Below are 55,790 nucleotides of genomic sequence, written 5' to 3' on the forward strand. Positions count from 1 at the left end.
ATTACCTTCACCTTCCATAAGCCTTGTTAAACAAAGCATATGATTAGAAGGTGAATGGTAAACCATAAAGTTGTCGAAAACATTTATTCAAAAGTAGTCGTGAGTCGTTTTATTAGGTTTCCTGTCCCTTGGAAGATAGCCTAAAGGTGAAAAAATATAGCCTATGACCTATACGAGGACAGGCTATAGGGAGATGATAAAAAGGGTATAGGCTTTTCGGAAATAGCCTATACCCTTTTGAGAATGCTGCCGACAGTTTGTTTTATGAAAAACAAAATATAACACCCGTAAAGCATAGTGTTATCTTTATGAGTTAGGGTAGTTAATGCATAGCGTTATGATCTGCCAAGTCTCTCTTGGTGTAAAGTTATTCTTCAATTTCCATCTCATCCAACAAATATCCCGCTCCGGCATATTTGTCCATGATGAAGAGAACGTAGCGGATGTCGACAATGATACTGCGTTGGTAATCGGGGAGATATTGGATGTCGCCGCCGACTCCTTCCCAATTGCGGTCGAAATTGATACCGATCAGTTCACCGTCTGCATTCATCACAGGGCTACCGGAGTTCCCACCGGTCGAATGGGTGGTTGTACTGAAGGCAACTGGCATTTTTCCGTCGGAGGTTTTGTAGCGTCCGAAATCTTTGGCAGCATACAGTTCTTTCAAGCGGGTTGGTACTACGAATTCCCAGTTGGTGGAATCTTCTTTTTCCATCACTCCGTCCAGTGTTGTCTGATGGCCATAGTAGTCGCAGTCGCGCGGGCTGTACCCTTTTACCTGTCCGTAGGTGAGGCGCAGGGTAAAGTTGGCGTCGGGAAAATTGGCACGATCGCCGTACATGGCCAGCAAACCTTTTACATAACTACGGTGAGCCATTGCATACCCATCTTCAAATTCTTTTAACGCATTCTTCAGATTGGCTTCTTCTGCACGGACAGACTTGGCAAAAAGAATCATCGGGTCGTTTTCCAGTGCTTTGACAGACGGACGAGAGAGGAATTTATTGAAATTATCCTCACTGCCGAAGATGGATTTCTCGAACAGATAGTCGACGAATCGGTCTGTGTCTCCTTTGAACTTCTTGTCGATTAATTCGAAATAGGTCGGTTGCGCTTTCGGATCGACTTGGCTGCGGTACTCTTTCAGCATCACTTTGGCGATTTTCTTATCTACGTCGGCCGAGTAATTGCTGTTGGCAAATCCATGATAAGCCCGTTCCAACAGCCGGAGTTGTTCCTGTCTGGCTTTTTTGTCTTTCCCTTTCAAGGCTTCTATGACCATATCCATTTGGGTTGGCACACTTGTAAATTCAATTCCTCGCAGGATCGCTTCATCCAACATCCAACTGCGGAAACGTAGGTCTTTACGGTCCGATACGATCTGTTCGATCGCCATCAGGGCATCGGGGTAGCTCGGTTCGCACATTTTGTTGGACCAGGCAATCAGTTTGTCCTGTTCCTCCTTTTTCATTTGTTCGAAATTACGTTTTTTTATGGCCCAGTTGCTACCGATCGCATTTTTGTAAGCATTCGTTGAGCCTGCATATTTGCTGGCATACTGAATCCGGACAGCTGGATCTTTCAACATCTCGTCCAACATAACTTTCTGGCGCAAGTCACGGATGTGGATACGGATCGTGTTGTCAATATCACGGCGTTCCGCCACTTCCCAGGAAGTATAATATTTATTGGTACGGCCGGGAAATCCCATCATCATGGCATAGTCATTTTCCTGGACGCCTTTCAATGAGATCTTGAACCAGCGTTTCGGACGAAGCGGGACATTCTTGTCAGAGTAAGGAGCCGGATTGCCGTTCGCATCGGCATAGACACGGAAAACGGAGAAGTCGCCTGTATGGCGCGGCCACATCCAATTGTCGGTATCTGCGCCGAACTTTCCGATCGATGAGGGAGGAGCTCCTACCAGGCGGATATCGGAATAGATTTTCTTTGTGAACATGAAATACTGGTTACCGCCATAGAACGCCTTTATCTCAACTTCTGTGCCTGGATTGTCCTGCAGGAACTTTTCTCCGACTTTTGCTTTTGCCAGTCCGTTCAGAAATTTCGGAGATAGGAAGTTCATGCTGTTAGGATCGGTATCTTTTTTCAGTTCCTTTTTCACATAGTCGGTCACGTCTTCTATTTTATCGATGAAAGTGACGGTCATGCCGGGGTTCGGAAGTTCCTGATCGCGCGACATGGCCCAGAAGCCGTCTGTCAGGTAGTCATGTTCCAGCGTGCTGTGGCGCTGGATGCAACCGTAGCCGCAATGATGGTTGGTCAGGAGCAATCCTTCCGGCGAAACGATCTCGCCCGTACAACCGCCTCCGAAAATGACGACGGCATCTTTCAAGGAAGCTGAGTCGGGGCTATAGATATCATAATCCTGCAATTTAAGTCCCAAAGCTTGCATTTCTGGGAATCTTTGTCCTTTCAGTAGAGGCAGCAGCCACATACCTTCATCGGCTGCTACCGGTAGCGACAGGATGGCTGCCGCGAGGGAGATGATGAGTTTGTTCATTGATTTATAATTTGTGATTTATAAATTATGATTTCAGGTTTATGACTTTATCGTCTTCATAAATCTGAAATCATAAATCTTACCATTGTTTGTACGGATATTTTGTCAGCATCGAGTTGTAGTAACGACGATCTCCGCTGACCTCGTGTCCGACCCAGTCCGGCCGTTCAAAAGGTTCGTCTTCAGAAGCCAATTCGATTTCCGCTAAGATCAGTCCTTCGTTGTCGCCGTGGAAGACGTCGACTTCCCAGGTGTGTTTCCCGACAGGGACCAGATTGCGTACTTTGTCGATAATACCGGGTTCGCAGAGTTTCAACAGTTCTTCCGCATCCGCGGGTGGTATCTTCTGCTCGAACTCGTAGCGGCTCAACCCATTCTCGTCCGATGCACCTTTGATCGTGAGGAATCCTTCTTCCCCCCGGATGCGTATCCGTACCGTCCGTCCGGGTTGTGAGCAGATATATCCCTGCATGATACGTTCGGATTTGGAAACCTGTTTGCTGAAATCCCCTTTTACCAGAAATTTCCTTTCAATTTCAATCGCCATGATCATTTGATTGTTACCATCGTCGCCCCGAAGCCGTATTCACGGAAAGAGGCATCCTGGTAATAATATTGTTTGTATTTTGTTTTCAGTTCTTTCTCGATTGCTTTGCGCAGTACCCCGTCACCTTTACCGTGGATGAAGACGATTTTCTGTCCTTTGTTGGCGGCATATTTGGCGAGCACTTCATGGAATTTCTCCAACTGGTAATCCAGCATATCCGCATTACTCAGCCCGTTGGTGTTGTCCAGCAGTTCGGTGATATGCAGGTCCACTTCCAGAATTGAGCTGTCGGTTACTTTCTTCTTGACGATCGTTTGGGGGACACGGCGGTCTTCGTGTACCTTCTGCTGCATGGCTTGCTGGAGTTCGGCAGCAGAGATCAGTAATTCTTTTTCGGGGATGTCCTGGCGTACGATTGGGTATACCATTGCATCTTCATCGAAAAAATCATTTTCCATGAAGCAGTGTTGCTTGTAGAATTTGACCGTATCGAGATGGAGTTCTACCGAAATGGCATTCTTCAATGAATAAGGTTTGTCTTTTTTGAAAGCGATCAGTTGTACGCAAATACGTTCCAAGTCGTTCAACTCTTCTTTGCCGAATTCTTCCAGGAAGATCTGTGTATTCGGCTCCACAATGCCGTTATAGCGGCTGATCCAGCTATTGTTCTGGCGATTCATATAGTTGAAAAACAGATAGTAATTGCTGTCATTGATAAAATAGGTTTCATAGCCGCTTCCCTGCATCACTTTGGCAGGCTCTATCGGGAGGTAAGCCAAATAGATGTTCAGCCGTTCGCCTTCTATGGTTTCCGTTACCTTTTCTACTTCGGGTTGAGGTTCCGGTTTCTTAGGTTGCGGGACAGCAGCCTGTGTCACGGAAGGCAGCGGTGAACGTCGGGAGCTGTGTACCTGCATCTCGCTGTCTCCTACGACTACACATTCGCGGATCAATGCCGGTACTTCGAATCCGTCTTCATCTTCCACCAAAACTTGATCTTTCCCTTTGAAACTACGAACGACACCTCCACCGGTGCTGTTCAGGAAACGCACTTTGTCTCCTACTTTTATGTTACTCATCATTCTATTTACTTTTATTATTTGCTACAAAAGTAGTAAATCCTGAAGAGTAATACCTGTTCTTGTTGATATTTTCTGGTGAATGCACTTGCCGACTAAAAGTTTCATCTTATGAAACGGTTTGGAACTTCAAGAGCCGCTTATAAAGCAGAAAGGGTTTTTGACTATTCGTATTTATTTTTTGAGTTCTTTCGGGATATTGATCTCCATGCAATATGAAAACGGATAGTTTTTTCCCTGCTTTCTGTTCTCGGTTATTCCGTAAATGGTTTGGCATACTGGATCATGCCTTGTACGTCTTTAAGGCTTTTCGGACGCAATTCGATTGCCATGCAATATTCGTGGGGAACATCGAAAGGAAATTCGATGCCGAAGTCTATGGCTTGTTTATAGCCGAATCTCGGATAATAGTCCTTATGTCCTAGTAAGACGACAGAACCGTATCCCAGTTCGGTGGCTCGTTTGTGTGCTTCACGGATCAAGGCTGATCCGATCCCCCGATTTTGATATTCAGGGAGAACTGAAACGGGTGCTAACCCTAAAGAGGTGACGGATTTGTTTTCTGAAACGATTTCGACTTTTGTCATCAGGATATGGCCGATAATTTCTTCGTCAACCTCGGCAACCAATGAAAGCTCTGGGATAAAAGCGTCTGTTTGACGTAGTTGATCTACTAAAAAAGGTTCGCTATGGTCGCTGTCTTCCATATCTCTGAAAGCGAGTTCTACTACTTTATGAACTGCTTCATAGTCTTTTATCTGTTCTTGTCTGATATTGAAATCCATCGGTTTATATCTTTAGGTTTATAATTTTCTGCTAAGATAAGAAGAATACGACAAAATGTCAATAAATTTGTACTTTTGCAATCCGGTTCGATTAAAAGAGCCTGTAATAGTAAAAGTCATGACAACAAAGACGCAACAGATACGCATCGAAGATTTTGATTATCCGCTGCCTGACGAGCGGATCGCCAAGTTCCCGTTACCCAAACGGGATGAATCGAAGCTCTTATTATATAAGGAAGGAAAAGTCAGCGAGAGTATATTCAAGCATATTACGGATTATTTGCCGGAGGGTTCTCTGATGGTATTCAATAATACACGGGTGATCCAGGCACGTCTTCTGTTTCAGAAAGAGACAGGGGCGAAGATCGAGATTTTCTGTCTGGAGCCGGTCGAGCCGCATGATTATGCTTTGGTTTTTCAACAGACTGAATGTTGCCGCTGGACTTGTTTGGTCGGCAATCTGAAGAAATGGAAAGAAGGACTTTTGAAGAAGGAGGTGCAGCTCGACGGTGAGACTGTTATACTGAAAGCGGAAAAATTGCAGACCTGCGGGGACAGCTACCTCATCGAGTTTACGTGGGATCATCCGACTTGTACGTTTGCTGATCTGTTAGATGCAGCGGGCGTATTGCCGATTCCTCCTTATTTGAATCGCGAAACTGAGAAAAGCGATTTGCAGACCTACCAGACGGTTTACTCCAAGATAAAAGGTTCGGTGGCCGCCCCGACAGCGGGTTTGCATTTTACACCGGAAGTTCTGGCTGCTATCGATGCTCAGGGAATCGGACGGGAAGAACTGACGCTCCATGTCGGAGCCGGGACGTTCAAACCCGTGAAAAGCGAGACGATCGAAGGGCATGAGATGCATACCGAATTTATTTCGGTGCGCCGGAGTTCGATCGAACGGATCAAGAATAACCTCGGTAAGATTATTGCGGTCGGCACGACTTCGGTCCGTACGCTTGAAAGCCTCTATTATATGGGTGTCACGTTGGCTTCGAATCCGGATGCCACAGCCGATGAACTGATCGTCAAACAATGGATGCCTTACGAAGAGACGAATAACAGGTTAACAGCTGATGAAGCTTTGCAAAATATTTTGGATTATCTGGACCGACACCAGGCGGACAAGTTGGTGACGGCTACCCGGATCATTATCGCTCCAGGCTATGAGTTCAAGATCGTACGTGGTATTGTGACCAATTTCCATCAGCCGAAAAGCACGTTGTTGTTGCTGATATCCGCTTTTGTGAAAGGGGATTGGAAAAATATTTATGATTATGCCTTAAGGCATGATTTCCGTTTTTTGAGTTACGGGGACAGCTCGCTGTTGTTGTAATGATCATACAATAAATAGTACATAATCCTGTTTATATAAAACATAGATTATAGCAAATGAGACAGTTTAACCCATATTTGTTCCTGTTGTTGGCTGCGTCTTTTCTGTATTCCTGTAAATCAGCGAAGTTGAGCGATGCGGAAGAGAAGCAGCGTATCGGCGAATATTTTGAAGCAGCGGCCATTTACCGGAAAGTATATACGAAGACTCCTCCTGCCAAGCGAGACTTGCGTGGATATATCGCTTTCAGGATGGCAGAGTGTAACCGTCTGATCAACAATACACCGCGTGCGACCAGCGCTTATATGAACGCGCTCAGGTATAAGTATCCGGACAGTATTGTGAATCTTCGCTTGGGACAGATGTACCAGAAGAGCGGACGTTATGGGGAAGCAGTCAAATATTACAACGACTACCTGCTGGCGGAACCGGGCAGCGTATTGGCCTTTAACGGCGTGACCGGTTGCGAGGAGGCCGTGAAATGGAAACAGTCGCCGACCCGCTATACGGTGAAGCGGATGGACAAGTTTAACTCCCGCCGTTCCGAATTCAGTCCGATGTTGTACGGTGAAAAGTACGATCAACTGTATTTTGCTTCTACCCGTACCCCGAAAGGAGCCGGGAAAGATAAGGAAGAAACGAATAGTGCCATCACCGGACAGCGTAACAACGATTTATTTCTGGTAAAGCAGGACGAGAATGGAGCTTGGTTGGCTCCGGTCGAACTCGAAGACGAGGTGAACACCGAGTTTGACGAGGGAACGCCTTCTTTTTCCAAAGACGGGAATACGATGTATTACACCTATTGCGCACAGGATCCGGAAGGGCCGCGTACTTCTGAAATCTATATATCTTCCCGCAGCAGTGCCAAATGGGGAAAAGGAACCAGGGCGAATATCGTAAAAGATTCGGTGACGGCTCTCGGCCACCCTTCGATATCGCCGGACGGCAAGTATCTGTATTTTGTGTCGGATGCCGTAGGTGGTTATGGAGGCAAAGACCTGTTTCGGGCGCGTGTCGTGGGCAGTGACTTCGGACCGATGGAAAATCTGGGGCCTGATATTAATACGCCTGGTGATGAGATGTTTCCTTATGTGCGGGATTCCGTAACGCTTTATTTTGCTTCCGATGGACATCCAGGAATGGGTGGGTTGGATATTTTCAAAGCAACCTTGGACAGCACGGGCAAGTGGAATGTCGAGAATATGAAGGCGCCGATCAACTCGTCCGGCGATGATTTCGGTATCACGTTTGCCGGAAATAAAGAAAGTGGCTTTTTTAGTTCCAATCGCAATGATGCGCGTGGATATGACCATTTGTATTCTTTCGAATTGCCGGTTATCACGATCTTTATCGAAGGTATCGTGTCGGATGTGGACGAGAACCCGATAGAAGATGCTACGGTCCGTATTGTCGGAAGGGATGGTTTGAACGAAAAAGTTTTGGCAAAGAAAGACGGTAAGTACAGGGTTGAACTGGAACGTGATATCCGCTATGTGATGATGGCAAGCGCACGTGGATACTTGAATCAGAATTTTGAGTTGAAAACAGGGCCGGAGGAGAAGAACGAAACATATATCGTGGACTTTTTCCTTTCCCCGATCAGTAAACCTGTCGTGATCGAAAATATTTTCTATGATTTCGACAAGGCGACTTTGCGTCCGGAATCGAAGAAAGCGTTGGATGAAATGATTAAGATGCTGAACGACAATCCGAATGTAACGATCGAGTTAGGAGCGCATACTGACCGGAAAGGTTCGGAGCAGTACAACGAACGGTTGGCGCAGCGGCGAGCACAGTCGGTTGTCGACTATCTGATTGCCGGAGGAATTGCCCAAGACCGACTTGAGGCTAAAGGGTATGGCGAAAGTGTTCCTAAAGCAATCAATAAGAGGATGGCCAAAAATTATGATTTCCTGAATGAAGGAGATGTCCTGACCGAAGAATTCATAGAAAGAATGACTCCTGAGCAGCAAGAGATTGCAGATCAGATAAACCGTCGGACGGAATTTAAAGTCTTGCGGACGAACTATAATTTATTTTGATTTATCGATAAGGTAAAAAAATATAAGGTACCTCGAATTTTAACCTGTAGCTCGTAAGAGGTTATCTATAGAACACCGACATTTTTTTCTGAATGAGCCAGTCGGTTTTCGGATAACCTCTTACTTTTTTCTATAAGACCGTTAATTATTTGTTTCTCTGGCTTTTTAATTGCTGATAAATCATATCTTTGCGGGAATAAAAACAAGATACTATGAGGATAAGAATACTTTACCTATTATTTTTTATATTGATCTTTTGCAACTGCAACGGCCAACAGGTGGAGAAAACGGAAGCAGGAAACACGAAAGAACATACTTTTCAAATGGTTTCTGTTCCCAGTGTCATTACAGAACCGGAAGAACGCGCCGCTTACTTGGTAAAACATTATTGGGATAAGTTCGATTTTACGGATACAACTCTGATTCATTTCCCGGAAATTACGGAGCAAGCGACTTCCAATTATATCGATATGATGAAATATGTCCCGGCGAAAGTGGCTGCTTCTTCTATCAAAGAGATGATGAGTAAAGCGTCGACCGATAGTTCGATGTTCGTCTATTTTTCCGGCCTGTATGAAAAATATCTTTATGATCCGAATTCTCCCATGAGGGATGAGTCTTTGTATATTTATGTATTGGATGCTGTATTGGAAGCTCCGTTTCTGGATGAAGTCAGTAAAATACGTCCGGCCCATTTGCTCGAATTAGCTCTTAAGAACAGGGTGGGAGAACCGGCTACAGATTTTACGTACACGCTGGTGGACGGTAAAAAAGGAACTTTGTATCGTACGAAAGCTGATTGTCTACTCTTGTTTTTCTATAATCCGGATTGCCATGCCTGTAAGGAAATTACGGATCAGCTCGCTGCTTCGCCGTTTGTGACGGAGTGGATCAAGAATAACAAGCTTAAAATCCTGGCTGTTTACCCGGATGAGGATTTGGAGGCCTGGAAAAAACATATTTCCTATATGCCTGCAGGCTGGATCAATTCTTATGACAGTACGGTGAGTTTGAAAAATGATGAGATTTATGATCTGAAAGCGATACCGACCCTTTATCTGTTGGACAAGGATAAAAAAGTTGTATTGAAGGATGTGACATTTAATCAGGTAGAGAATTATTTAAAACAATAACAAACGATATGAAAGTAAGGACTATTTTATTATCAATGGTTTTAGTTGCCGGAGTCAGCCTGAATGCTTCGGCTCAGTTTAAAATCGGAGGTAAATCCATCAATACTAAAAAATTAGTGAATGCAGCATCCGATGCAGCAAAAGCGGTGACTTTGTCGGACGAGGACGTGGCTGCCATGGCTCGCGAGTATATCCAGTGGATGGATACGCATAATGAGATTGCCGGACCGGAAACGGCGATGGGACAGCGTTTGGCAAATCTGACGAAAGATATCAAGGTCGAAGGTCTCGATCTGAATTTTAAGGTGTATAATGTGATCGACGTGAACGCGTTTGCTTGCGGCGACGGAAGCGTTCGTGTTTGTGGAGGCTTGATGAAGATTATGGATGATAATGAAGTGCTGGCCGTTATCGGTCATGAGATCGGTCATGTTTTACATACGGATTCGAAAGACGCCATGAAGCAGGCTTATCTGACTTCGGCCTCCAAGAATGCTGTCGGGGCTGCCAACAATACGGTTGCCAAGCTGACCGATTCGCAATTGGGGAGCTTGGCCGAAACGCTTGCCAGTGCACAGTATTCGCAAAAGCAGGAGAATGCGGCAGACGATTATGGCTTTGAGTTCAGTATCGCGAACGGTATCGATCCTTATAGTATGTATAATTCGCTTAATAAACTTTTGGAATTAAGTGTGGAAGCTCCCAAGTCATCTAAGTTCCGCCAACTGTTTTCGAGTCATCCCGAAACACAAAAGCGTGTCAAAAGGATGAAAGAAAAAGCGGATGAATATACAAAGAATCAGCAATAAACTGTTAATTACCTTTAAACAGTCGATTTGCAGGCTAAAATAATGCTAAAAAATTAAATATTCTGCCGTAAAACTATGCTGAATAACATAAAATCTATATATTTGCACTGTGTTTTTCATGGTATTAGATTTAAGGTTAGCAATGAAGATTGGTTGTCGTGATGACAACCTTTTCTTTTTTTAGGCCCTTTGTATTTTTCTTTTCTTTCGAAAGTTTTTAAGATTCCGAAATAATATTACTTTTGTGTATTGACTAAAAAACTAAATAGTGTGGATACAAGAATAAAATTGCGGGTGCAAGGTTTAACGAACAGCCAGATACAGTCAGGTGCTTATGCCTTGATTCTTGCTGAAGAAGATGGGGTTCGCCGCATACCTATCATTGTTGGGACATCGGAAGCCCAGTCTATTGCGATCGCTTTGGAACGCATCACGCCTCCTCGTCCTTTGACGCATGATTTGTTTGCAACTTTTGCACAGGCATTCGGTGTTCGTTTGTGTGAGGTTTTTATCTATAAGTTTGAAGATGGTGTATTTTATTCCGAACTGCTTTTTGAGGATGGAATAAAACAGATTCGCTTGGATTCGCGTACTTCCGATGCTATCGCCATCGCTTTGCGTGTGAAATGCGATATCTATACGACACCTGAGATTGTCCGTGAATGTGGTGTCGTGCTTGAAAATTCCGCAGAGGAGAAAGACAAGGATGATGATTCCATATTGGCTCTGGAGCCGGAGGAAATACATGATGAAACAAAGCTGAAAAAATGGCTTTCTCTTTTGGATGTCGATGAATTGTCGGATCGTTTGGATGAAGCGATAGCCGATGAGAACTACGAGTATGCAAAGATGTACAAAGATGAAATCCGGCGTCGTGAAGAGGAGGGCAGGTCTAGATGATAGAACAACAACTTGGTTTTAGTCTTGAGTCTTTTTTACGTGGTATAGTAGGGATTTCTACGGTGTTGGGGGTTGCTTATCTGATGAGTTACGATCGGAAACGGGTCGATTGGAAATTGGTGGGTGGCGGATTGTTTATGCAGTTTGTCTTTGCTCTTGCCGTATTGTATGTCCCTGTAGTCGGAATTGTTCTGGAATGGGTGGGCAAGGCTTTTATTAAGTTGATGGATTTTACTCAGTCCGGGGTTGCTTTCCTTTTAGGGCCGTTGGTAACTAAAAGTGAAGGGTTTATCTTTTTGTTGAACTCACTTCCGGTGGTGATTTTTTTCTCGGCCTTGGTTTCCTTATTTTATTATTGGGGGATTATCCAGCGCGTAGTGGGAGGATTTTCTTGGCTGCTACGACGTTTCATGAATATTTCCGGAGCCGAAGGATTGGTTGCGTCTGGCAATGTGTTTTTGGGAATGACGGAATCCCCTGTTTTGATCAAGAATTATCTGCCGGCGATGAACCGGTCGGAAATATTTCTGGTTATGGTTTCCGGAATGGGGACGATAGCCGGAACAGTGATGGGAACTTATATCGGTATGTTGGCGGGAGGTGATCCTGTGTCGAGGGTTCTGTTTGCGAAACATTTGCTTTCGGCCTCGCTGATGGCTGCTCCGGGTTCTATTGTTCTGGCTAAAATTCTTTGTCCGCAAACAGAAAAGGTCGACGACCGCTTGGTGAAGATGGAGAAGGTCGGACAGCATTCCACTGTATTGGATGCGTTGGCTGCCGGTACGTCGACGGGTGTACGTCTGATGGTGAATATCGCAGCGATGTTGCTTGTATTCATAGCAATGGTCGCACTTGCCAATTATATTTTGGAGGGTGTGATCGGACGCTATACCGGACTGAATGACTGGATCGTATCCATTACAGGCGGGAAGGCTCAAGGACTGACATTCCAGTTTATATTGGGAGTGATCTTATCTCCTTTTATGTGGCTGATCGGAGTTCCTTATCAGGATGTGATGTTGGTCGGTTCTTTGTTGGGACAGAAAACCATTTTAAACGAGTTTGTCGCTTATTTCCAGTTACAGGAATGGAAAGATGCCGGTTTGTTTCTGTATCAGAAATCTATTTTAATGTCTACCTATATCTTATGTGGTTTTGCTAATATCTCGTCTATTGGTATTTTGCTGGGAGGGATGGGCGTGTTGGCTCCCGAAAAGAGGGAACTGGTCACTCGTTTCGGCTTTCCGGCTATGATTGCCGGTGCGTTGGTATCGGTACTTTCGGCTACGATAATAGGAATGGTGTTAATTGTCAATTGACAATGGGGAAATCTTTTAATTTTTAACTTTTAATTTATTCAAGTGCAGATATTTTATACGCCGGAGATAGCTGTGAACCTAGAGCTTCCAGAAGAAGAAGCCGGGCATTGTATTCGTGTACTCAGGTTGACTGAAGGTGACGAGATTTTGTTGACGGATGGTAAAGGCTTTTTTTTTAAAGCGGCAATCAGCCGTGCCCATCCTAAGCATTGCGAAGTGAATATTCTGGAACAGTGGGAACAGCCTGCTTTATGGAACTTCAATCTTCATATAGCAGTGGCTCCGACCAAGAATATGGACCGTATGGAGTGGTTTGCGGAGAAAGCGACCGAGATCGGTATTAATGCCATTACTTGTTTGAACTGTCGTTTTTCCGAACGGAAGGAAATTAAGCCTGCCCGCTTGGAAAAGATTTTGATCAGTGCAATGAAGCAATCACAGAAAGCGACTTTGCCGGAACTAAACGGAATGACCGATTTCCGCACGTTCGTTAGTCTGCCTTTTGCCGGTCGTAAGTTTATTGCCCATTGCGAGGAAGGGGTAAAACCTCTTTTGAAACAAACGTATCATCCGGGAGAAAACGCACTTGTCCTGATCGGTCCGGAAGGCGATTTCAGTCCCGAAGAAATAGCGCTTGCCTTAAAATGTGGATTCGAACCTATTTCGTTAGGCGAAAGTCGTTTGCGTACGGAAACGGCGGCATTGGTCGCTTGCCATACGATACATGTGTTGAATCAGTAATAACAAACAATGACCGAAAAAGAAAAATGCCGTCTCGGCCTGTTGTATGATGCTAATTATGATCCTGAAATATTGGCGGATCGTGAGCGTGCAAAAGAGTTACTTTATGATTATAACCGTTTACGTCCTTCCGAGCAGATCAGGCGGACGGAACTTCTGAAAAAACTTTTGGGGAAGACCGGGGAGAACTTGATCATAGAACCTCCTTTTGCCTGTGACTACGGGTATAACATAGAAGTGGGAGAGAACTTTTATGCGAATGTCAATCTGGTTATATTGGACGGGGCAAAGGTCTGTATAGGAGATAATGCTTTTATCGCCCCCAATGTCGGCATTTATACGGCAGGACATCCATTGGGTGCATCCGATCGCAACAAGGGCTTGGAGTATGCTTACCCGATCACGATCGGTAATAATGTATGGATCGGTGCCGGAGCCATCATCCTTCCTGGTGTTACAATAGGTAATAACGTGGTGATCGGAGCCGGTAGCGTAGTAACAAAAAATATACCCGCCTATTCACTTGCAGTCGGAAACCCTTGCCGGGTGATCAAGCGGATAGACGAGTAATATTTTTGAATGTTTCCTTTTTATCTTATTCCCATTCGATCGTCGCATTGGGTTTCGGAGACATATCGTAGCAAACGCGGTTGACGTTTTTGACTTCTTTTAGAATGCGGTCCGTAATCTTCATTAGGATAGGCCAATCGACGGGTTCGATAGTAGCCGTCATGGCATCTACCGTATTGACGGCACGGATGATAACAGGCCATTCAAAGGAACGTGCATTGTCGCGTACACCTACGGATTTGAAGTCAGGCACAACGGTGAAATACTGCCAAACTTTCTTGTCTAATCCAGCTTTTTGGAATTCTTCACGCAGGATGGCATCCGCTTCTCGAACCGCTTCCAGTCTGTCGCGTGTGATAGCACCTAAGCAACGCACTCCTAAACCTGGACCGGGGAACGGCTGGCGGAAGACCATTTCGTAAGGCAAGCCCAATTCGAGACCGCAAGCGCGAACTTCGTCCTTGAACAACTGGCGTAATGGTTCGACCAATTCGAATTTCAGGTCTTCGGGCAGACCACCTACGTTGTGGTGGGATTTCACCATCTTGGCTGTCTTTGTACCGCTTTCCACGATGTCGGGATAGATAGTACCTTGCGCTAAGAAGTCGATGCCATCCAGTTTGCGTGCCTCTTCTTCAAAGACACGGATAAATTCGCCACCGATGATTTTGCGTTTTTCTTCCGGATCGGCAACGCCAGCCAGCTTATCTAAGAAACGATCGGTAACGTCTTTATAAATCAGGTTTGCATTCAACTGGTTCTTGAAAACTTCAACGACATTTTCCGATTCACCTTTACGCATTAGACCGTGATTTACGTGTACGCAAACCAACTTGTCCCCGATAGCTTTCAGAAGCAATGCGGCAACAACGGAACTATCGACTCCGCCAGAAAGTGCCAACAATACCTTTCTGTCACCGACCTGACGTCTTACCAGTTCGATTTGGTCATTGACGAAGTTCGTCATATTCCAGTTCGCTTCGGCTTTACAAGTGTCGAATACGAATGTTTTTACCGATTCTTTGATAGCCTCCATGTCACTGGAGAATTCATTTAATTTTACTTCGCAGAGAGCCTTGTCGTGGCCGGCTGCCATAACAGGGATTCCAATCGAATAGATTCCCGGATTTACATCAATGGCGACACCGTCGATTACATTGTTAGGACCACCGTTGATGATGATACCTTTTACATTCGGAAGTGCTTTGAGTTCTTCAACCGTAATGTCGTGCGGATAGATTTCGCTATAGACACCCAACGCGCGGATTGCTCGTGCCAGCACAGTGTTTTCATGACTGCCCAAATCCAGGATAACAATCATATCTTGTTTCATACGATTCTTTATTTTTTATTGGTTTTACATTATGTATACTTGAAATGCGGATATGGAATTTTACTCCCACTCGATTGTTGCGGGCGGTTTTGAGCTGATGTCGTAGACAACGCGGTTTACTCCTTTGACTTTGTTGATGATTTCGTTGGACACTTTCGCAAGGAATTCGTATGGGAGTTGCGCCCAGTCAGCCGTCATGGCATCCGTCGAGGTTACAGCACGCAAAGCAACCGTATTTTCGTAGGTCCGTTCGTCCCCCATAACACCTACGGACTGGATCGGGAGGAGAATCACTCCGGCCTGCCAGATTTTGTCGTACAAGCCCCATTCACGCATCAGCGACATATAGATATCGTCGGCCTCTTGCAAAATTCGTACTTTTTCCGGGGTGATATCACCTAAAATACGAATACCTAAACCGGGACCGGGGAACGGATGACGTTTGATCAGATGTGGTTGCATACCTAACTCCATACCGACACGACGTACTTCGTCTTTGAACAGGAGGCGTAGCGGTTCGACCAGTTTCAGGTTCATTTTGGCAGGCAGACCGCCTACATTATGATGGCTCTTGATAACAGTTCCGGTAATGGATAGCGATTCGATTACGTCCGGATAAATGGTACCTTGACCTAACCATTTTATATCTTTCAACTTGTGGGCCTCTTCGTCAAACACATCGATAAAACCTTTGCCGATGATCTTACGTTTCTTTTCAGGTTCGCTGACACCCGCCAGTTCCTTATAGAATTTCTCTTTGGCGTCGACTCCGATCACGTTCAGTCCCAAGTGTTCGTAATCTTTCAACACGTTTTCAAATTCATTCTTGCGCAACAAGCCGTGGTCGACGAAGATGCAAGTCAGGTTCTTGCCGATAGCCTTGTGTAGCAGAACAGCCGTAACCGAAGAATCTACACCGCCGGAAAGCGCTAAGATTACTTTGTCGTCTCCCAATTGTTCTTTCAGTTCGGCAACGGTCGATTCGATAAAGGAGGCCGGTGTCCAGTCTTTGGCGCATCCGCAAATATTCAGGAAGTTGTTTAATAATTTAGTACCGTCTGTCGAGTGGAATACTTCCGGGTGGAATTGTACGCCCCAGGTTTGTTCACCTTCCACATGATAGGCAGCTGCTTTTACATCGTCCGTGCTGGCGATTACTTTGAAGTTTTCAGGAAGGACCGTGATGGTGTCTCCGTGTGACATCCAGATTTGTGAACCTACATTGATGCCTTTCAGCAATTCGTCTGTATTGTCGATATACGACAGGTTGGCACGTCCGTATTCGCGGGAGTCGGCCGGTTCAACGTTTCCACCGGATGTATAAGCCAGGAATTGGGCTCCGTAACAGATTCCCAATACAGGATATTTACCGCGTATTTCACTTAAGTCAGCTTTGAACGCATTGGCGTCATATACGGAATAGGGACTTCCGGAAAGGATTACGCCTTTTACACCTGTAGCATCGTGGGGGAATTTGTTGTAGGGGACAATCTCGCAATACATATTCAACTCACGGACTCTACGCCCGATTAATTGAGTTGTTTGCGAGCCGAAATCAAGAATAATAAGTTTCTCGTGCATGCAAATTATTATTTAATTGAGTGGCACAAAGGTAGGAATAATATTCGAAATTTAAATCATTTTTCATACCTTTGCGTGTTCATTTTTAATCGTAACCGTATGGATGCTGAAAAGAAAGAGACAAAAGAAATAAATAAGATGTCATTGCTGATCATGGCAGTGGTTGTGTTGTTGTTGATTATCACCGGTGCTGCCTACTATATTTTCCATCAGAATCAGCAGATGGAGGACTTGGAGCAGGCTTATGTTCTGGATAAGGAATCATTGGAAGACGAATTTAACGAATTGTCTCTCCAATATGAAGGATATAAATTTAATATAGGTAACGACTCCTTACTGAATCTATTATCTACCGAGCAAGCTAAAGTACAACGCTTACAGGAAGAACTTCGTACTGTAAAGGCGACAAATACGAAAGAGATTGCCCGTCTAAAGAAGGAATTGCAGACATTGCGTAAGATCATGCGTAATTATGTAGTTCAGATCGACTCTCTGAATCGTGCTAACGAACAATTGAAAGTGGAAAAGAATGAAGCGGTAAAGAAATACAAGCAGGCTTCTTCTACGGCTACCACTTTGAAGAAGGAAAAAGAGAAACTGACGGAACGTGTCACATTGGCAAGCCGTTTGGATGCGACGGGTATCAATGTAACTCCTGTCAATGGTCGCGGAAAAAAGGCAAAGGTGATCAAGAAGATGGAACAATTTGTCGTTGACTTCCGGATCAGCAAGAACATTACGGCTCCGGTCGGAGAGAAGACGATCTATGTGCGCATCATGAAGCCGGACGACGATATCCTGTTGAAGAGCCGTGCCGATGTATTTACCTTCGAAGGAAAAGAAATCAATTACTCCATGAAGAAACTGGTCGAATATGACGGTGAGGAATTGCCGGTTACGATGTACTGGAATATCGAAGAATTTCTTTCTCCGGGTACATATCGGGTCGATATATTTGCGGATGGCAATTTGATCGGCCGTAAAAGTTTCACACTCGAAAAATAGCAATGGAAACAGATGTCCATTTTGCGCGACTACTTGCCGACCTTCCGGAAGCCCTTGTCTGTGATGAAGCTTTTCTCGGCGAACTGGCAAAAAACGCAAAGTTGATCTCCGTGAAGAAAGGAGATTATCTGTTGCGTACAGGTGAGTTGTGTCAGGATGCCTATTTCATCAACAAAGGTCTTTTCATCAATTTATATGTAAACGAGAACGGTAATGAATGTGTCACCGGTTTTGCGGCTGATAATATGTTTCCGTTCCTTTCCGCCATTGGCTATTTTACCAAGCAACCTTCTGAATTTGAGATTAAGGCGCTTGAAGCCGGCGAGTTGCTCTGCTTTTCCCGCGATCATATCGAGAGCCTTTCGTTCCGTTATCCTTTGTTTGCATCTTATTATCAGAATATCATGCTGACGATCATCTATAAACTGGATGTTCTGTTGGCCGTTCGCCTCTCTTCCACAGCGGAAGAGTTCATCCAGTTTCTCTACACGAACTATGCCTGGATGATCAACCGGGTTCCCGATAAGTATATCGCCCATTATATGGGAATTAGTAATGCCTGGTATTGCAAGTTGAAGCGGAAAGTCCTCTCATTCACTAGAACAGAATAGGTGGCGGAACAAGTTTCATGGGCATGGAACTGTATTTTTACTGGTGGGAAACTATATTTTCATCGGTGGGAAACAACGGTTTCTTCAGGATGAAACCATGTGAAACTATATGCTTGTGAACGTATAAGAAAGCAGTTATTGAATTAGTTCAATTGTATATTTAAAGCGAACCAGTACTTTTGCACCGTTTAGGAAAGAATCCGAATAAAACAAGATAAAGATGAAGAGATTTGTCGTATTAGTTGCATTACTGGTTTCGTCGGGCTATGCAAGTGCCGGGCGTACGTTGACGCTGGAGGAATGTCGTGAATTGGCTATTCAGAACAACAAAGAGTTGAAGATCTCGGGAGAAAAGATTAAAATGGCCGGCTATGAGAAAAACGCCGCTTTCACCAAATATTTTCCTCAACTATCGGCGACTGGCGCGTATATGTGGAACCAGAAAGATATTAATCTGCTGGATATGGGAGCACTCGGCGCTTCTATTGGAGGGGCTCTCGGGCCGATCGCCCAATTGCCGGTGTTTGGAAAGTTGATGGAAGGGGTGGATGACTTGCAACACCTCGACATTCAGAATATCTGGGTGGGAAGCGTTTCACTTGTGCAACCTGTGTTTATGGGAGGCAAGATTATCAATTACAATCAGATTACTAAGTACGCCAAGCAATTGGCCGAGTCGATGAATGACCAGCAACTGCAGGATGTCATCTGTAAAACCGATGAAACCTATTGGCAGGTGATTTCTTTAGTAAATAAGAAGAAGTTAGCTGATGCCTATGTCGATTTGCTTCGTAAGACCGATCATGATATGACAGCGATGATCAATGAGGGAGTAGCGACCGAAGCCGACGGACTCTCCGTCAAAGTCAAACTGAACGAGGCAGAGATGGCACAGACGAAAGTCGATAACGGTCTGGCTCTTTCCCGCATGTTATTGGCACAGATATGCGGGTTGCCCTTAGAAGACCCGCTTGTTTTAGCAGATGAAGATATCGAAAGTTTTCTGACAGAGCCTTCCGTTACGGCGGCCGATGTGAACGAGGCCTTTATGAATCGTAACGAGCTGAAGAGCCTTGACTTGGCGACTAAGATTTATAAGAGGAAGGAACGGATTGTTTTGTCGGATATGTTGCCGAATGTGGCATTTATGGCAAACTACTTGGTCACGAACCCTAATTCCATGAACGGCTTCAAAAATGAATTTGCCGGGATGTTCAATGTCGGTGTAATGGTGAAAGTTCCGCTTTCCGGCTGGTGGGAGGGCAGTTATAAGCGCAATTCGGCTCGTGCCGAGACACGCATCAAGTCTTTGGAGTTACAGGATGCACGCGAGAAGGTGGAATTGCAGGTCAATCAATCCGTTTACAAGGTCAATGAAGCAAACAAGAAGCTGATCGTTTCCACCCGCAATATGGAGAATGCGGAAGAGAATCTTCGTCATGCCAATCTCGGATTTGAGGAAGGCGTAATCCCGGCTCTTAACCTGATGCAGGCGCAGATGGCTTGGGTGTCGGCGCGTTCCTGCCTGATAGATGCACAGATAGAGGTGAAATTGACGGAAGTCTACTTGACGAAAGCGATGGGAAAGCTGGGGGATGAGCTCTCTGGAAGAACCAGGAACGCGGATTAAGTGGATGAACACGGACTTGATACTTTTGAGGACACTATCTAAATCATACAATCATAAATCTCAAATTATAAACTCATGAACGAGAATAAAAAATACTCAATCAATAATATGTTATTGGCATTTATCACATTCTTAGGTGTGGTCGGATTAGTTGCATTAACCGGTTTCTTTTTACTGACGCCGCCGGATGATATCATCATGGGGCAAGCGGAGGCTACGCAAGTTCGTATTTCGGGAAAAGTTCCCGGACGAATCGAAGCATATCGTTTCAGTGAGGGCGACAAGGTGAAAGTGGGTGACACGCTTGTCTTCCTGGATACGCCCGAAGTTCTTGCCAAGCTTCAGCAAGCGGAGGCTGTACGTCGTGCCGCTGAAGCTCAGAACGCAAAGGCTATTAAAGGTGCCCGTGCACAAGAGATAGCTGGAGCATATGAAATGTGGCAGAAGGCGAAGGCTGGATTGGATATTGCCCAGAAATCATATACGCGCGTACAAAACTTGTTCGATAAAGGGGTAATGTCTGCCCAGAAACGCGATGAGGCAGAAGCCAGTTACAAGGCAATGGCCGCTACTGAGAAAGCTGCCAAATCCCAGTATGATATGGCTGTAGACGGAGCCCGTGTGGAAGATAAGGCCGCGGCTGCCGCTCTCGTAGGGCAGGCTGCCGGAGCGGTTGCCGAAGTGGAATCCTACTTGAAGGAAGCGGCACTTGTCTCACCGATCGACGGGGAGGTGTCCGAACGTTTTCCTGAAGTGGGCGAATTGGTCGGTACGGGTGCTCCGATTATGAATATCACCGACCTTAACGATATGTGGGTGACCTTCAGTATCCGTGAAGATCATCTGAAAAACATCAAGATCGGTACCGAATTAGACGCTTTTATCCCGGCGTTGGATAACCGGCCGGTCAAACTGAAAGTTTATTATATGAAGGATATGGGAACTTATGCCGCCTGGAAAGCGACAAAAACGAACGGACAGTTTGACTCCAAGACATTCGAGGTGCGTGCCCGTCCAATGGAAAAGGTGGCCGACTTACGTCCTGGAATGTCGGTCATTAAGAAATTGACGATTGATAATTGACAATTAAAGAACAAGGTTAAATGAATAATGAAAAATTAAATAGTACCCCAAAATTGTCAATTGCAAAGCGTGAGATATTCAGGATTTGTAAAGACCCGGTCTACTTCTTTTGTATGTTGGTGGCTCCCACTATCTGTGTGGTCTTTTTTCTTTCGTTGATGAAGGAGGGTTTGCCTACCGATATGCCTGTTGCGGTAGTAGATCTGGACGGCTCTTCCAACTCCCGTAACTTAGCCCGCCAGTTGGATGCATTCGAGCAGACGAAGGTGATGCTGACAACCGTCTCGTTTGAGGAAGCTCGCCAGGCTATGCAGGAAGGGAAAGTTTATGGCATTTTTTATATTCCGAAGGACTTTGGTGTGGATGCGACAGCTGGTCGGCAGCCTAAGCTGTCGTTCTATACGAACGGTACTTATCTTATTGCTGCATCTCTGTTGTTTCGGGATATGAAAACCATGTCTGTCTTAGCAGGTGCTTCGGTCGGGCTTCAGACGGGGCTGGCGCATGGCTATACTGAAAACCAGATCATGGCGCAGCTCCAGCCGATCGTGATCGATACACACGCGATCGGGAATCCTTGGCTTAACTATTCGGTCTATCTGAATAACACACTTTTGCCTGGTGTTTTGCAATTGATGATTTTTTTGGTGACGGTATTGAGCATCGGTTCCGAGATTAAATACTCGACGGCCCGCGAATGGTTGCAGATGGGTGGAAATTCGCTTACGGTGAGCCTCATAGGGAAGATATTCCCTCATACGGTGATTTTTACGATTGTGGCATTCCTGTATGCGGTGGCCTTGTATGGGTTTAATTCGTTCCCGTTGAATAGTGGCTGGTTACCGATGCTGTCAGCTCTATTTCTGCTGGTGATTGCTTCGCAGGCGGTCGGGATTTTCATGATAGGGGTGTTGCCGACTTTTCGTTTAGGGTTGAGCTCTGCTTGCCTATTCGGGATGATCGCTTTTTCTATCGTCGGATTTTCTTTTCCGGTATTGGGGATGGACCCTACTTTGCAAGCACTCTCCAACCTGTTTCCTCTCCGGCACTATTTTCTGATCTATGTCGACCAGGCTTTGAACGGAAGGCCTTTCTTTTATAGCTGGGCTGAATATGCCTGGCTTATGGGTTTTCTCGTTTTGCCTTTCCTGATTGGAAAAAACTTGAAGAACGCATTGTTGTACTTTAAATATATTCCGTAAAACAGAAAGTAATGAAAAGAGAATATCGTTTACGAGATATGATCAAGGAAGGGATCTTGGACATCTTTTACATTTGGAAGGATGAATTAAAAAATGTCTTCAAAGACGAGGGCGTGCTGATCTTCTTTTTCCTGGTGCCTTTTGCCTATCCGTTGCTTTATTCCTTTATTTATAATAATGAAGTGGTACGCGAGGCGAAGATGGTGGTTGTGGACCAGTCCGATTCCTATCTAAGTCGCGAGTTTACCCGTCGTGTGAATGCTACGCCCGATGTCAGGGTCGTCGCCGTCTCGACGGATATGGAGGAGGCCAAGCGGATGCTGGACAGGAAAGAAGCCTATGGAATCCTTTATTTCCCGACCGAGTTCAGTAAGAATTTGCATACGGGCAAGCAGACGACGGTTCCCTTGTATTGCGATATGAGCAGCCTGCTGTTTTATAAAGCGTTTTTGCTGGCGGCAACGGAAGTATCACTCGACTTAGGGAAAGAAATACGGATGCATAATGCTCCGGGTGCATCGGCAAAGCAGGAGGAAATAACGGTCAATCCGATTCCTTATGAATCCGTGACCCTCTTCAATACACAGAACGGCTTTGCCAGTTTTTTAGTTCCGGCTATCTTGATTTTAGTTATCCAGCAAACACTGGTTTTAGGGATCGGTATGTTAGGGGGGACAGCACGTGAAAAGAACCGTTTCCACAGCCTTGTTCCGATTAGCCGGCATTTCAACGGGACGTTGCGTATCGTGTTAGGCAAGTCTCTGACCTATATCTTGATTTATGTAGTTGTCTGCATCTGGGTATTAGCCGTCGTGCCGAAACTCTTCTCCCTGCCTCAAGTGGGTGATCCGGTTACGATCTTGCTGTTCATCCTGCCGTATCTGTTTGCTTCGATCTTCTTTGCCATGACATTGTCCGGTTTTATGACTACCCGAGAGGCGCCTATGCTAGTGTTTGTCTTTACATCTGTGATCTTGTTATTCATATCCGGAGTCTCCTGGCCGAAAGAAGCGATTCCTCCGTTCTGGCAGGCTATAGGATATCTGTTTCCTTCGACACCGGGGATCCAGGGATTCATCCGTATCAATACATGTGGGGCGGCATTGAATGAGGTGGTACATGAATATCATACGTTATGGATTCAGGCAGGTGCCTATTTTGTACTGGCCCTCGTGATATATCGCTTTCAAATTATCCGTAGCCGGAAAATGATTATAAAGCAGCATAGGTATATGAAGATGAAGCAGACTTTTTAATGGTATTCCTCTTGTGGCTTCTCTTGTCGTCCTCTTAAGAGGTTGGTAAAAGAAGATAAGAAGGTTTTATGACTCCGTTTTGATGATTTTAACGTTATTATGTTAGAATCCACCGAATATAGTTTTACTTTTGTAGAAATTCTCAAAGCAAACTTAATTTTTTAGTACTATGCAGAACAGACGTGAGTTTTTAAAGCGGGCTTCGTTAATGCTCGCAGGGGGGATGGTGATGCCTCAGTTGTTAACTTCTTGTGCCGGTAAAGCCTCAGCTTCCGAGTCCTCCAAGTATATCGGGCTTCAGCTATATTCTTTAAGAGACCTTGTAAAAGAAGAAGGAATCCAGAAGGTATTGGAAACGGCTTCGAAAATGGGCTATAAGAATCTTGAAACAGCTAGCTATGACAATGGCAAGATCTATGGTTTGGCTCCTGCTGAGTTCAAGAAGATGGTGAATGATTTGGGCATGAAATGTACGAGCGCTCACTTAGGACAAGCTTTCACAAAGGAAAAAGAAGCTGAAGTGATGAGTTGGTGGGATCAGGCTATCGATGCCCACAATGAATTAGGTGTCAAATACATGGTTCAGCCGTGGATGCCGGTTACCGACCAGACGACTTTGGACGATTTGAAGATGTATTGCGACTATTTCAATACCGTTGGCTACAAGACGGCAGCCGCCAGCATCGCATTCGGTTACCATAACCATGCTTTTGAATTCCGTAAAATCGGAGATCAATTGATTTACGACTTCTTGTTAGATAATGTAAGTCCGAATCATGTATTTTTTGAAATGGATGTGTATTGGGTACAGGAAGGCGGTGGTGATCCGGTTGCTTACCTGAAGAACCGTCCGAGCCAGTTCAAGGCTGTCCATATCAAAGACGAAAAGGAAATCGGCGCCAGTGGTAAGATGAACTTCAAACCTATTTTTGACCAGATGTACGCAAATAATATCAAAGATTGGTATGTTGAAGTCGAACAGTATACCCAAAATGATCCGGTTGCCAGCGTCCAGCAGAGCTATGATTATCTGAACAAGGCGGATTATGTGAAGTAAGACGTTTTTGTATAAGTTTTTTAGGCACAGGTTACATAAATTGTAATCCGTGCCTAATTTATTTAAGAGATCTTGATTGCATTCATAAGGTTGTCCCAATCCTTCGCCAAAGCCGTCATGTCCGGATAAAATAGGTCGGCGCCAGCATCGAGTAAAATTCGGTCGTCCAAAGGACCAGTATTGACTGCTATCGTGAAGATCCCTGCAGCTACTCCCGCTTGTATGCCCATCGGGGCATTCTCTACGACAAGAGCTTCATAGGGTTTGACTCCTGCCTTTTCCAATCCCATCAGATAAGGTTCGGGATGAGGTTTGCCTAACTTCACGTCAAAGGCCGTCACCATCTTTTCCCGTTTGAAATAGCCTGGGTAGGTATGTTCCAGCTTGTTGATTAAGCTGTGTTGTCCGGAACCGGTTACGACAAGTGTTTGCAAGCCGGAGGCTTTTACTTTTTTCAGTACTTCGGCCGCTCCTTGCATTGCCTTTCCATCGTTATATTGATTGAACAAGATAGCTTTTTCTTCATAGATGGATTTCTTTTCCTCATCGGTCGCATCTCGCAGGAAAGTTTTTTGATACAATTCGTTGATCGTGCTTTCACCCGTCCGGCCTTCATACAGGTAGAATAGTTCCGGGGTGGAGATCAACTGGTGGTGGGTAGCCGTTTCGTACCAGGCACGGGCATGAAAACGCATGGAATCGTAAAGGACACCATCCATATCGAAAAGTACGGCCTTGGGAGAAAATGAAACTTGTCGCTGTTTTTGCAGATATTGGGTGATTGCTTCTTGAATCATTTTTAATTGCTTGCTAATAGATATTTTTCAGGCACGATCCTTTTGAAGGAGAGTCGTGCCTGAAAAATTTTTATATTATGTGATTGTTGGCTACAACCGTGCGCGGATCGCTTCGCTTTCCTTTTCGTAACCCGGTTTGTTCAGCAGGGCAAACATGTTCTTTTTATAGGCTTCTACACCTGGCTGGTCGAACGGATTTACTCCCAACATGTAACCGCTGATGCCGCAGGCTCTTTCAAAGAAGTAGAATAGCTGGCCGATGTAGTAAGGGCTTACTTCCGGCATTGTGATCTTCAAGTTAGGAACACCGCCGTCCACGTGAGCCAATTGAGTACCTAATTCTGCCATCTTGTTCACTTCGTCCACACGTTTGTCGGTTGGGACGACTACTTTGTGGTTCGGCTCTTCAACAGAAATAACAGTTTCGAAGATCGTGCGTTCACCATCCTGGATCCACTGGCCCATAGAATGCAGATCGGTTGTCAGATCGACGGAAGCAGGGAAAATACCCTTACCGTCCTTGCCTTCGCTTTCACCGTACAACTGTTTCCACCATTCGGCGATGTAGTGGAGTTTCGGATGGAAGTTGGCGAGGATTTCAACTTTCTTGCCGCTCTTATATAATTCGTTACGGGTAGCAGCATAGATTTCTGCCATATTTTCAGCAAAAGGAACGCTTACGTCTGTTGCTTTTTCCATCGAAATAGCTCCGGCAACCAAATCGCGGATGCTGATACCGGCAACGGCAATAGGTAACAAACCAACTGGAGTCAGTACGGAGAAACGACCGCCGACGTTGTCGGGAATAATGAATGTCTTATAGCCTTCCTGGTCAGCCAGCGTGCGGAGAGCGCCTCTTTTGGCGTCCGTGATGGCGACGATACGGTGTTTGGCTTCTTCTTTGCCGACTGCGTCTTCCAGTTGCTTTTTCAGCATGCGGAAAGCTAAGGCCGGTTCGGTAGTCGTACCGGATTTGGAGATATTGATCAGACCGAACTGTTTGCCTTTCAGGATTTCGCAAAGTTCATACAAGTAATCTTCGCCGATATTGTGTCCGGCATATACTAAAACCGGATTTTTACGGTTCGTATGTAACCAGTCGAAGCTATTGTTTAATGCTTCTACCACTGCTTTTGTTCCTAAATAGCTACCGCCGATACCGATGGCGACAACAACTTCACATTTGGAACGAAGTACGTTAGCTGTATTTTCGATGTCTGTCAGTTCAGCATCTGTAATAGAAGAGGGGAGGTGCAACCAACCTAAAAAGTCGTTACCTGCACCATTACCATTTTGTAAAGTGGCATTACATTCGTGGGCCTTTGCAGCCTGAGCATATACCTGTTCTTTCGTTACGGTACCCAGCGCTTTGTCAATGTTAAGACTGATGTTCTTCATATTTACATTATTATTTAAATGTTTCAGTCAACTGCCGTATCGCGGTAGTCGGCGATTTCTTTTCGTATAGAATACTATATAAAGTATCCAAGATCGGCATGTTTACTTTATATTTTTCGTTTATCTCCCGAATACATTTTGTCCCGTAATATCCTTCGGCGATCATCTCCATTTCGAGCTGGGCTATTTTGACGGAATAACCTTTCCCGATCATGGTCCCGAACGTACGGTTCCGGCTGAAGCGGGAATATGCGGTTACCAGAAGATCACCGAGATATACCGAATCTGTCACATCCCGTTCCAGGCCATGTACGGCGTTGAGGAAGTTACGCATCTCTTCGATCGCGTTGCAGATGAAAACTGCCAGAAAATTATCTCCGTACTTCATACCGTGGCAGATACCTGCGACGATGGCATATACGTTTTTCAATACGGAAGCATATTCAATACCTGTAACATCCTTGCAACAGGAGTTGTTCAGATACTGGTTCTTAAATACGGAGGAGAAAGCTCTTGCATTCTCGATATTAGGGCAAGCCAGCGTGATATAGGACAACCGTTCGAGAGCGATCTCTTCGGCATGGCACGGACCGCCGATGACAGCGATATTGTCAATCGGGACATTGTAGTATTCGGCAAAATAATCGGCTACGAGCATGTTTTCGTCCGGAACGATTCCTTTGATGGCCGAAATGATGAATTTGTCTTGCATGGAGGTCGTCACCTTCATCAAATGTTGTTTCAAAAAAGGAGAAGGGGTGGCGAAAATCAAAGTGTCCGAATCTTTGATTACTTTGTTGATATCCGTGTAGAATTTGATTTTGTCAGTATCAAATTTGACGGCGGAAAGATAGCTGGGGTTATGTCCCAACAACAGAAACTCTTCTACTTGGTCTGGCCGACGCATATACCAGTTAATACTATCTTGTGTAGAAAGTACAATCTTGGCCAAGGCGGTAGCCCAGCTACCACCTCCCATTATTGCAATTTTTCCGGGCAACTTCATAGTATTACTCTTATTTGGCTGCGCCTGCAATCCATGCCTCTACTTCTTCGGCAGTGGGGTTTTGCAATTCCAGTTTGTATTTCTTATTCATTTCGCAGAGTTCCTGTCTCAGCTTGTTGGGATTAGCATCTACCAACGTGTCGGTTGTGAGATATCCGGCTTTATGTAAAGCAGGAACCCATGCTTCATCGATACCCAGTGCGACATATTTGTCTGCGGTGTCTTTCTTAACTGTCTTTTCCGGGCGCATCTGCGGGAAGAGCAACACTTCTTGAATAGTTGTTTGGCCAGTCATCAACATCACCAGACGGTCGATGCCGATACCGATACCAGACGTCGGAGGCATACCGAATTGCAGTGCACGCAAAAAGTCCTGGTCGATGAACATCGCTTCGTCATCCCCTTTTTCGCTCAGGCGCAATTGCTCTTTGAAGCGCTCTTCCTGATCGATCGGATCGTTCAGCTCACTATAGGCATTTGCCACTTCTTTACCGTTGATCATCAATTCGAAACGTTCGGTCAATCCAGGTTTGCTCCGGTGCATCTTGGTTAGCGGACTCATCTCGACCGGGTAGTCGATAATGAAAGTCGGCTGGATAAACGTGCCTTCGCAGAATTCACCGAAGATTTCATCGATCAGCTTGCCTTTACCCATTGTTTCATCGATTTCAAGGTTCAAATCCTTGCAAATCGTGCGTATCTCGTCTTCGCTCTTGCCATTCAGGTCGTAACCTGTCTTTTCCTTGATGGCATCCAGAATCGGCAGACGGCGGTAAGGAGCCTTAAAGTTGATGGTCTTGCCGTCGACTACACTTTCACATGTACCGTTGACGGCGATACAGATACGTTCCAACAGCTGTTCGGTGAAGCTCATCATCCAGTTGTAGTCCTTATATTGGACATAAAGTTCCATACAGGTAAATTCCGGATTGTGGGTGCGATCCATACCTTCGTTACGGAAGTTTTTACCGATTTCGTAGACACCTTCGAAACCTCCGACGATCAATCGTTTCAGATACAGTTCGGTAGCAATACGCAGATAGAGGTCGATATCCAGCGAGTTATGGTGCGTAATGAACGGACGTGCGCTTGCCCCTCCGGGGATGGATTGCAGGATCGGAGTTTCCACTTCCGTATATCCAGCTTCGTCCAGCGCGGTACGCATGGTCTTGATAACTGCCGCACGTTTCATGAAAATATCCTTTACGCCATCATTGACCACCAGGTCGACATAGCGTTGGCGATAACGCAATTCCGGATCGTTGAATCCATCGTATGCTACACCGTCTTTGTATTTGACGACCGGTAGCGGCTTGAGTGATTTGGATAATACCGTTATCTCTTGTGCATGGACGGAAATTTCGCCCATCTGTGTACGGAATACGAAACCTTTGATTCCGACAAAGTCGCCGATATCGAGCAATTTCTTGAAAACAATGTTATACAGATCTTTATTTTCTTCCGGGCAAATGTCGTCACGAGAGATATAAACCTGTATTCTGCCTTCTGAATCCTGCAATTCCATGAAGGAAGCCTTTCCCATGATGCGGCGGCTCATGATGCGACCGGCAATACTTACAGGGCGGGGCTCTGCATCGTCTTTAAAATTCTCTTTTATCTCTTTGGAAAATGCATTCGTTACATACTCAGCTGCGGGATAAGGTTCTATCCCCATCTGACGTAACTGCTCCATGCTGTTACGTCTTATGATTTCCTGTTCACTCAGTTCTAATAGATTCATTACGCTATTATTTTGTATAATACGGCGCAAAAATACAAAACTTTTCTTACTTATTGCCTAAAAACGTATGCGACTTTACGCTTTATGTTCTTAAAAGGTATTGTTTTGTAATGGAAAAGGCAGATTACGTATGGCTTCGGGCAGGAAGAAGCGGACATCTTTTCCGGTCTTGAAAGCTTCGCGTATAAAGGTTGAGGATATTTCGACCAAAGGGGCGTCTACTTTTTTTATGTGAGGATATTGTGCCGGAATTTCAACATCGAATCCTTTGCGCGGATAGATGAAGATCGGATAATTGGAAATGATGGCTTCGTATTCTACCCACCGGGTAATATATTTCCAATTGTCCGCACCCATGATGAAATAGAATTCACGGTCCGGATAACTTGCTTCCAATGTCCGGAGTGTGTTGATGGTATAAGTGGGTTGAGGAAGAGAAAACTCGAAGTCACTGGCGTGGAACTTAGGGTAACCAGCGATGGATTTTTTTACCAGTTCATAGCGAAGCCGGTCATCCATCAGTTCTTCCTTCTCTTTTAGCGGGTTATGGGGGGTGATCAGAAACCATAGCTCGTCCAACTCCGTAAATTCACACAACCAGTTGGCTAATGCCAGATGGCCGATATGAACCGGATTGAATGAACCGGAATAAATGCCGGTTTTACGTTTGCTGACCGTATTTTCTTTCAGTCCCGTTTCCACTTGATGATATTTATGACTTGTGCACCGAATACCAATCCGGTACCGGTCGCTATGATATACTCCTTATAATATAGGGCGGCTGTACAAGTGGCAAGAGCGACAAATGCTATACCAATGAATGTATATAGCCATTTCTTGGATAACTTCTTGCCGTTCATGCTTTTTTAAGGAACTCTTTTATCACTTTTAGTGCTTCTTTTTGTGCGACTTCCAGCTTGTCGTTCACCACGATTACGTCAAATTTGTCGGCAAAACCCAGTTCAAATTCGGCTTTGGCAATGCGGCTTTCGATTACTTCCGGAGCATCCGTACCGCGTCCTTCCAGACGACTCCGCAAATCTTCGATCGAAGGGGGCTGGATAAAGACCGAAAGAGCACGGTCGCCATAAAACTTCTTGATGTTGCAACCTCCTACGACATCGACATCGAATATGACGTTATCGCCACTCATCAGCCTTCGTTCCACCTCGCTTTTCAGCGTGCCGTAATATTTGTCGGTATAGACCTCTTCGTATTCCAGGAAATCTCCTGCTGCTATACGGGCACGGAATTCATCCGGTGTAAGGAAATAATATTCCACTCCGTCCTTTTCCGTACCACGTGGGGCCCGGCTGGTAGCCGAGATGGAAAAATGCAGGTTCAGATTCTGCTTCAGCAGGAAATTGATGATAGTGGATTTGCCCGAACCGGACGGCGCGGAGAATATGATCAGTTTGCCAGCCATATATCGTTTTTATAATACGTTTAATACTTGTTCTTTGATTTGTTCCAGTTCGTCTTTCATCTGGACGACAAGTTTTTGCATCTCGGCATGGTTGCTTTTCGAACCAAGGGTGTTGATTTCACGTCCCATTTCCTGGGCGATGAAACCGAGTTTCTTACCTTGTCCGTGTCCGCTCTCCATCGTGCTGATGTAATATTTCAGGTGGTTGTCCAGGCGGTTCTTTTCCTCGTTTACATCCAGTTTTTCGATATAATAGATCATCTCCTGTTCGAACCGGTTCTTGTCGTAGTCCTGTCCGGCAATCTTTTCGAGATTGTCCATGATACGGGCTTTGATTTTTTCGATCCGCTCCTTTTCATACTGTTCTACTTCTGAAAGCAGGCGGGAGATATTGGCAATTTTCTGTTCGAACAACTTTTGTAACATGGCGCCTTCCTGAATACGGAAATCGCAAAGGTGCCCTATGGCCTCTTTGATCGCTTTCTCAACCACATTCCATTCCTCTTCGTTTACTTCCTGGGCCTCTGTCTTGATCACGTCCGGCATACGGAGCAGGGTCTGGAACCAGTCGGCGGGAAGTCCGATGTTCAGGCGGTCGGCAATATCTTTGATTTGATTGTAATAGTTTTCTACCGCAGCCAAGTTGATCTGTGTGGGCGTGTCTTTACCGATATATTCGACAAATATATTAAATTCGACTTTTCCACGTTCAAGCGACTGGAGTAACAAACTGCGTATTTGCATTTCTTTTTCTTTGTAGATGGAAGGAATGCGGGTCGACAAATCCAGTTGCTTGCTGTTCAGAGCTTTTATTTCTACGGTTACTTTTTTAGAAGGAAGTTCGGCTGTAACCTTACCGAATCCAGTCATTGATTGTATCATTGTTCTAAAAATTTGTGCAAAGATAGCTAATCAATTGATAATTGACAATTGACGATTGACAATATAATTGAGAAAAAGCCGAAACCATCCGTGCTAGCCTTAATAAAATCGGTTTTGATCATGAGATTACAGTTATGTTTTATACTTTTGCATCCATTATCAACCGATTGGCTTTTGACACATATTTTAATTGTCAATTGTCAATTGTCAATTGTCAATTAAAATGTCTTGTATATTAAATATCGAAACATCGACTTCTGTATGCTCTGTAGCGTTGTCTATGGATGGTGAAGTCCTTTTTGCGAAGGCTTCGTTCGACGGCCCTTCGCATGCAGCCCTATTAGGCGTATTTGTTGAAGAAGCTCTTTCCGTATTGAAAAAGAAGGGGAAGAAAGCCTTGGATGCCGTAGCGGTCAGTAGCGGTCCTGGTTCTTATACCGGACTCCGTATCGGAGTGTCTGTCGCTAAAGGTCTTTGCTTTGGTTTCGGTATTCCTCTGATCGGCATTCATACGTTGGACATCATGGCTGCTACTGTCAACAGTAAGGGCGATTCGCAAATCGTCTCTATTACTGATGATTGCCTTTATTGTGCTATGTTGGATGCCCGGCGTATGGAGGTTTATGCCGCTATCTATGATGCTTCCTTAAAGCCTGTCCGCGAGACGAAGGCCGATATTGTGGAAGCCGGTACGTATGCTTCTTATCTGGAAAAAGGGAAAGTTTGTTTCTTTGGCAACGGTGCTTCCAAATGCAAATCGGTCATCACTTCTCCGAACGCCATCTTTATCGAAGACATCCATCCTCTTGCCGTAAACATGATTCCGCTCTCGGAACAAGCTTTTGCCGCCGGCAAGTTTGAAGACACCGCCTATTTCGAACCGTTCTACCTGAAAGAGTTTCAGGCGACGGTTGCAAAAAATAAGGTGCTTTTAGCTCGATGATGTAGTTGTGTGCTATGTCGGAATGGCACGTTTGTCGAAATTTTTATGTAAGTCCGGTCAATCGGAAAAGAACTTAGATATGCAAAATCGTCCTGTTTCTTGTGTTTGATAGCTGCAATGTCAAACATGGAAACAGGACGATGTGTTATTTAGGGTTGCCATCCATGTAAGTCTTCCTCCTGCAAGCAATATAAATAAGCTGCTGTAAACATCCACCTATTATGTACATATGATTTTTTTTAAATCCAACTATCATACTATCATATTTTCTTATAAATGTCTGTATATTAGTTTATAAAAATATGATAGTATCTATTTTCAACTATCATTTCATACTATCATACTATCATGTCGTATATCACATGCTTCTGTCTTCGTGCTGGGGAAAAATAAGTGTAGATATAATTGAATAAAGTGCTGTAAATATTTGCATTATAGATGTTTTATTTGTATATTTGTAATAAGAAAAGAAGCCCGTCATCCGGGTGTCGGAAGGGGTGAGACCCGGGTGTTGATACCGTTCAGATGGGGGTGTCAAAAGTGTTAAAATGGGCGTCTTAAGAAGAATATCTGGTTGTTTAATATTAAAAATACTGTTATTTATGGCACATTACTATGTAGTCCGGCAAAAACTGGACAAGACGGGAGCGGAAGATAAAGTACGCTATTATGGTGTTCCGGTTACGTGCGGGCGGGTTTCAACGAAAAAGCTGGCTGATTTGGTTGCCGATCGTTGCTCGTTGAGCCGAGGTGATGTGTTCGCTTCGGTTTGCGAGATCGGAGGGATGATTCTTGAATTGTTGAAAGACGGCTATTCCGTGGAGTTGGACGGGTTGGGTGATTTTTATCTTTCGGCAGGGAGCGAAGGCTTCGAAGATCCGAAAAAATGTACTCCCCATCGGGTGAAGGCGCGTCGTGTCTGTTTCAGGATGGCTCCCTGTGTGAGAAAGAGCATGAAATTTGTCAAATTCGAAAGAAATCCTTGGTAATGCAAATCACATATTACAGGCATAAAAAAGGCGTGTTGCGGATGCACTCGCGTGATATGGAATATATTGTCGGGTTGCTGAAAAACGGCAAAGATGCGGAAGCGATACTGTCGGTTCGTCGAAAATTGAATATGGCGTTTTTGGCACGAACCACGGATTTGTCCGGAAAACTACCGGTTCTGGCTTTTGGCTCGACGTTCAAGAAGAATGGCGATGGAATACAGTTGAGGCGCTATAACGGGTATGTCTTGTTGGAAGTGAACGGCTTGGAAAGCCAGAGTGAGGCGGAGGCCGTCCGCCGTGAAGCTGCCGCCCTGCCGCAGACCTTGCTGGCGTTCGTCGGGCTGAGCGGGCGTTCGGTCAAGATCGTGGTTCCTTTTGTGCTGCCCGACGGCTCGCTGCCGAAAAAAGAGGAGCAGGCCCGTATGTTTCATGCTGCGGCTTATCAGCTGGCGGTGCGGCATTACCAGCCGCAGTTGGGCAGCATTATATCGTTGAAAGAACCGTTCCTGTCGCGGGGGTGCCGGATGAGTGTGGATCCGGACGCCTATTACAATCCGGATGCGGTGGCGATCCGGATCGAGCAACCTTTGCAGATGCCGGACGGGGGTGACTTGAAGATCGTGCCTTCTCCGGTTCGGGATCCGTTGGAGATGATGGCTCCGGGAGCGGATCGGAACGGGCAGATCGCCACGCTGTTCAGTGTCATCCTGATGGAGATGACGCGCCGGTTTTCAGAAAGCCCGGAAGATGATATCCAACTGCTGTTCATCGACTTGGCGCAAGCTTGCTGCCGGCTTGGAATACCGGAGGAAGAGGCGGTAGGCTGGACATTGCGCTATGAGGCTTTGAAAAAATATAAGATAGACGTCCGTATGGCTTTCCGTACGGCATATACGTTGGAGAATGTTTCAAACCGGGCGGAGCCGCTCTCTTCCGTCCCGCCATCCATGTCGTTGGTGTTGCGGTTGGACGAGTTTATGAACCGGCGTTATTTCTTCCGGACGAATGAGATGAGCGGTGGAGTGGAATATTTGGACCGTTCGATGATACAGTTCGTTTACAAGCCTTATACGACGAAAGTTCGGAATTCCATTTGCCTGGAAGCCCAGCAGGAAGGGTTGAATGTATGGGACAAGGATATCGACCGGTATGTCAATTCCGATCGTGTTCCGATATATCATCCTATCGATCATTTTCTTGGGAATCTTCCGGCTTGGGACGGAAAAGAACGCATCAGGGCATTAGCCGGGCGTGTCCCTTGTGACAATCCGATATGGGGAGATTTGTTTTACCGCTGGTTCCTAAGCATGGTGGCACATTGGATGGAACTGGATTCGGAACACGGGAATAGTACGACACCTCTGTTGGTCGGTGGCCAAGGGTGTGGGAAGTCCACGTTTTGCTTGAATTTGTTGCCACCAGTGTTGCGTCCTTATTATACGGACAGTATCGATTTCGGCAATCGCCGTGGGGCGGAGTTGGCTTTGCACCGGTATGCGTTGATTAATATCGATGAATTTGATTCAGTGAAAAGTTCTCATCAAAGTTTTTTGAAGCATATCCTGCAAAAAGCGGTTGTGAACACCCGTTTGCCTTATCAGAGCGCGAGCCGTAACTTGCGTCGCTATGCCACGTTTATCGCGACCAGCAACAATTATGATTTGCTGACGGATCCGACCGGTAGCCGCCGCTTCATTTGCGTGGAGGTGAAGGGCCGGATCGATTATGCCCAGCCGATCGATTATGATCAGTTGTATGCGGAAGCGAAAGAATTATTGAGGCGTGGTGAACGTTTTTGGTTTACTCCGGAGGAAGAGGCGCTGATCACTGAAAACAACAGGGATTTCCAGCAGCAGCCGGCTGAAGAGCAACTGTTCCTGCGTTATTTCAAGATCGCGGAGGATATTGAAGAGGCAAAGCCGCTTCTGGCGTCCGAGATACTGGATATGATCGCGGAGAAACAACCTGGTTTTAACATTACAAAAACGATGATCCTTAATTTCGGTAAGCTTTTGAAGCGGAATAGCGTGCCGAATAAGCGGACGATGAGGGGAACTTGTTATTATGTGGAAGAGGTAGATGGTTGATATATAATTGATTGACTAATTTTATGTATGATGGTATGATAGTAGCCATGACAGTTGTTTTGCGAACTGTCATGGCTGTTTTGTGTTGATATATAGTGGGTTATTGCCAATTATGATGGTATGATAGTTGGATCGTCTATTTCCAATTGTATTTGTAAGTGAAGAAAAAAACATTCTTTCTAAAATATTTACTCAGTTAAATAAAGAACAAAAGTAAGGAACGGTTAAACCAAAAAAGGGGGTGTCTTGTTTAATCTTCAAATCAATATTGAAGAATGGACATGAGACGAAAGAATACGAATGTACTGCTGGTCTTTGGTGTGGTGATCGCGATTATCCTGTTAATGATTTGGTTGTTTTTGGGGACAACATTGGAACAGGAGGCAAATCCAGAGACAGATCCGATGACCGTCGAACAAAATATCTGATAAGGTCGGATATAAAAAGGGAGGCTGTGTCGTAAATAGTTTTTTATGATGCAGCCATTAATATACTTCTGATGAATCGTTGTGCGCATATACAAACTTACCCAAGAATACGTTAAAGTCCGTAAACTTGGGTAAGTTTTTATATTTGGAGATGACTTGGAGTTCAGCTCCTTTTTTTGTAGAATAAGTGAATTATCCTAAGAATCCCAACAGGATACCGGCTGCTACGGCAGAACCGATTACACCTGCTACGTTCGGACCCATGGCGTGCATCAACAGGTAGTTGGTCGGATCATATTCCAGACCTACGTTCTGAGAGATACGGGCAGAGTCGGGCACGGCAGACACACCGGAGTTACCGATAAGCGGATTGATCTTATTGCCTTCTTTCAAGAACAGGTTGAAGAACTTCACGAACAGGATACCTGCACAAGTTGCGATCACGAATGACAACGCTCCCAAACCGAAGATCTTGATGGAGTTCAATGTCAGGAACTGGGTTGCTTGAGTAGAAGCACCTACCGTAATACCTAACAGGATCGTGATTGTATCAATCAGCGGACCACGGGCTGTTTCAGCCAAACGACGTGTTACACCACTTTCTTTCAACAAATTTCCGAAGAACAGCATACCCAACAGAGGCAGACCGGAAGGAACTAGGAAGCAAGTCAGCAACAGGCCTACGATCGGGAATACGATTTTTTCCGTGGAAGAAACGGCTCTCGGCGGTTTCATACGGATCAGACGTTCTTTCTGAGTCGTCAGCAGGCGCATGAACGGAGGCTGGATAATAGGAACCAGCGCCATATAAGAGTATGCCGATACTGCAATAGCACCCATCAAGTTCGGAGCTAACTTGGAAGAAAGGAAGATTGCTGTCGGGCCGTCGGCACCACCGATGATACCGATTGCACCGGCCTGGTTCGGTTCAAATCCCATTTGAAGAGCGATGATATATGCTCCGAAAATACCGAACTGAGCCGCTGCACCGATCAACATCAGTTTAGGATTGGAGATCAATGCGGAGAAATCGGTCATGGCCCCGATACCGAGGAAGATCAACGGCGGATACCATCCGGAGGTTACACCCTGGTAGAGGATGTTCAGCACAGAACCTTGTTCGTAAATACCCACCTGCAATCCTGCATCTTTGAACGGAATGTTACCGATCAGGATACCGAATCCGATAGGGATAAGGAGCATAGGCTCGAATTCATATTTAATAGCCAGGAAGATGAACAACAGACCGACAAGGATCATGATAAGGTGACCCGGTGTCGCGTTGTAGACTCCTGTATAAGTGAGGAACAACTCCAAGTTTTCTCCCAAGAACTGGAGAAAGCTTTCATGAGCCGTACCTGCTGCCTGTAATAATACTGATCCTAACATAATATTATCCTATTACGACGAGGTCAGCACCTTCCAGTACGGAATCCCCTTTGTTTACTTTTATTTCAATGATTTTGCCGTCACGGTCGGCGTTGATGTTGTTTTCCATCTTCATGGCTTCGAGGACAAGTAGATTCTGGCCTCTCTTGACAGTATCACCGACTTTACAGTTAACCTGTAGGATTACACCTGGCAGCGGAGATTTGACAGCGCCCTTGGTGGTTGAGGCTGCCGGACGGGAAATAACCGGTTCGCCACTTGCCGTTGTAGGAGCTTGAGCCGGGCGTTTCAGTGTAACCATCTGTTTTTTTGCCGGTTTCTCCATTTTTACCTGATAGGGAGTACCGTTTACTTCTACTTCAGCGATGTCATCCACTACCGAGCTGATATGTACTTTATATACGTTACCGTTAATAGTATATTTAAAACTTTTCATTCTTGTTTGTTTTTAGAGATAATTACTTTTTGGGAACTTCACGCAGACCGTAAATCTTGGAACTCCACGGAGAATAAGATCTTTGAACCTTGCGGATCGTCAGAACCGTATGTTCGATGTCGTGGTTGTCATCGCTCATTTCGTATAGAGCCGCACCGATAGCCGCAAAGATTTCCCCGGATTCCTGACCTGCATTGTCTGCAATAACAGCCGCTCCGGCCGCTTTCTGTGCATTGCGTTTGCTGGCCGCGATCGAGAGCTTTCCGATTTGTTTAAAGATGATGAACAACAGGAATAATCCGGAGAACACAACTGCCATGGCAGTCAGGGTCATACCGATACCCCAAGAATCATTTTCTTTAAAGTTCTCGATTTTCTCGTTAGAATCCAATGTTACGTTATTGGTGCTGGGTGTAACTTTTGTCAGAGCTGTCCATTCACCTTGTCCGTCTAAAGTTCTACCATAGCTGACATCTGCTTTTTGTGAAGCAGGGATAACGATCTCATCGATCAGAGTTTTACCGTCTGCATCGTATAACGCAATGTAATTTTCTTTTGATGGGTCGAGCGTGAAATTGACATGGAATGTTCCCCGATCCGGTTCTCCGTCTGCCCAGAACAAAGTGTGCTGGCGAGGAGGAATTACTGTTAGAACGTCGCCCTTCGGAATCGGATACTTTTTCGGGTTGCTCTTGTCATTAGTCAAGTAGCAACCGGCGATATTGACCGAACCGGCCGAATTGTTGAACAATTCGATCCAGGCATGGCGTTTGCCGTAATCATCAACAAAGTTATCTTCGTTGATGACCAGCACTTCATTTATTCGCATGGAGGTTGCACGCTGTGCTTTTGCTCCGAATGAAACGAGCAACGCGAACAGCAGCAATACCCCTATTTTCTTATTAATCATATTCATTTCCTGTTTTAAGAATTATAGAGGCAGATTGTCATGTTTCTTGGCAGGATTGCTTAACTTCTTGGTCTGCAATTGTTGTAAAGCACGAATAATACGGAAACGAGTGTTACGAGGTTCGATAACATCGTCGATATAGCCATATTGAGCTGCATTGTATGGGTTTGCAAATGCTTTTTTGTATTCGGCTTCTTTTTCTGCAGCGCAAGCTTTCGGATCTTCCGAGGCAGCCACTTCTTTTGCAAAGATCACTTCTACAGCACCGCTTGGGCCCATAACTGCGATTTCGGCTGTCGGCCATGCGTAGTTCATATCGCCACGCAGATGTTTGGAGCTCATCACACAATAGGCACCACCGTAAGATTTACGCAATGTTACAGTTACTTTAGGCACTGTGGCTTCGCCGTAAGCGTAAAGCAATTTGGCTCCGTGCAGGATAACACCGTTGTATTCCTGGCCTGTACCCGGTAAGAATCCCGGTACGTCAACCAATGTAACCAAAGGAATGTTGAAAGCATCACAGAAACGGACGAAACGGCCTGCCTTGCGGGAGGCGTTGCTGTCCAGACAGCCTGCCATTACTTTCGGCTGGTTGGCTACGATACCGACAGTCTGGCCGTTAAAACGGGCGAAACCGACGATAATGTTCTTGGCATAGTCGGCATGTACTTCCAGAAATTCGCCGTTATCGATGATGGTTCCGATAACTTCATACATATCGTAAGCCTGGTTAGGATTGTCAGGGATGATGTCGTTCAGGTTGTCATCCAGACGGTCGATCGGGTCTTTACATTCGATCAGAGGAGTTTCTTCCAGGTTGTTCTGCGGCAGGAAGCTGATCAATTTGCGGATCAACTGTAAACCGTCTTCTTCCGTATCGACTGCGAAGTGGGCCACACCGGATTTGGTCGTATGTACGCTTGCGCCACCTAATTGTTCCTGTGTAACGTCTTCGCCTGTAACTGTTTTTACAACTTTCGGACCAGTCAGGAACATGTAACTTGTTCCGCGGGTCATGATATTGAAGTCTGTCAGGGCAGGAGAGTAAACCGCACCGCCGGCACATGGACCGAAGATACCGGAAATCTGAGGAATAACCCCGGAAGCCAAGATATTACGTTGGAAGATTTCTGCATAACCGGCCAAGGCGTTGACACCTTCCTGGATACGTGCGCCACCCGAGTCGTTCAGACCGATAACGGGAGCACCCATCTTCATGGCCTGATCCATTACTTTACAGATCTTCATGGCCAATGCTTCGGATAAAGCACCGCCGAACACGGTGAAATCCTGAGCATAAATATATACCAGACGTCCGTCGATCGTTCCGTAACCTGTTACGATACCGTCGCCCAAATACTTAGTTTTTTCAATACCGAAGTTTGTACAACGATGTTGTACGAACATATCGAATTCTTCAAAACTTCCCTCATCCAGCAACATGGCAATACGTTCGCGTGCGGTGTATTTACCTTTTTTGTGCTGAGATTCGATTCTTTTTTCTCCACCACCTAAACGAGCTGTTTCGCGAAGGGCGATAAGCTCCTTTACTTTTTCAAGTTGGTTACTCATTGTACTATAGATTTGTTGTTAGAAATGAACTTATTTAATTGGCAATTGACGATTGAGAATTGACAATTGAATAGCATCAAATAATTGTCAATTCTCAATTGTCCATTGTTTCTTATTTTCCCGGCATGCAAAGTTCGGTCAGAACGCTGCATGTCGATTTCGGGTGAAGGAATGCAATGTTCAAGCCTTCTGCACCTCCACGAGGAGCTTTGTCGATCAGCTTGACACCTTTTGATTCGGCTTCGTCCAATGCTGCCTGTACGTCGGGAACAGCAAATGCAATGTGGTGGATACCTTCACCTTTCTTTTCGATAAATTTAGCGATTGTACTGTCTTCACTTGTCGGCTCCAGCAACTCGATCTTAGTCTGGCCTACTTTAAAGAATGCAGTTTTTACTTTCTGGTCTGCTACTTCTTCGATGTTGTAGCATTTTAGTCCTAAAACTTCTTCATAATACGGCAGGCAAGCTTCGATGCTCTTTACTGCGATACCCAAATGTTCGATATGTGTAAGTTCCATGTCAATAATAATTTAGTAATTTAATATTGCTTTTTGTTCTATGTTGGCAAAGGTACACTCTTTTTATTAATAGAGAAATAATTCGTTAATATTTATCAGCATGATCCGGATATGTTTAAAAAGCATATTTTTGAAATCATGTGGTTAAAAATCAACGATAAGTCGAATATTCAATTGTCTTCCGGTCAGGTAATTAGGGATTGCGTACTGGTGGTTGTCTATATTGGTAATCCAATAATAGGAACTCGTGTTCTTTATGTCGAACAAGTTGAAAATATCCAACCCGAGCCAAATGTTCTTGAGATTGCGGAAGAATCCGCGATCCATGATTGCATCCGTTCCCCCGGCAAGCTGGTAGGAGAAACCGAGGTCTACGCGTTTGTAGGTCGGAGTACGGAAATAGCCGTCCTCGTAGCCTGTACGTGGGGCTGTGACGGGAAGGCCGCCGGACAGTACGCCTTTCAGATTCAGTTTGACACGTTTGTATCCGGGGAAATAATCCTGAAAAAAGAGCGAGACATTATAACCTTGGCTGTTAGGCATCGGTACATATTCGCTCCCTCGGATGCTTTGCTCCGCTTTCATTAGGGAGAAGCTGATCCAGGAGTCCGTACCCGGAACAAATTCGCCGAAGAATTTGACATCGAGCCCCATCGCATGGCCTTGCGCACAGTTCTCGCCGTAGTATCGGATTTTGACATTATCCACCGTATAGGGGTTCAGGTTATCCAATTTTTTATAATACATATCGGCACTGACTTTGAAATTTCTGCCGGATGCCCGGAATGTATAATCGCCTCCTGCAATGACATGGATGGAACGCTGTGATTTCAGGTTTTTGTTCAGTTGTATGATACTGTTGCCGTGTTCGTCCTGCACAGTTGTACGTAATTCCTTATAGAACGGAGACTGGTAATACAGACCGGAAGCCAGCCGAAATGTCAGGTTCTGGTCGAAGTTCGGAATGAAACCTATTGAAGCACGCGGGCTGAATATAAATTCCCTGTTATAACTCCAATAGCTGCCGCGTACACCACCAACCAGCGTGAACAGTCCTTGTTTGGTACGAAACTTGAATACATCCTGCAAATAGCCGGAAATACGTGTGCTTTCCAGTTTGTTATCCGAGAACAGGTTTGCGATCACGTTGACATTCCCGCCCCCTTGCGGTAACGAGTATCCGGCGGAGTCGCGTTTTTCCCATTCGCTGATCTTGTCGTTGATTTTCTCCAACTGGACGGTAGCACCCCATTTCAACGTATTGTTTTTTATGCGAGCGACACCATAATGCCCGACATTCATGATATTGGAGTGCAGACGGTTGCGAGCGTGCTCGTTATAGCGTGCGATGGATAATTTCTGTATTTCTCCGCCTCCTTCTTCGGCTGCATCTCCCAGCCAGTAATCACCGGCAATATCATATCCTTCCTCTTCCTTACTGGTAAAGGCGGATGCTTGCAAGCCGAGTTCCGTATTGTCGTTCAGGTTATGCTTTAAAGTGAGTGCTCCGAATAACGTTTCGAACTTATCCCGTTCCTGGCCACTCATGAATACTTTAAATTTTTTGGCATTTGTTGCCGTTCCAAAAGAAGTCTCTCGGGTGTGGGGAATGAACTTATAATTGTTTATGGCTAAGTTCCCGAGAAAGTTGATCTCCCATTTGGGAGCAAGTTGGTATGTCATATAAGTCTGCAAATCAATGAAATTAGGATCATATTCGGCATCCGTATCGGTTGTTTTCAAAAGAGATCGTCCTGTTTTGTAACGGAAACCGGTCACCTGTGTGAACTTGCCGGAAGAACTGCCCACATAAGCATTGGCTCCCAGCAGGCTGGCGGAAGCCGAACCTTCGAATCCTTTCGGTTTTTTGTAGGTGATGTCCAGCACGGAACTCATCTTGTCCCCATAACGGGCTTCGAATCCTCCGGCGGAGAAATTGACGGCTTCCGTCATGTCCGGGTTGATAAAACTCAACCCTTCCTGTTGTCCGGAACGGATGAGCAGCGGACGGAACACTTCCAGTCCGTTCACATATACGATGTTTTCGTCATAGCTGCCGCCGCGTACGGAGTATTGCGAACTTAATTCGTTATTGGAAGTAACGCCTGCAAATGTAACGACCAGACTTTCAATGCTTCCTCCGGCAGGGTCGGGGAGTAGTTTGACGCGGTCGGCATTCAGGGTTTCAAGGGTGGTTGTCTGCTTTCGGATGGCGGTAGCTACGACTTCTCCCAGTTCGAGTGATGTATAGTTCATCTGCACGTTGAGACGCATATCTTTGGTTACCTGAGGTAGGATCCTTTCGGCCTTGTTGTAGCCCAGGCATGAATAGATAAGCGTCACCGAGTCACCGGTAGCGACCGAAAGCGAGTAGTGGCCTTTTTCATTACTCATCGTCCCGTTTAACGTGTTCTTGACCCGGATATTGACCAAGTCCAGCGGATTACCGTCCGCGTCGCGGATATAACCGCTGATTTTGGCACGTCCCTGCCCGAAAGCACTTATCGAAAATAATATAAATAGTAGTGTAGCTATTGCACGAATCTTCATATTCCATCTAATTATTAAATCTACAAACGCGGGAAACAACGATTTATTTTCAACGAAAGGCAATTTCTCACTATCTTTGTGCCTTGTATAAATAATTAAGGAAAGAAGATGCCTTTAAACCTACAGAAGAACTTGCCAGCTGTTGAGCTGTTGAAGAAAGAGCACATCTTTGTGATGGACTCGTTGCGTGCGTCTGAGCAGGACATTCGTCCGCTACGTGTAGTTGTACTGAACTTGATGCCACTGAAGATCACGACGGAGACAGACCTTGTTCGCCTCCTGAGCAATACCCCCTTGCAAGTGGAGCTCGACTTTATGAAGATAAAAGGCCATACTCCCAAGAACACGCCGATCGAGCATATGAAGGAATTCTATAAAGACTTTGACGAGATGCAGGATGATTTTTACGACGGCATGATTATCACAGGTGCTCCGGTAGAGCAGATGCCTTTCGAGGAAGTGAACTATTGGGAGGAAGTGACCGAGATATTCGATTGGGCGCGTACGCATGTGACTTCTACCTTATATATATGCTGGGCGGCGCAAGCCGGGTTGTACCATTTTTATGGTGTCCCCAAATATGATCTGCCAGCCAAGATGTTCGGCGTGTTCCGCCATACGTTGCGCGAGCCCTATGTGCCGATCTTCCGAGGCTTCGACGACGAGTTCTATGTGCCGCACAGCCGGCATACGGAGATACGCCGCGAGGATGTGATGAAAGTTCCCGATTTGACGCTCTTGTCCGAAAGCGAAGAGTCTGGTGTCTATATGGCGATGGCGCGCGGAGGACGCGAGTTTTTTATCACCGGGCATTCCGAATACTCGCCTTACACGCTGAATGACGAGTATATGCGCGACGTGAACAAGGGATTGCCTATTGCCGTTCCCCGTAACTATTACCGTAATAACAATCCGGCCCTCGGTCCGGTGGTCCGCTGGCGTGGTCATGCCAATCTTCTGTTCACCAACTGGCTGAACTATTATGTCTATCAGGAAACCCCGTTTCGTATCGAGGATATCAGCAAGTTGGGTAATTTGTAATCAAGAAATAAGAAATAATAGCATGCAAACAAAATCCCGTCCTATAGAACTTCTCTCTCCGGCTAAAGACCTCAATTGCGGGATTGAAGCGATTAATCACGGTGCCGATGCCGTCTATATCGGTGCGCCCAAGTTCGGTGCGCGTTCTGCTGCCGGCAACTCTTTGGATGATATACGTGAGCTTTGCGAGTATGCGCATCTGTATGGCGCCCGCATCTATGTTACGCTTAACACGATATTGAAAGAAGATGAGTTGGAAGAAGCCGAACGGATGATCTGGGATCTCTGGCGTGTCGGGACGGATGCCCTGATCATTCAGGATATGGGGATTACCCGGCTGAACCTGCCTCCTATTCCGCTTCACGCCAGCACGCAGACGGACAATCGTACACCGGAAAAGGTCCGTTTCCTCGAAGCCGCAGGCTTTACACAGGTGGTTCTGGCACGTGAATTGTCGCTGAACGAGATTCGCCGGATATCGGAAGCGACTACCGTTCCGCTGGAAGTATTCGTGCACGGCGCCCTCTGCGTCAGCTATAGCGGGCAATGTTATCTGAGCGCCGCTTTGAGTGGACGTAGTGCTAACCGCGGAGAATGCGCCCAATATTGCCGCCTGCCCTATACGATGGTTGATGCGACAGGGACGGAGATCGTCACCCATAAACACTTGCTTTCGCTCAAGGACATGAACCGCTCCGACCAGCTGGAAGCCCTGTTGGATGCAGGTGTTTCTTCCCTCAAGATCGAAGGGCGGTTGAAAGATGTCGGCTATGTCAAGAATATCACGGCTTATTATCGGAAGAAGTTAGATGCAGTCCTGTCCCGCCGTCCGGAATATCGTCGTGCTTCTGCTGGTCGAAGCACTTATACGTTCGAGCCGGTAGCTGAAAAGAGTTTTAACCGTGGGTTCACCCCGTTCCTTTTGGAGGGACGGACGGCGGATATTACCGCTTTCAATACGCCTAAATCGCTGGGTGAACCTGTCGGGACGGTCAAAGAGATCAAAGGCAATTCTTTTACTGTGGCTGGCTTGAAGCAGTTGAACAACGGAGACGGGCTTGTTTTCTTCAATAGGAAAGGCGAATTGGAAGGTTTTCGTGTAAACCGGGTGGAGGCAAACCGGGTGTTTCCGCTGGATATGCCGCAGCTTACCCCCAAGACTCCGCTTTACCGCAATTTCGACCAGGCATTTGATAAACTGCTCGCCAAGCCTTCAGCCGAACGTAAGCTGTCCGTGGAGATCGAGTTCTTGGACAATCCCTTCGGTTTTACGCTTTGTATGGAGGATGAGACGGGAGCACGGATCATGCTGACCGAGCCGTTTGCAAAAGAGCTGGCGCGTCGTGAACAGCAGGATAATATACGGACACAGCTATCCAAGTTGGGGAATACGCCTTTCGAGGCATCGAAGGTGGTGGTCGGTTTGTCTGAAAACTGGTTCGTTCCCTCTTCTCTGCTTGCCGATATGCGCCGTAGAGGAGTGGAGAAGTTGCTGGAAGCACGCCGTGCCCGCTATCCTCGTGAGACAGTGAAACGTGTGCAGCCGTCCGTGTCGATACCTTTCCCCGAACGCCAACTTACTTATTTGGGGAATGTTGCCAACGGGAAAGCCCGTTCGTTCTACCAGGATCACGGGGTGGAACAGATCGACCCGGCATTTGAACTGTCTCCCCGGAAAGATGTTCCGTTGATGTTTACCAAACACTGCCTGCGCTACAGCATGGGGTGGTGTCCTACTTATCAGAAAGACAAGTCTCCCTACAAGGAACCGTATTATCTGCTTTATAAAGATACGCGCCTCCGGTTGCAGTTCGACTGCAAGCATTGTCAGATGTTGGTATTTGAAAGTTAAAAATTATGAGAACGCTATTGTCAGGACGGATAAGAATGACTGTCCGGTGAAAAAGCCATGATCCGTTTGACAAAAGTATTCCAGCAATAAAGGAGCCGATAGGTATGTGATAACAGTTTCATAAGGATGGAACGACAGTTTCATGGGGATGAAAAAGAAGTTTCATCCCTATGAAAATAAAGTTTCCCTTAAGAGAAACTAAAGTTTTCTTTAAGGGGAACGGGAAGGTAGTGCAAGGTTATATTGCCTTTCCTAATAACTCCATATATTTTGCCACCCCTTTCGTGTCTTCTGGAGCCGGACTCCAGGGAGCGAAATTTTCCGGAGCGAGCGGAGCGAACGGCCCTTCCTTGATTTCATATATGATAGAGCCGGATTCTAGAACTAACAGCCCGTGCCATGTTCCCGCCTTTATTTCGGCGCCGTAAACACCTTCTTTCGGATCGAGTATCTGTGTTTGGGTGATTTCCCCTTTGTTGTCAAAGAGGAATACAGCAATGCGACCGCGCAGCAGGAGGAATATTTCATCTTTTTTAGGGTTCAGATGGCGGTGTGGGCGGAGGTAGGTTCCCGGTTCCAGGGCATTGAGCAAACGGTTGACGGGATCGTCCAAATGCTCATGAAAGTTGTAGTTCATGCGTAGCCGAGGCGACTGTTTGGCACGCCCGGTCGTTTCATTCAATAAAGCTTCGTTTATGATCTTCATGCGAATAATTGATTACTGGAGGACGAATGTACAAAATAAATATTGGCTGGTATGCCATTTCTCCGTACATTTGCAGAAACCTGTAAATAAAACAGAATGAAACCTGCTCTAACTTATTACGCTCTGCTGGTCTTACTTCTGGCATCCTGCTTTTCCTGCAAAACAGATTCGGAGAAGAAAAAGTTTGTTATCGGCGTCTCGCAGTGTACGCTTGAAGGTTCTTGGCGTAAATCGATGTTGCTGGATATGAAGGTGCAGGCCTCCGAATATCCGGGCGTCTCCCTGTTAGTCGAGGATGCAGCGGACAGTAGTTTGTTGCAGGTGGAGCAGATACGTAGCCTGATAAAACGTAAGGTCGATCTATTGATTATCTCCGCCAATGAATCGGAACCTGTCACTCCTATTGCGATTGAGGCCTACCGTGCCGGCATTCCGACTATCCTGGTAGACCGGAAGATCAGTTCGGACGAATATACGACTTATATCGGTGGTAACAATTACGAGATCGGTCGCCAGGCCGGCTTTTTCGTGAACCGACAGGTGAAAGAGAAATATCCTACCGTATTGGAAGTATGGGGCTTGTCCGGTTCTTCTCCGGCGCAGGATCGCCATCGCGGTTTTATGGAGGTTTTGAACTCCCGCATCAAGGTGAAGGAAATATTCGGGAAATGGAAGCCGGAAACGGTGGAGAAGGAGATAGCGGAAATGGATTCGCTGGAGGAGGTGGATGTTGTGTTTGCCCATAATGATGTGATGGCAATGGCTGCCCGCAGGGCAATCGAAAGGATGCATCCCGGATTGGCGGACAGGATTAGCTTTGTGGGGATCGATGCCGTTTCGGGACGGGGATCGGGGCTGGAAGCCGTCATGCACGGAGAGTTGGCCGCTTCGGTCTTGTATCCGACGGGTGGGAGCCTTGCTATCCGTGTAGCCATGCAGATATTGAACGGAGAAGATGTGTCCCGGCAATATTTGCTATCTTCTGCCTTGATCGATAAGAACAATGCCGGAACGCTGTTTATCCAGTCCGAACAGGTGGTCGACTATCAGCACCAGATCGAGTTGCAACGGGAGAATTTGGAGAGTATGCTTTCCAAATACACGTTCCTCCAAAACTCCGTCGGCATTATCCTTTTGCTGATGGGGATGTTGCTTTTGTCCGCCTTGTACGTGGTCCATGTGAACCGGGCGGTGAAGCGGAAGAACCGCGAGCTGAAACGTACGAACTTGCAGGTGCAACAGCAAAAAGAAGAATTGGCTGAGGCAAACCGTTATATTGAGAAGTCGACGGCTCAGAAACTGCAATTCTTTACCAATATCACACACGAGATCAAGACGCCGTTGACGTTGATCCTCGGTCCGCTCGGCAAGCTGTCGAAAGAGGCTCCGGAAGGTTCTTCATTGGCAGACGATATCCGTATCATTCGGAAAAATGCGGAAAGGTTGAAGAGAGTCGTGGACCAGTTACTTGATTTTCGAAAGGTAGAGAGCAATAAGATGAATATGCGGGTCGGAGAGGTAGATTTAGTTGCTTTTGTGGCAGAAGTGAAATCTTATTTCGATACGATGGCTGTCACCAAGCAGATACATTTCACGTTTGAGCATGACTGCCCTTCTGTTAATATATGGGTAGACAGGGATAAGATGGAGAAGATTCTGGCCAATCTTTTGTCCAACGCATTCAAGTTCACGCTGGACGGAGGTACGGTCACGATCCATCTGAAAGATAAAGGAGATCAGGTCGAGCTTTCTGTCGAAGATAATGGCAAAGGTATTCCGTCGGAAAATATTGCTTCCGTCTTTGACCGTTTCTTTACCGGTGACCAGAACTATGTGACGGGAACGGGGATCGGCCTGCACTTGACGCGTGAGTTCGTCCACATGCACAAAGGCACGATCCGGGTGGAGAGTGTTCCGCATAAGAGTACTGTCTTTACGGTCATCCTCTTGAAAGGTAAATCTCATTTTGACGAATCTTGTACATTCGATCTTTCCGTAACCGAGCTTTCCAGTGGTGTCGCCGACTTGAACACGGATGAATTGCAGGAGGTTTTGAACCGTACCTACAATTATACTGTTCTGGTCGTAGAAGATGATCTTGATATACAGAGTTACTTGCAGGCGGAATTAAAACAGAACTTCCGTGTGTTGGTTGCCGATAACGGCGTGAAGGCTTTGGAGGTGCTGATGAGCGAAGAGGTTTCGATGGTTATCAGCGATGTGATGATGCCGGAAATGAACGGTTTCGATCTTTGTCGTAAGATCAAGTCGGATATTGTCCTGAGTCATCTTCCGGTTATGCTGTTGACTGCTTTGTCCGACGACAAGCAACAGATGTACGGGGCTGCCAGTGGTGCGGACGCGTATATCCAGAAACCTTTTAACATAGAAGTCGTGAAACTGCGTATCATCAAGCTGCTGGAGGATCGTGTCCGGTTGCGTGAGGCTTATGCTCGCGATGCTTCTTCGCCTGCTGTTTCCGTGAAGGAGGAAAAAGCGGGAAGCATGGACGATCTTTTTATGAATCGTTTCTTGAAACTGATCGAAGAGTCCTATGCCGATCCGGATTTCAGTATTGAGAAAGGTAGTGAAAAATTGGGCTTGTCGCGTGTGCATCTTTACCGGAAGGTGAAGGAGCTTGCCGGAGTGACACCGACCGATTTCCTGCGTAACTATCGTTTGAAGAAAGCTGCTGCTCTACTCCGACGGAAAGCCGGGAATGTGAATGAGGTGGCTTATGCGACGGGCTTCGGTTCGCCTGCTTATTTCTCGAAATGTTTTAAAGCCGTTTACAATATTACTCCGACTGAGTATCTGGAAAAGGAATAATATTCTTCTCTTTGATAACGCTCGTTACATTTGTGTAACATTTGTGCATGTAACTCGAAAATAAGAGTATAATGTAACATGTGTTATCAATCTTGTAGCATTAGTTATCGTCGCATCTGCTACCTGTCTCTATCTTTGCATCGTAGATAATAAATTATCCTTGTCAAATAAACTATAATGAAACAATGCAAAGCAACAATAAGAAACCGGTCGTAGTAGGCATAGGAGAACTCCTGTGGGACATGTTGCCAACAGGAAAGAAAGCAGGTGGTGCTCCTATCAATTTTGTCTACCATGCGTCGCGGTTGGGGGCGGAAGGATATGCTATCAGCGCCGTGGGAGACGATGGGCTGGGGCGCGAAATCCTCGAAGAACTGGATAATAATTCGATTCGGTATCTGATCGAGAAAGTCCCTTATCCGACCGGAACGGTACAGGTTACTCTGCAGGATGGTATCCCTGACTATATTATTAATGAACGTGTAGCTTGGGATCATCTTTCTCCGACGTCAAATGCGATTGATTTGGCCGAACGGGCGGGTGCCATTTGCTTCGGTACGTTAGGACAGCGTTCCGCACAGTCGAGAGAGACGATACAAGCGATTCTTTCTTTTGCCCCGGACGATGCTTATCGTTGTTTTGACATCAATTTGCGTCAGCATTATTATACGAAAGAGTTGATCGAAGAGTCGCTTTATCTAGCAAATATGTTGAAGGTGAATGACGGGGAGTTGGTCGTCCTGCGGGATATGTTTCATTTGGAAGGAACGGACAAGGAGGTGGCTCATTGGTTTATAGAACACTATAATCTCCGCTTGGTGGTTCTGACGGCCGGAGGAGCTTATAGTACGATATATACCGCTAATGAAGAATCGACTTTGCAAACCCCGGAAGTGCAGGTGGCGGATACGGTTGGAGCAGGTGATGCTTTCTCCGGAGCACTGGTCATTTCGTTGCTGAAAGGGGCTTCGCTAAGGGAAGCGCATGAATTTGCCGTCCGCACAGCGGCTTATGTCTGTACGAAAGAGGGGGCATGGCCGGCATACGAGGAATAGGTAACAAGGGAAATATATATACGATTTGATAGGTTTAGTTTTTAGGTTAGAAAGATTGTTTAGTAGTTAGGAAACCTTAACGTATAGTAGAGCAAAAAGAAAAAGATGGTTGATGTTTAGGTTTTTAGGTTTTTTTGTTTTGGTTGATTGAATGGCTCGGAACTTCCGGGCCATTTTTATTGTTGAATAGCTATAGAAACATAAATAGTGAATGATATGAACAAAAATTTTGCCAAGATTCCGGAGAATGCCGAATCGAAAGCTGTGGATAGGGAAAAGGAAGAATACCCCGTACAACAAGTAGCTGTTACTTATCCGATAGGTGAGAAAGAAGTGAAGGATGCTGTCAAAGAACTCAATCCCGATACGGATAGCCTTGGAAGCAGAGGATAAAGGAATTTTAAAATGGAGAATTGGAAATTAGCTACAGATGTAATTTTCAATTCTCCATTTTAAATTTTTAAATAGCTCCTTCTATTTTATATCTTAACTGATCCAGCATCAGGGCGACTTCGGCTTCTTCTATACCGGCGATCAACAGGTCTGCTACATCTTGGCTGAACTGTTCTTGGAACTTAAGGATGTTGCCGTTTTCCATTTGCACCGCCTGCTGGTAAAAGGAGAGAGCGCCCTTGATATTCTGCAGTGCCCATTCGGTATGTCCGGCATTCAGCAGATCTTGTGCGTGGGGTTGGTTATCCAGTATCTTTTTGTAGTAATTCCGTGCTTGGTCGTATTTCCCTGTCAGGAAAGAACACCATGCAATAGGTCGCCATGCCTTATGGCTTTTGTTATCCAGGTAATCGACTTTGAAGAAGCATTTCAACGCTTCGTTATAATCCTTTAGTTCGAGATGGCAATGGCCAATGCTGATTTGAACTGATAAATTATCCGGATTTAAAGCTTCGTACCGACGGTAATATTTCAAAGCCTCTTCCGGTTGTTTAAGTGAACGGTAGCAACCGGCGATTCGTCGGATTACCCATTTGCTTTCGGAATTCAACAAGTCTGCGTGTAGGTAGGCTTCCAGAGCGCCCTTCAAGTCTCCTTCCATTTGCTTGCAATAGCCGATTTTCTGGAAAAGAATGTCGCTATCTTGATCCGTTTTTGCCAATTGGTTGAATATGGTCAGTGCATCGCTAAAATAGTTTTTACGGAGATAATATTCAGCGATGTTTGTAAGACTTTCTTTATCAGAAATATAAGGGCGCAGGATGGCAAGATTGTGGAAGTCGAGCGGCATCGTGAAGATATCCGTAAAATCCAGATGGCCCGGATATAGTTTGAAGAAACGATACAGGTCTTGTATGTACTGTCCGATGATCGTATCCTGTTTTCCACGTTTGTTGATCAATTCTTCTTTATTCTGCTGGATCATTTCTGTGGCCTGGCTGTCGAATTGGTTCATCATCATCTTTCGGGCTTCTTTCGGCAATTGCATCATGCTGAAATAAAGCGAATATTTATCCGAATTACACATAAAAGCAGCGAATGTCATAGAGTCGAGCATCTGCTTTTCAGCTTCGTTGTCCGGAGTGAACTGATCATCGAAATAAGAATGCTCGATTGTGAATGGAAGCAGCCAGTTGCTTAATTCATGGAAAAACGGGAAATTTTTCAAATGAACAAAGGTCGAGTGCATGACGTCGGCCCCTTCCTGTTGAAGCTCCCCGAATTCTACCATTTTCTTTCCGAGGGTACTGTCAGAAAAGAAGCTTTCCCATTCTGGGTTCATTTCATTTCCTGTCAAATCTTCAGGGGTGAGTTCGTTGAGATTGATCTTTTTGCTGAGCTTTGGACTCAATTTTAACATCTCCGGGATGATCTCATCCTGTAGTTTGCGGGTGATCTTCTCTGTCTCGCGGGCTAAGATGAAGCGTAGGATGATTGTGCGGATCGTTTTGATGAACCCCGGAGTTTCGGCCAAAGCCGCTAGCCTGTCGGCTATCTGCGGATATAACTGCGTCCGTTTTCTATATGTGTATAAAGTGATCAGGATTGAAATTAATGCTCTGACTTTGACCTCTTCGTTCGGATGGCTGGCTGCGTCGAACAATAAAAGTATCTTTTCTCTGTCGAACGCCTCTTGCAATCCTAACATCAAGGCGGAAACAATCTGGCTACCGGTTGTAAAAGGTAGTGCATTGTCGTGTAGCATGCCGCGGATATCTTCAGCTTCCTCTCTTTTCAGAAAAGAAGATACCCATATCTTATTAAAGATGAGAATATTGAATGCGTCACTTTCTTTGTGCTTTCCGGCTTCATGTTCTAAGAGCAGTTGGTCATGCAGCTGTTTGTAAGTGAGAGAAGGCTGTATGTTCAGGCTTCTTCGGCGGCTGTAATAGGATAGGGGAGATTCCACAGCTACTGCTTTCTGCTTGACTGAATCGGCCAATTCATAAGTCGATGCCTGTAGATTGTTGTATATCTGTTCCTGCATCGGATCTTTTGCTCCTTCAATCCGGTAGCGCAGCATATATTTGTAGGTGTCCTGAAGTTCGTTCAGCTTGTCCTGAAAAGAATATTCGCGACTTCCTGCAATAAGAGCCTGTAAGGAATCGAAGGCATTCTTCAATTCTTTACTGTCTAATGAACCGACTATGCGGTTGTATGCTTTGTTTATTTCTTGTAGTGTCATATATTATTAATAACAAATGGTATGCCAAATGTATAACAATTTAGCCTAAATTTCCTATCTTTGCACACCTAAATAAGTTTAGCAGATGAAGAATATCCGCAATTTTTGTATTATTGCTCATATTGACCATGGTAAAAGTACTTTGGCCGACCGTTTGCTTGAGTATACCAAAACAGTAGAAGGTAAAGATTTGCAGGCGCAGGTTCTGGACGATATGGACTTGGAGCGTGAACGAGGCATTACGATCAAGAGTCATGCCATTCAGATGAAGTATAATTATAAAGGAGAAGAATATATCCTGAATCTGATCGATACTCCGGGACATGTCGACTTTTCATATGAAGTATCCCGTTCGATTGCAGCTTGTGAAGGTGCTTTGCTGATTGTTGACGCAGCTCAGGGTATTCAGGCACAGACTATTTCCAATTTGTATATGGCAATAGAAAATGATTTGGAGATTATTCCGATCATGAACAAGATAGACCTTCCGAGTGCAATGCCGGATGAGGTGGAAGACCAGATTGTCGAACTGTTGGGGTGTCCTCGGGAAGATATTCTCCGGGCCAGTGGTAAGACGGGAGAAGGGGTATATGACATTTTAAATACAATTGTCGAAAAAGTGCCGGCTCCGAAAGGTGATCCGGAAGCTCCGTTGCAGTGCTTGATTTTTGACTCTGTGTTTAATCCCTTCCGTGGCATTATTGCTTACTTCAAAGTCGTAAACGGGGTGATCCGTAAAGGAGATCATGTCAAATTTATTGCAACCGGTAAGGAGTATGATGCCGATGAGGTTGGAGTATTGAAGCTTACGATGTCTCCTCGTGATGAGATTCGTACCGGGGATGTCGGTTATATTATTTCTGGTATTAAAACTTCTCGCGAGGTCCGGGTTGGAGATACTATCACCCATGTGGCCCGTCCGGCGAAAGACGCGATAGCTGGGTTCGAAGAAGTGAAACCGATGGTCTTTGCCGGTGTTTATCCGATCGACAGCGAAGATTTTGAGAATTTGCGCGCTTCTTTGGAAAAACTCCAGTTAAACGACGCCTCTTTGACATTCCAGCCGGAAAGCTCAGCGGCATTGGGCTTTGGTTTCCGTTGTGGTTTCCTGGGGTTGTTGCATATGGAGATCGTGCAGGAACGTTTGGACCGTGAGTTCAATATGGATGTGATCACGACCGTTCCTAATGTGTCTTATAAAGTTTACGATAAGAAAGGCAACTGTACGGAGGTTCATAATCCGGGCGGCTTGCCCGATCCTACGTTGATCGACCATATTGATGAACCGTATATCCGTGCATCTGTTATTACCAATACGACTTTTATCGGTCCGATCATGACACTTTGTCTGGGTAAACGTGGCATATTGATCAAGCAGGAATACATTTCCGGTGATCGTGTCGAGATTCATTATGATATGCCTTTAGGTGAGATTGTAATCGATTTTTATGACAAGCTGAAAAGTATTTCTAAAGGGTATGCTTCTTTTGATTACCATATCCATGATTTTCGTCCGAGCAAGCTGGTTAAACTGGATATTCTTCTGAACGGGGAACCGGTGGACGCTCTTTCGACGCTGACTCATATGGACAACAGCGTTGCCTTCGGCCGGCGTATGTGTGAAAAACTGAAAGAGCTGATTCCTCGGCAACAGTTCGATATCGCTATCCAGGCGGCTATCGGAGCCAAGATCATTGCCCGCGAAACGATAAAGGCAGTTCGTAAAGATGTAACGGCTAAATGTTATGGCGGTGATATCTCCCGTAAACGTAAGTTGCTTGAAAAACAGAAAGAGGGAAAGAAACGAATGAAACAGATCGGTACAGTTGAGGTTCCACAAAAAGCGTTTTTGGCTGTATTGAAATTGGATTAAAGTTTTTCATGCTCGTGTATTCAAAACCGGAGGAGCATGGAATCGGGACGGCAAGCAATAAAAAAGAAGGTGTGTCAAAATTCTCACCTTCTTTTTTATGCCCAAAGCCCCGACTTTCACAAGCTGGGGCTTTGTTATTACCTGAAGATTTTGTATCTTTAGGC

At 45.6% G+C, this 55,790-nt stretch carries 47 protein-coding genes; 25 read left to right on the top strand and 22 right to left on the bottom strand.

Features of this window, described 5'->3' with window-relative positions; translation table 11 throughout:
- Window positions 1-367: 367 nt before the first annotated feature.
- The 4 genes from BHV83_RS07935 to BHV83_RS07950 all read right to left on the bottom strand — a co-directional run bounded on the left by BHV83_RS07935 (window position 368) and on the right by BHV83_RS07950 (window position 4,938).
- Window positions 368-2,527 (bottom strand): S46 family peptidase, encoded by a 2,160-nt coding sequence (locus BHV83_RS07935; protein WP_122205994.1) that lies wholly within the window; start codon window positions 2,525-2,527, stop codon window positions 368-370.
- A 79-nt stretch (window positions 2,528-2,606) separates the two neighbouring features.
- Entirely contained in the window at window positions 2,607-3,074 is a 468-nt protein-coding gene (locus BHV83_RS07940; protein ID WP_036657638.1) for a CYTH domain-containing protein, read from the bottom strand.
- A gap of 2 nt (window positions 3,075-3,076) precedes the next feature.
- A complete protein-coding gene (locus BHV83_RS07945; RefSeq protein ID WP_122206005.1) occupies window positions 3,077-4,153 on the bottom strand; it encodes a DUF2027 domain-containing protein in 1,077 nt (358 codons plus the stop codon).
- 254 nt (window positions 4,154-4,407) lie between these two features.
- On the bottom strand, window positions 4,408-4,938 hold the full coding sequence (locus BHV83_RS07950) for a GNAT family N-acetyltransferase (protein WP_122204295.1): 531 nt from the start codon (window positions 4,936-4,938) through the stop codon (window positions 4,408-4,410).
- Window positions 4,939-5,056: 118 nt separating this feature from the next.
- On the opposite strand from BHV83_RS07950, the gene BHV83_RS07955 reads away from it, so the two are divergent.
- The 8 genes from BHV83_RS07955 to BHV83_RS07990 all read left to right on the top strand — a co-directional run bounded on the left by BHV83_RS07955 (window position 5,057) and on the right by BHV83_RS07990 (window position 13,794).
- The gene (locus BHV83_RS07955; RefSeq protein WP_046451407.1) at window positions 5,057-6,277 is read left to right on the top strand and encodes an S-adenosylmethionine:tRNA ribosyltransferase-isomerase; all 1,221 of its coding nucleotides are present in this window, start codon (window positions 5,057-5,059) and stop codon (window positions 6,275-6,277) included.
- Between the two features lie 56 nt (window positions 6,278-6,333).
- Entirely contained in the window at window positions 6,334-8,322 is a 1,989-nt protein-coding gene (gene porE, locus BHV83_RS07960) for a PorE family type IX secretion system protein (RefSeq protein ID WP_122205995.1), read from the top strand.
- Between the two features lie 212 nt (window positions 8,323-8,534).
- On the top strand, window positions 8,535-9,455 hold the full coding sequence (locus BHV83_RS07965) for a DUF5106 domain-containing protein (RefSeq protein WP_005640147.1): 921 nt from the start codon (window positions 8,535-8,537) through the stop codon (window positions 9,453-9,455).
- Between the two features lie 8 nt (window positions 9,456-9,463).
- Window positions 9,464-10,264, top strand: a complete 801-nt coding sequence (locus tag BHV83_RS07970; RefSeq protein ID WP_122205996.1) for a M48 family metallopeptidase — start codon at window positions 9,464-9,466, stop codon at window positions 10,262-10,264.
- 270 nt (window positions 10,265-10,534) lie between these two features.
- Window positions 10,535-11,164, top strand: coding sequence for a bifunctional nuclease family protein (locus BHV83_RS07975; RefSeq protein ID WP_005640152.1), 630 nt, complete (start codon window positions 10,535-10,537; stop codon window positions 11,162-11,164).
- Window positions 11,161-12,483 carry a NupC/NupG family nucleoside CNT transporter gene (locus BHV83_RS07980; RefSeq protein ID WP_122205997.1) on the top strand — a complete coding sequence of 441 codons (1,323 nt, stop codon included), beginning with the start codon at window positions 11,161-11,163 and terminating at the stop codon, window positions 12,481-12,483. The genes BHV83_RS07975 and BHV83_RS07980 overlap by 4 nt, the downstream gene beginning before the upstream one ends.
- Window positions 12,484-12,525: 42 nt before the next feature.
- The gene (locus tag BHV83_RS07985; protein WP_005640156.1) at window positions 12,526-13,224 is read left to right on the top strand and encodes a 16S rRNA (uracil(1498)-N(3))-methyltransferase; all 699 of its coding nucleotides are present in this window, start codon (window positions 12,526-12,528) and stop codon (window positions 13,222-13,224) included.
- A 9-nt stretch (window positions 13,225-13,233) separates the two neighbouring features.
- Entirely contained in the window at window positions 13,234-13,794 is a 561-nt protein-coding gene (locus BHV83_RS07990; protein WP_005640158.1) for a sugar O-acetyltransferase, read from the top strand.
- A 25-nt stretch (window positions 13,795-13,819) separates the two neighbouring features.
- On the opposite strand, the gene guaA (BHV83_RS07995) is transcribed toward BHV83_RS07990, so the two are convergent.
- The gene (gene guaA / locus BHV83_RS07995; protein WP_046451410.1) at window positions 13,820-15,127 is read right to left on the bottom strand and encodes a glutamine-hydrolyzing GMP synthase; all 1,308 of its coding nucleotides are present in this window, start codon (window positions 15,125-15,127) and stop codon (window positions 13,820-13,822) included.
- A gap of 60 nt (window positions 15,128-15,187) precedes the next feature.
- Window positions 15,188-16,708 carry a glutamine-hydrolyzing GMP synthase gene (guaA, locus tag BHV83_RS08000; RefSeq protein WP_005640163.1) on the bottom strand — a complete coding sequence of 507 codons (1,521 nt, stop codon included), beginning with the start codon at window positions 16,706-16,708 and terminating at the stop codon, window positions 15,188-15,190.
- 99 nt (window positions 16,709-16,807) lie between these two features.
- Here guaA (BHV83_RS08000) and BHV83_RS08005 point away from each other — a divergent pair, with 99 nt between their 5' ends.
- The 7 genes from BHV83_RS08005 to BHV83_RS08035 all read left to right on the top strand — a co-directional run bounded on the left by BHV83_RS08005 (window position 16,808) and on the right by BHV83_RS08035 (window position 24,552).
- Window positions 16,808-17,713: a DUF8429 coiled-coil domain-containing protein gene (locus BHV83_RS08005; protein ID WP_122205999.1), complete on the top strand. Its 906-nt coding sequence runs from the start codon at window positions 16,808-16,810 to the stop codon at window positions 17,711-17,713.
- Window positions 17,714-17,715: 2 nt separating this feature from the next.
- A complete protein-coding gene (locus BHV83_RS08010) occupies window positions 17,716-18,324 on the top strand; it encodes a Crp/Fnr family transcriptional regulator (RefSeq protein WP_005640167.1) in 609 nt (202 codons plus the stop codon).
- A 220-nt stretch (window positions 18,325-18,544) separates the two neighbouring features.
- Entirely contained in the window at window positions 18,545-19,954 is a 1,410-nt protein-coding gene (locus tag BHV83_RS08015; protein ID WP_286757284.1) for a TolC family protein, read from the top strand.
- Window positions 19,955-20,029: 75 nt separating this feature from the next.
- Entirely contained in the window at window positions 20,030-21,037 is a 1,008-nt protein-coding gene (locus BHV83_RS08020; protein WP_005640171.1) for an HlyD family secretion protein, read from the top strand.
- A 20-nt stretch (window positions 21,038-21,057) separates the two neighbouring features.
- Window positions 21,058-22,239, top strand: a complete 1,182-nt coding sequence (locus tag BHV83_RS08025) for an ABC transporter permease (protein WP_046451413.1) — start codon at window positions 21,058-21,060, stop codon at window positions 22,237-22,239.
- 11 nt (window positions 22,240-22,250) lie between these two features.
- The gene (locus BHV83_RS08030) at window positions 22,251-23,495 is read left to right on the top strand and encodes an ABC transporter permease (protein WP_005642219.1); all 1,245 of its coding nucleotides are present in this window, start codon (window positions 22,251-22,253) and stop codon (window positions 23,493-23,495) included.
- Window positions 23,496-23,664: 169 nt separating this feature from the next.
- A complete protein-coding gene (locus BHV83_RS08035; protein WP_046451414.1) occupies window positions 23,665-24,552 on the top strand; it encodes a sugar phosphate isomerase/epimerase family protein in 888 nt (295 codons plus the stop codon).
- Window positions 24,553-24,614: 62 nt separating this feature from the next.
- On the opposite strand, the gene BHV83_RS08040 is transcribed toward BHV83_RS08035, so the two are convergent.
- The 8 genes from BHV83_RS08040 to BHV83_RS08075 all read right to left on the bottom strand — a co-directional run bounded on the left by BHV83_RS08040 (window position 24,615) and on the right by BHV83_RS08075 (window position 31,802).
- Window positions 24,615-25,349: an inorganic diphosphatase gene (locus tag BHV83_RS08040; protein ID WP_224204386.1), complete on the bottom strand. Its 735-nt coding sequence runs from the start codon at window positions 25,347-25,349 to the stop codon at window positions 24,615-24,617.
- A 90-nt stretch (window positions 25,350-25,439) separates the two neighbouring features.
- Complete coding sequence (locus tag BHV83_RS08045) at window positions 25,440-26,747, bottom strand: glucose-6-phosphate isomerase (RefSeq protein WP_286757290.1); 1,308 nt, start codon at window positions 26,745-26,747, stop codon at window positions 25,440-25,442.
- Between the two features lie 10 nt (window positions 26,748-26,757).
- Window positions 26,758-27,753: an NAD(P)H-dependent glycerol-3-phosphate dehydrogenase gene (locus tag BHV83_RS08050; protein WP_005640184.1), complete on the bottom strand. Its 996-nt coding sequence runs from the start codon at window positions 27,751-27,753 to the stop codon at window positions 26,758-26,760.
- 10 nt (window positions 27,754-27,763) lie between these two features.
- Window positions 27,764-29,494 (bottom strand): lysine--tRNA ligase, encoded by a 1,731-nt coding sequence (gene lysS / locus BHV83_RS08055; RefSeq protein ID WP_005640186.1) that lies wholly within the window; start codon window positions 29,492-29,494, stop codon window positions 27,764-27,766.
- Between the two features lie 90 nt (window positions 29,495-29,584).
- The gene (gene nadD / locus BHV83_RS08060; protein WP_005640188.1) at window positions 29,585-30,196 is read right to left on the bottom strand and encodes a nicotinate (nicotinamide) nucleotide adenylyltransferase; all 612 of its coding nucleotides are present in this window, start codon (window positions 30,194-30,196) and stop codon (window positions 29,585-29,587) included.
- Window positions 30,181-30,354, bottom strand: coding sequence for a hypothetical protein (locus BHV83_RS08065; protein WP_005640190.1), 174 nt, complete (start codon window positions 30,352-30,354; stop codon window positions 30,181-30,183). Before BHV83_RS08065 ends, nadD begins: the two co-directional genes overlap by 16 nt.
- Window positions 30,351-30,920 carry a guanylate kinase gene (gmk, locus tag BHV83_RS08070; RefSeq protein ID WP_005640193.1) on the bottom strand — a complete coding sequence of 190 codons (570 nt, stop codon included), beginning with the start codon at window positions 30,918-30,920 and terminating at the stop codon, window positions 30,351-30,353. The genes BHV83_RS08065 and gmk overlap by 4 nt, the downstream gene beginning before the upstream one ends.
- Before the next feature lie 9 nt (window positions 30,921-30,929).
- Window positions 30,930-31,802 carry a YicC/YloC family endoribonuclease gene (locus tag BHV83_RS08075; protein ID WP_005640194.1) on the bottom strand — a complete coding sequence of 291 codons (873 nt, stop codon included), beginning with the start codon at window positions 31,800-31,802 and terminating at the stop codon, window positions 30,930-30,932.
- A 223-nt stretch (window positions 31,803-32,025) separates the two neighbouring features.
- Between BHV83_RS08075 and tsaB the strand changes: the two genes are divergently transcribed.
- From tsaB to BHV83_RS08095, 4 genes are all read left to right on the top strand, one after another.
- Window positions 32,026-32,745 (top strand): tRNA (adenosine(37)-N6)-threonylcarbamoyltransferase complex dimerization subunit type 1 TsaB, encoded by a 720-nt coding sequence (gene tsaB / locus BHV83_RS08080; RefSeq protein WP_005650330.1) that lies wholly within the window; start codon window positions 32,026-32,028, stop codon window positions 32,743-32,745.
- Window positions 32,746-33,347: 602 nt separating this feature from the next.
- The gene (locus tag BHV83_RS08085) at window positions 33,348-33,734 is read left to right on the top strand and encodes an HU family DNA-binding protein (RefSeq protein WP_005640203.1); all 387 of its coding nucleotides are present in this window, start codon (window positions 33,348-33,350) and stop codon (window positions 33,732-33,734) included.
- Entirely contained in the window at window positions 33,734-35,824 is a 2,091-nt protein-coding gene (locus BHV83_RS08090; protein WP_036657231.1) for a BT4734/BF3469 family protein, read from the top strand. The genes BHV83_RS08085 and BHV83_RS08090 overlap by 1 nt, the downstream gene beginning before the upstream one ends.
- 281 nt (window positions 35,825-36,105) lie before the next feature.
- Window positions 36,106-36,252 (top strand): hypothetical protein, encoded by a 147-nt coding sequence (locus BHV83_RS08095; protein WP_005640207.1) that lies wholly within the window; start codon window positions 36,106-36,108, stop codon window positions 36,250-36,252.
- A gap of 192 nt (window positions 36,253-36,444) precedes the next feature.
- Here BHV83_RS08095 and BHV83_RS08100 read toward each other — a convergent pair whose 3' ends face one another.
- From BHV83_RS08100 to BHV83_RS08125, 6 genes are all read right to left on the bottom strand, one after another.
- Window positions 36,445-37,641 carry a sodium ion-translocating decarboxylase subunit beta gene (locus BHV83_RS08100; protein WP_005640209.1) on the bottom strand — a complete coding sequence of 399 codons (1,197 nt, stop codon included), beginning with the start codon at window positions 37,639-37,641 and terminating at the stop codon, window positions 36,445-36,447.
- A gap of 4 nt (window positions 37,642-37,645) precedes the next feature.
- The gene (locus BHV83_RS08105; RefSeq protein ID WP_005640211.1) at window positions 37,646-38,077 is read right to left on the bottom strand and encodes a biotin/lipoyl-containing protein; all 432 of its coding nucleotides are present in this window, start codon (window positions 38,075-38,077) and stop codon (window positions 37,646-37,648) included.
- 22 nt (window positions 38,078-38,099) lie between these two features.
- The gene (locus tag BHV83_RS08110; protein WP_005642237.1) at window positions 38,100-38,987 is read right to left on the bottom strand and encodes an OadG family transporter subunit; all 888 of its coding nucleotides are present in this window, start codon (window positions 38,985-38,987) and stop codon (window positions 38,100-38,102) included.
- Window positions 38,988-39,008: 21 nt separating this feature from the next.
- Window positions 39,009-40,562 (bottom strand): acyl-CoA carboxylase subunit beta, encoded by a 1,554-nt coding sequence (locus BHV83_RS08115; protein WP_005640215.1) that lies wholly within the window; start codon window positions 40,560-40,562, stop codon window positions 39,009-39,011.
- Window positions 40,563-40,674: 112 nt separating this feature from the next.
- Window positions 40,675-41,082 (bottom strand): methylmalonyl-CoA epimerase, encoded by a 408-nt coding sequence (gene mce / locus BHV83_RS08120; RefSeq protein WP_022322820.1) that lies wholly within the window; start codon window positions 41,080-41,082, stop codon window positions 40,675-40,677.
- A gap of 144 nt (window positions 41,083-41,226) precedes the next feature.
- Window positions 41,227-43,632: a TonB-dependent receptor gene (locus BHV83_RS08125; RefSeq protein ID WP_005640219.1), complete on the bottom strand. Its 2,406-nt coding sequence runs from the start codon at window positions 43,630-43,632 to the stop codon at window positions 41,227-41,229.
- A 108-nt stretch (window positions 43,633-43,740) separates the two neighbouring features.
- Between BHV83_RS08125 and metA the strand changes: the two genes are divergently transcribed.
- Together metA and BHV83_RS08135 are read left to right on the top strand one after the other, a co-directional pair.
- Window positions 43,741-44,673 carry a homoserine O-acetyltransferase MetA gene (gene metA / locus BHV83_RS08130; RefSeq protein ID WP_122343020.1) on the top strand — a complete coding sequence of 311 codons (933 nt, stop codon included), beginning with the start codon at window positions 43,741-43,743 and terminating at the stop codon, window positions 44,671-44,673.
- Window positions 44,674-44,695: 22 nt separating this feature from the next.
- The gene (locus tag BHV83_RS08135) at window positions 44,696-46,525 is read left to right on the top strand and encodes a peptidase U32 family protein (protein WP_286757296.1); all 1,830 of its coding nucleotides are present in this window, start codon (window positions 44,696-44,698) and stop codon (window positions 46,523-46,525) included.
- A gap of 238 nt (window positions 46,526-46,763) precedes the next feature.
- Here the strand turns inward: BHV83_RS08135 and BHV83_RS08140 are convergent, their stop codons facing one another.
- On the bottom strand, window positions 46,764-47,231 hold the full coding sequence (locus BHV83_RS08140; protein WP_138272936.1) for a WbuC family cupin fold metalloprotein: 468 nt from the start codon (window positions 47,229-47,231) through the stop codon (window positions 46,764-46,766).
- 96 nt (window positions 47,232-47,327) lie between these two features.
- Here BHV83_RS08140 and BHV83_RS08145 point away from each other — a divergent pair, with 96 nt between their 5' ends.
- The 3 genes from BHV83_RS08145 to BHV83_RS08155 all read left to right on the top strand — a co-directional run bounded on the left by BHV83_RS08145 (window position 47,328) and on the right by BHV83_RS08155 (window position 51,508).
- Complete coding sequence (locus BHV83_RS08145) at window positions 47,328-50,060, top strand: substrate-binding domain-containing protein (RefSeq protein WP_286757299.1); 2,733 nt, start codon at window positions 47,328-47,330, stop codon at window positions 50,058-50,060.
- A 185-nt stretch (window positions 50,061-50,245) separates the two neighbouring features.
- Window positions 50,246-51,115, top strand: a complete 870-nt coding sequence (locus BHV83_RS08150) for a carbohydrate kinase family protein (protein WP_122205061.1) — start codon at window positions 50,246-50,248, stop codon at window positions 51,113-51,115.
- Window positions 51,116-51,331: 216 nt separating this feature from the next.
- On the top strand, window positions 51,332-51,508 hold the full coding sequence (locus BHV83_RS08155; RefSeq protein WP_172676519.1) for a hypothetical protein: 177 nt from the start codon (window positions 51,332-51,334) through the stop codon (window positions 51,506-51,508).
- Window positions 51,509-51,575: 67 nt separating this feature from the next.
- On the opposite strand, the gene BHV83_RS08160 is transcribed toward BHV83_RS08155, so the two are convergent.
- Complete coding sequence (locus BHV83_RS08160) at window positions 51,576-53,753, bottom strand: tetratricopeptide repeat protein (protein ID WP_195292512.1); 2,178 nt, start codon at window positions 53,751-53,753, stop codon at window positions 51,576-51,578.
- An 85-nt stretch (window positions 53,754-53,838) separates the two neighbouring features.
- Here BHV83_RS08160 and lepA point away from each other — a divergent pair, with 85 nt between their 5' ends.
- Window positions 53,839-55,626, top strand: a complete 1,788-nt coding sequence (gene lepA / locus BHV83_RS08165; RefSeq protein ID WP_005640232.1) for a translation elongation factor 4 — start codon at window positions 53,839-53,841, stop codon at window positions 55,624-55,626.
- The last annotated feature ends 164 nt before the right edge of the window (window positions 55,627-55,790 follow it).

This window comes from Parabacteroides sp. merdae-related_45_40 (assembly GCF_001915675.1).

Coding starts and splice junctions, on each gene's coding strand:
- lysS (WP_005640186.1), bottom strand. CDS start 29,494: ATGAATCTATTAGAACTGAGTGAACAGGAAATCATAAGACGTAACAGC.
- porE (WP_122205995.1), top strand. CDS start 6,334: ATGAGACAGTTTAACCCATATTTGTTCCTGTTGTTGGCTGCGTCTTTT.
- BHV83_RS08115 (WP_005640215.1), bottom strand. CDS start 40,562: ATGAGTAACCAACTTGAAAAAGTAAAGGAGCTTATCGCCCTTCGCGAA.
- BHV83_RS08045 (WP_286757290.1), bottom strand. CDS start 26,747: ATGAAGAACATCAGTCTTAACATTGACAAAGCGCTGGGTACCGTAACG.
- BHV83_RS08065 (WP_005640190.1), bottom strand. CDS start 30,354: ATGAACGGCAAGAAGTTATCCAAGAAATGGCTATATACATTCATTGGT.
- BHV83_RS08030 (WP_005642219.1), top strand. CDS start 22,251: ATGAAAAGAGAATATCGTTTACGAGATATGATCAAGGAAGGGATCTTG.
- BHV83_RS08155 (WP_172676519.1), top strand. CDS start 51,332: ATGAACAAAAATTTTGCCAAGATTCCGGAGAATGCCGAATCGAAAGCT.
- lepA (WP_005640232.1), top strand. CDS start 53,839: ATGAAGAATATCCGCAATTTTTGTATTATTGCTCATATTGACCATGGT.
- guaA (WP_046451410.1), bottom strand. CDS start 15,127: ATGAAACAAGATATGATTGTTATCCTGGATTTGGGCAGTCATGAAAAC.
- BHV83_RS08020 (WP_005640171.1), top strand. CDS start 20,030: ATGAACGAGAATAAAAAATACTCAATCAATAATATGTTATTGGCATTT.
- BHV83_RS08035 (WP_046451414.1), top strand. CDS start 23,665: ATGCAGAACAGACGTGAGTTTTTAAAGCGGGCTTCGTTAATGCTCGCA.
- BHV83_RS08015 (WP_286757284.1), top strand. CDS start 18,545: ATGAAGAGATTTGTCGTATTAGTTGCATTACTGGTTTCGTCGGGCTAT.
- BHV83_RS08125 (WP_005640219.1), bottom strand. CDS start 43,632: ATGAAGATTCGTGCAATAGCTACACTACTATTTATATTATTTTCGATA.
- BHV83_RS08010 (WP_005640167.1), top strand. CDS start 17,716: ATGGAAACAGATGTCCATTTTGCGCGACTACTTGCCGACCTTCCGGAA.
- guaA (WP_005640163.1), bottom strand. CDS start 16,708: ATGCACGAGAAACTTATTATTCTTGATTTCGGCTCGCAAACAACTCAA.
- tsaB (WP_005650330.1), top strand. CDS start 32,026: ATGTCTTGTATATTAAATATCGAAACATCGACTTCTGTATGCTCTGTA.
- BHV83_RS08145 (WP_286757299.1), top strand. CDS start 47,328: ATGAAACCTGCTCTAACTTATTACGCTCTGCTGGTCTTACTTCTGGCA.
- BHV83_RS08105 (WP_005640211.1), bottom strand. CDS start 38,077: ATGAAAAGTTTTAAATATACTATTAACGGTAACGTATATAAAGTACAT.
- BHV83_RS08160 (WP_195292512.1), bottom strand. CDS start 53,753: ATGACACTACAAGAAATAAACAAAGCATACAACCGCATAGTCGGTTCA.
- BHV83_RS08075 (WP_005640194.1), bottom strand. CDS start 31,802: ATGATACAATCAATGACTGGATTCGGTAAGGTTACAGCCGAACTTCCT.
- BHV83_RS08040 (WP_224204386.1), bottom strand. CDS start 25,349: ATGATTCAAGAAGCAATCACCCAATATCTGCAAAAACAGCGACAAGTT.
- BHV83_RS07935 (WP_122205994.1), bottom strand. CDS start 2,527: ATGAACAAACTCATCATCTCCCTCGCGGCAGCCATCCTGTCGCTACCG.
- BHV83_RS08110 (WP_005642237.1), bottom strand. CDS start 38,987: ATGATTAATAAGAAAATAGGGGTATTGCTGCTGTTCGCGTTGCTCGTT.
- BHV83_RS08150 (WP_122205061.1), top strand. CDS start 50,246: ATGCAAAGCAACAATAAGAAACCGGTCGTAGTAGGCATAGGAGAACTC.
- BHV83_RS08085 (WP_005640203.1), top strand. CDS start 33,348: ATGGCACATTACTATGTAGTCCGGCAAAAACTGGACAAGACGGGAGCG.
- BHV83_RS07965 (WP_005640147.1), top strand. CDS start 8,535: ATGAGGATAAGAATACTTTACCTATTATTTTTTATATTGATCTTTTGC.
- BHV83_RS07950 (WP_122204295.1), bottom strand. CDS start 4,938: ATGGATTTCAATATCAGACAAGAACAGATAAAAGACTATGAAGCAGTT.
- BHV83_RS07955 (WP_046451407.1), top strand. CDS start 5,057: ATGACAACAAAGACGCAACAGATACGCATCGAAGATTTTGATTATCCG.
- BHV83_RS07970 (WP_122205996.1), top strand. CDS start 9,464: ATGAAAGTAAGGACTATTTTATTATCAATGGTTTTAGTTGCCGGAGTC.
- BHV83_RS08100 (WP_005640209.1), bottom strand. CDS start 37,641: ATGTTAGGATCAGTATTATTACAGGCAGCAGGTACGGCTCATGAAAGC.
- BHV83_RS08005 (WP_122205999.1), top strand. CDS start 16,808: ATGGATGCTGAAAAGAAAGAGACAAAAGAAATAAATAAGATGTCATTG.
- BHV83_RS08135 (WP_286757296.1), top strand. CDS start 44,696: ATGCAAACAAAATCCCGTCCTATAGAACTTCTCTCTCCGGCTAAAGAC.
- metA (WP_122343020.1), top strand. CDS start 43,741: ATGCCTTTAAACCTACAGAAGAACTTGCCAGCTGTTGAGCTGTTGAAG.
- BHV83_RS07940 (WP_036657638.1), bottom strand. CDS start 3,074: ATGGCGATTGAAATTGAAAGGAAATTTCTGGTAAAAGGGGATTTCAGC.
- BHV83_RS08095 (WP_005640207.1), top strand. CDS start 36,106: ATGAGACGAAAGAATACGAATGTACTGCTGGTCTTTGGTGTGGTGATC.
- mce (WP_022322820.1), bottom strand. CDS start 41,082: ATGGAACTTACACATATCGAACATTTGGGTATCGCAGTAAAGAGCATC.
- BHV83_RS07980 (WP_122205997.1), top strand. CDS start 11,161: ATGATAGAACAACAACTTGGTTTTAGTCTTGAGTCTTTTTTACGTGGT.
- BHV83_RS08050 (WP_005640184.1), bottom strand. CDS start 27,753: ATGAAGTTGCCCGGAAAAATTGCAATAATGGGAGGTGGTAGCTGGGCT.
- BHV83_RS08140 (WP_138272936.1), bottom strand. CDS start 47,231: ATGAAGATCATAAACGAAGCTTTATTGAATGAAACGACCGGGCGTGCC.
- BHV83_RS07945 (WP_122206005.1), bottom strand. CDS start 4,153: ATGAGTAACATAAAAGTAGGAGACAAAGTGCGTTTCCTGAACAGCACC.
- BHV83_RS07990 (WP_005640158.1), top strand. CDS start 13,234: ATGACCGAAAAAGAAAAATGCCGTCTCGGCCTGTTGTATGATGCTAAT.
- gmk (WP_005640193.1), bottom strand. CDS start 30,920: ATGGCTGGCAAACTGATCATATTCTCCGCGCCGTCCGGTTCGGGCAAA.
- BHV83_RS08090 (WP_036657231.1), top strand. CDS start 33,734: ATGCAAATCACATATTACAGGCATAAAAAAGGCGTGTTGCGGATGCAC.
- BHV83_RS08025 (WP_046451413.1), top strand. CDS start 21,058: ATGAATAATGAAAAATTAAATAGTACCCCAAAATTGTCAATTGCAAAG.